General features: G+C 72.7%; 34 protein-coding genes, 3 pseudogenes and 1 riboswitch. Of the genes and pseudogenes, 21 read left to right on the top strand and 16 right to left on the bottom strand.

Annotated features, from left to right (window positions below; translation table 11 throughout):
* Window positions 1-170: 170 nt before the first annotated feature.
* The 3 genes from ACFV1J_RS32880 to ACFV1J_RS32870 form a co-directional block, all read right to left on the bottom strand.
* Complete coding sequence (locus ACFV1J_RS32880; RefSeq protein ID WP_265361477.1) at window positions 171-833, bottom strand: response regulator transcription factor; 663 nt, start codon at window positions 831-833, stop codon at window positions 171-173.
* Window positions 834-1,219: 386 nt separating this feature from the next.
* Window positions 1,220-2,248, bottom strand: a complete 1,029-nt coding sequence (locus ACFV1J_RS32875) for a hypothetical protein (RefSeq protein WP_385864279.1) — start codon at window positions 2,246-2,248, stop codon at window positions 1,220-1,222.
* Window positions 2,249-2,381: 133 nt separating this feature from the next.
* Window positions 2,382-2,852: a hypothetical protein gene (locus ACFV1J_RS32870; RefSeq protein WP_385864277.1), complete on the bottom strand. Its 471-nt coding sequence runs from the start codon at window positions 2,850-2,852 to the stop codon at window positions 2,382-2,384.
* 155 nt (window positions 2,853-3,007) lie between these two features.
* Here ACFV1J_RS32870 and ACFV1J_RS32865 point away from each other — a divergent pair, with 155 nt between their 5' ends.
* The 3 genes from ACFV1J_RS32865 (at window position 3,008) to ACFV1J_RS32855 (ending at window position 8,699) form a co-directional block, all read left to right on the top strand.
* Complete coding sequence (locus tag ACFV1J_RS32865; RefSeq protein ID WP_385864276.1) at window positions 3,008-4,903, top strand: protein kinase; 1,896 nt, start codon at window positions 3,008-3,010, stop codon at window positions 4,901-4,903.
* Between the two features lie 161 nt (window positions 4,904-5,064).
* The gene (locus tag ACFV1J_RS32860) at window positions 5,065-6,786 is read left to right on the top strand and encodes a succinic semialdehyde dehydrogenase (RefSeq protein WP_385864273.1); all 1,722 of its coding nucleotides are present in this window, start codon (window positions 5,065-5,067) and stop codon (window positions 6,784-6,786) included.
* Between the two features lie 50 nt (window positions 6,787-6,836).
* Window positions 6,837-8,699: a GMC oxidoreductase gene (locus tag ACFV1J_RS32855; RefSeq protein WP_385864271.1), complete on the top strand. Its 1,863-nt coding sequence runs from the start codon at window positions 6,837-6,839 to the stop codon at window positions 8,697-8,699.
* Between the two features lie 70 nt (window positions 8,700-8,769).
* Here ACFV1J_RS32855 and ACFV1J_RS32850 read toward each other — a convergent pair whose 3' ends face one another.
* Entirely contained in the window at window positions 8,770-9,909 is a 1,140-nt protein-coding gene (locus tag ACFV1J_RS32850; RefSeq protein ID WP_385864268.1) for an LAETG motif-containing sortase-dependent surface protein, read from the bottom strand.
* A 1,116-nt stretch (window positions 9,910-11,025) separates the two neighbouring features.
* The gene (locus ACFV1J_RS32845; protein WP_385864266.1) at window positions 11,026-11,352 is read right to left on the bottom strand and encodes a chorismate mutase; all 327 of its coding nucleotides are present in this window, start codon (window positions 11,350-11,352) and stop codon (window positions 11,026-11,028) included.
* Window positions 11,353-11,603: 251 nt separating this feature from the next.
* Between ACFV1J_RS32845 and guaA the strand changes: the two genes are divergently transcribed.
* From guaA to ACFV1J_RS32830, 3 genes are all read left to right on the top strand, one after another.
* Window positions 11,604-13,190, top strand: a complete 1,587-nt coding sequence (gene guaA / locus ACFV1J_RS32840) for a glutamine-hydrolyzing GMP synthase (protein WP_385864264.1) — start codon at window positions 11,604-11,606, stop codon at window positions 13,188-13,190.
* A 117-nt stretch (window positions 13,191-13,307) separates the two neighbouring features.
* Window positions 13,308-13,919, top strand: coding sequence for a Uma2 family endonuclease (locus tag ACFV1J_RS32835; protein ID WP_385864261.1), 612 nt, complete (start codon window positions 13,308-13,310; stop codon window positions 13,917-13,919).
* Window positions 13,920-14,015: 96 nt separating this feature from the next.
* Window positions 14,016-14,909, top strand: a complete 894-nt coding sequence (locus ACFV1J_RS32830) for a 2-hydroxy-3-oxopropionate reductase (protein ID WP_385864259.1) — start codon at window positions 14,016-14,018, stop codon at window positions 14,907-14,909.
* Window positions 14,910-14,942: 33 nt separating this feature from the next.
* Here ACFV1J_RS32830 and ACFV1J_RS32825 read toward each other — a convergent pair whose 3' ends face one another.
* Window positions 14,943-15,443: an SRPBCC family protein gene (locus ACFV1J_RS32825; RefSeq protein WP_385864257.1), complete on the bottom strand. Its 501-nt coding sequence runs from the start codon at window positions 15,441-15,443 to the stop codon at window positions 14,943-14,945.
* Window positions 15,444-15,709: 266 nt separating this feature from the next.
* Between ACFV1J_RS32825 and ACFV1J_RS32820 the strand changes: the two are divergent.
* Window positions 15,710-16,531 (top strand): annotated as a pseudogene (locus ACFV1J_RS32820) (class II aldolase/adducin family protein); the annotation flags it as partial.
* Between the two features lie 170 nt (window positions 16,532-16,701).
* Here ACFV1J_RS32820 and ACFV1J_RS32815 read toward each other — a convergent pair.
* Window positions 16,702-17,460 (bottom strand): hypothetical protein, encoded by a 759-nt coding sequence (locus tag ACFV1J_RS32815; protein ID WP_385864253.1) that lies wholly within the window; start codon window positions 17,458-17,460, stop codon window positions 16,702-16,704.
* An 8-nt stretch (window positions 17,461-17,468) separates the two neighbouring features.
* Window positions 17,469-17,630 carry a hypothetical protein gene (locus ACFV1J_RS32810; RefSeq protein ID WP_201807153.1) on the bottom strand — a complete coding sequence of 54 codons (162 nt, stop codon included), beginning with the start codon at window positions 17,628-17,630 and terminating at the stop codon, window positions 17,469-17,471.
* Window positions 17,631-18,609: 979 nt separating this feature from the next.
* On the opposite strand from ACFV1J_RS32810, the gene ACFV1J_RS32805 reads away from it, so the two are divergent.
* Window positions 18,610-19,887 carry a hypothetical protein gene (locus tag ACFV1J_RS32805; protein ID WP_385864250.1) on the top strand — a complete coding sequence of 426 codons (1,278 nt, stop codon included), beginning with the start codon at window positions 18,610-18,612 and terminating at the stop codon, window positions 19,885-19,887.
* Window positions 19,888-20,602: 715 nt separating this feature from the next.
* On the top strand, window positions 20,603-21,148 hold the full coding sequence (locus ACFV1J_RS32800; protein WP_385864248.1) for a TQO small subunit DoxD: 546 nt from the start codon (window positions 20,603-20,605) through the stop codon (window positions 21,146-21,148).
* A 123-nt stretch (window positions 21,149-21,271) separates the two neighbouring features.
* Here the strand turns inward: ACFV1J_RS32800 and ACFV1J_RS32795 are convergent, their stop codons facing one another.
* Both ACFV1J_RS32795 and ACFV1J_RS32790 read right to left on the bottom strand, forming a co-directional pair.
* Window positions 21,272-21,505: a hypothetical protein gene (locus tag ACFV1J_RS32795; protein ID WP_385864246.1), complete on the bottom strand. Its 234-nt coding sequence runs from the start codon at window positions 21,503-21,505 to the stop codon at window positions 21,272-21,274.
* On the bottom strand, window positions 21,502-23,046 hold the full coding sequence (locus ACFV1J_RS32790; protein ID WP_385864244.1) for a PspC domain-containing protein: 1,545 nt from the start codon (window positions 23,044-23,046) through the stop codon (window positions 21,502-21,504). Before ACFV1J_RS32790 ends, ACFV1J_RS32795 begins: the two co-directional genes overlap by 4 nt.
* A gap of 330 nt (window positions 23,047-23,376) precedes the next feature.
* Here ACFV1J_RS32790 and ACFV1J_RS32785 point away from each other — a divergent pair, with 330 nt between their 5' ends.
* The 5 genes and pseudogenes from ACFV1J_RS32785 to ACFV1J_RS32765 all read left to right on the top strand — a co-directional run bounded on the left by ACFV1J_RS32785 (window position 23,377) and on the right by ACFV1J_RS32765 (window position 30,186).
* The gene (locus tag ACFV1J_RS32785) at window positions 23,377-24,978 is read left to right on the top strand and encodes a serine/threonine-protein kinase (RefSeq protein ID WP_385864284.1); all 1,602 of its coding nucleotides are present in this window, start codon (window positions 23,377-23,379) and stop codon (window positions 24,976-24,978) included.
* Between the two features lie 132 nt (window positions 24,979-25,110).
* Window positions 25,111-25,383: pseudogene (locus ACFV1J_RS32780) on the top strand (IS5/IS1182 family transposase); the annotation flags it as partial.
* 1,380 nt (window positions 25,384-26,763) lie between these two features.
* Window positions 26,764-28,062, top strand: a complete 1,299-nt coding sequence (locus ACFV1J_RS32775) for a PspC domain-containing protein (RefSeq protein ID WP_385864243.1) — start codon at window positions 26,764-26,766, stop codon at window positions 28,060-28,062.
* A gap of 58 nt (window positions 28,063-28,120) precedes the next feature.
* Entirely contained in the window at window positions 28,121-28,834 is a 714-nt protein-coding gene (locus ACFV1J_RS32770) for a LuxR C-terminal-related transcriptional regulator (RefSeq protein ID WP_385864241.1), read from the top strand.
* 227 nt (window positions 28,835-29,061) lie between these two features.
* Window positions 29,062-30,186 carry an alpha/beta hydrolase gene (locus ACFV1J_RS32765; RefSeq protein WP_385864240.1) on the top strand — a complete coding sequence of 375 codons (1,125 nt, stop codon included), beginning with the start codon at window positions 29,062-29,064 and terminating at the stop codon, window positions 30,184-30,186.
* A gap of 260 nt (window positions 30,187-30,446) precedes the next feature.
* Here ACFV1J_RS32765 and ACFV1J_RS32760 read toward each other — a convergent pair whose 3' ends face one another.
* Window positions 30,447-31,595, bottom strand: a complete 1,149-nt coding sequence (locus ACFV1J_RS32760) for an NlpC/P60 family protein (RefSeq protein WP_385864238.1) — start codon at window positions 31,593-31,595, stop codon at window positions 30,447-30,449.
* 321 nt (window positions 31,596-31,916) lie between these two features.
* Here ACFV1J_RS32760 and ACFV1J_RS32755 point away from each other — a divergent pair, with 321 nt between their 5' ends.
* Entirely contained in the window at window positions 31,917-32,270 is a 354-nt protein-coding gene (locus ACFV1J_RS32755; protein ID WP_385864236.1) for a hypothetical protein, read from the top strand.
* A 168-nt stretch (window positions 32,271-32,438) separates the two neighbouring features.
* Here the strand turns inward: ACFV1J_RS32755 and ACFV1J_RS32750 are convergent, their stop codons facing one another.
* On the bottom strand, window positions 32,439-33,581 hold the full coding sequence (locus tag ACFV1J_RS32750; RefSeq protein ID WP_385864234.1) for an NlpC/P60 family protein: 1,143 nt from the start codon (window positions 33,579-33,581) through the stop codon (window positions 32,439-32,441).
* Window positions 33,582-33,588: 7 nt separating this feature from the next.
* Window positions 33,589-33,758, bottom strand: a riboswitch (cyclic di-AMP (ydaO/yuaA leader).
* 335 nt (window positions 33,759-34,093) lie between these two features.
* On the opposite strand from ACFV1J_RS32750, the gene pcrA reads away from it, so the two are divergent.
* Window positions 34,094-36,601, top strand: a complete 2,508-nt coding sequence (gene pcrA, locus ACFV1J_RS32745; RefSeq protein WP_385864232.1) for a DNA helicase PcrA — start codon at window positions 34,094-34,096, stop codon at window positions 36,599-36,601.
* A gap of 54 nt (window positions 36,602-36,655) precedes the next feature.
* Here pcrA and ACFV1J_RS32740 read toward each other — a convergent pair whose 3' ends face one another.
* Window positions 36,656-38,410, bottom strand: a complete 1,755-nt coding sequence (locus tag ACFV1J_RS32740; protein ID WP_385864230.1) for a peptidoglycan DD-metalloendopeptidase family protein — start codon at window positions 38,408-38,410, stop codon at window positions 36,656-36,658.
* A 191-nt stretch (window positions 38,411-38,601) separates the two neighbouring features.
* The gene (locus ACFV1J_RS32735) at window positions 38,602-39,402 is read right to left on the bottom strand and encodes an esterase/lipase family protein (RefSeq protein WP_385864228.1); all 801 of its coding nucleotides are present in this window, start codon (window positions 39,400-39,402) and stop codon (window positions 38,602-38,604) included.
* 369 nt (window positions 39,403-39,771) lie between these two features.
* Between ACFV1J_RS32735 and ACFV1J_RS32730 the strand changes: the two genes are divergently transcribed.
* Entirely contained in the window at window positions 39,772-40,230 is a 459-nt protein-coding gene (locus ACFV1J_RS32730) for a cobalamin B12-binding domain-containing protein (RefSeq protein ID WP_385864226.1), read from the top strand.
* A 23-nt stretch (window positions 40,231-40,253) separates the two neighbouring features.
* Here ACFV1J_RS32730 and ACFV1J_RS32725 read toward each other — a convergent pair whose 3' ends face one another.
* Both ACFV1J_RS32725 and ACFV1J_RS32720 read right to left on the bottom strand, forming a co-directional pair.
* On the bottom strand, window positions 40,254-42,047 hold the full coding sequence (locus ACFV1J_RS32725; RefSeq protein ID WP_385864224.1) for a DUF5691 domain-containing protein: 1,794 nt from the start codon (window positions 42,045-42,047) through the stop codon (window positions 40,254-40,256).
* Window positions 42,048-42,119: 72 nt separating this feature from the next.
* Entirely contained in the window at window positions 42,120-43,505 is a 1,386-nt protein-coding gene (locus tag ACFV1J_RS32720) for an SWIM zinc finger family protein (RefSeq protein WP_385864222.1), read from the bottom strand.
* Window positions 43,506-43,676: 171 nt separating this feature from the next.
* On the opposite strand from ACFV1J_RS32720, the gene ACFV1J_RS32715 reads away from it, so the two are divergent.
* From ACFV1J_RS32715 to ACFV1J_RS32700, 4 genes and pseudogenes are all read left to right on the top strand, one after another.
* Window positions 43,677-44,831 (top strand): AAA family ATPase, encoded by a 1,155-nt coding sequence (locus ACFV1J_RS32715; RefSeq protein ID WP_385864219.1) that lies wholly within the window; start codon window positions 43,677-43,679, stop codon window positions 44,829-44,831.
* Window positions 44,828-47,872, top strand: a complete 3,045-nt coding sequence (locus ACFV1J_RS32710) for a DUF5682 family protein (protein WP_385864216.1) — start codon at window positions 44,828-44,830, stop codon at window positions 47,870-47,872. The genes ACFV1J_RS32715 and ACFV1J_RS32710 overlap by 4 nt, the downstream gene beginning before the upstream one ends.
* Window positions 47,873-48,072: 200 nt before the next feature.
* Window positions 48,073-49,206 (top strand): VWA domain-containing protein, encoded by a 1,134-nt coding sequence (locus ACFV1J_RS32705; RefSeq protein WP_385864282.1) that lies wholly within the window; start codon window positions 48,073-48,075, stop codon window positions 49,204-49,206.
* Between the two features lie 219 nt (window positions 49,207-49,425).
* A pseudogene (locus ACFV1J_RS32700) lies at window positions 49,426-49,722 on the top strand (hypothetical protein); the annotation flags it as partial.

The raw sequence follows: 49,722 nt of genomic DNA, 5'->3' as shown, positions 1-49,722 counted from the left end.
GCCCAGTTCCAGGGCGAGTTCCAGGCCGTTGACCAGTACCGCGTCGGCGATCGCCAGCAGCACCGGCACGACCACGGGCGCGGTCCGGCGCAGTCGCCGCCCCCAGGTCCCGGCCGCGAACACCCGCCACCGGGCCGCCCCGCGGGCGCGCAGTCGCCCGCCGACGGGCCTCACCACGCCCCCCGGGGAGCCCCGGACACCAGGCCCGCGCGATCGGCGACGATGGCCGCCTGGATGCGGTTGATGCCCCCCAATTTGCCCAACACGGCGCGGACATGGTCCTTGACCGTACTGGGCGCCAGTCCCATCCGCCCGGCTATCTGGGCATTGCCCAGCCCCTCGCCGAGCAGGGCGAGCACCTGTGACTCCCGGGGTGTCAGTCCGCTGACCGCGCGGGCGGCCGCCGCCTGGTCCTCGGCCGTCAGATAGCCGCCGATCACCGCCCGGGTCACGCCCGGGTCCAGCACGCTGCCGCCCGCCGCCAGCGTCCGTACCGCCCGCACCAGTTGCTCGGGATCGGAGTCCTTCAGCAGGAAGCCGGCCGCGCCCTCGCGCAGCGCCGCGGTCAGGTACTCCTGGGCGTCGAACGTGGTCAGCATCGCCACCGCCGGCGGCTCCGGCGCGGCGCGCAACTGCCGCAGCACGGTGAGCCCGTCCACGTCCGGCATCCGGATGTCGAGCAGCACCACCTCGGCCGCACAGCGCAGTACGGTCTCCACGGCCTCGGCGCCCCCGCAGTCCGCGACCATCTCGATGTCCGGGGCGGTCCCCAGGATCATCCGGAGCCCGGATCTGACCAGCCGTTCGTCGTCCACCACAGCGACCCGTATCACCGGCCGCCCCTTTCTGCCTTCTGCTGGTTCACACCCGTACGGGCCCGCGGAACCGCCCGGCGCTGCGCGACTCCGTACCCCTGGCCCGGTCCCCGCCTTGCGACGGACCCGCACCCCCGCCGAGCGGCGGGGGTGAGCCCGCGACCTCGGGAGGATGCCATGCGGGCCCCCTCACGGGCAGAGTGGTCCACATGCTGCACCACTGAAGAGGCCACAAGCCCGGGACGCGTTGCAGTTCACATCGGCGGCCGCCGCGACCCCCACACGCGGCGGCCGCTGTATGGCGTTGCGGGGGCGGTTCGGAGGGGGATCTCCCCCGCACCGTCAATAGCCCGCCCGTGACGCCCCTACGGAAGCTCCTCGCCTACGCGGGCCCCACCTGCTGCCTACGAGCGGCCCGCCCCCGCCGTGCGGAGGCCCTCCGCGCGCAGTGCGCCGTACGGCCCGAAGCCGCGGCCGGTCGCCAGCACCACCACCGACGTCATCGCGGCTAAGCCGTACGCCGTGGTGGCCATCGACAGCGCGCCCTCGGTGGTCTCGAAGGACCGGTTGAAGAAGTCCGTCACGGTCAGCCACACCACCGTCCGCACGGTCAGATACAGCTCGACCGCCGCGAACACCAGCAGCGCGCCCCGTACGTCGTGCCGCCCCCGGAAGGCCAGCACGCCGAGGACCAGCAGCACGGCCACCGAACCGACGGTGGTGAACTCGATGGACGACTCAAGGTCGAGCGTGCCGCGTACCGACCCGTCCACCACCCCGCGCAGATAGCCCACCACGTCCGTCCCGCCGGCCGTCAGATCGCGCCCGGTCCAGCCCAGCCGGGCCAGGCCCATCAGCAGGAACAGCACCCCGCAGACCCGCGAGGGGCGGCGCCACGCGGGGTCCCCCTCCGCGGCTCGCGGGCGCGCCCCGGCTCTCCGCCGTTCCGTGGCGGGCACCATCACGACCAGCACGACCAGCGCCACCACCAGCCCCAGCCCGCGGGTGGCCAACGTCCAGCCGCCCAGCGGGTCGTTGCGGTACTGGTCGCGGTAGGCGGTGTCGAAGAGGCCCACGGCCTCCCGCAGTGACAGGGCGAGCAGCAGGCCGCCCGAGAGCAGGGCCGCGGAGCGGGCCACCCGCCGCTGGGCCAGCGCCAGCCCCGCGACCGCGAGGAACGCCACCGTGAGGGACCACTCGTAGGGGCCGAGGACCTGCAGGACGGGGGAGGCGCCCGGGTTGAACAGCCCCTCCAGGAAGTCCCCCAGGGTGCCGTCGGACTGCACGATGCCGTAGACGGTCCAGGCGGCCAGCGTGCCGCCGTAGAGCGCCAGGCACAGTGCGGTGGTGAGGTAGGCGCCGCTGTGCTCGGGAGCGGCGCGGCCGGGGTCGGTGCCCGGCCGGACGTCCACCGTTCCGCCGTCCTGCATCATGCTGACCGACCCCCGCTCCGCGTGTCGCAGCCGCCGTACCGGCCGATCCCGTACGGCAGCCTCACTGTGTCAAGGACGGTGGGAGAGCCGGTGGAGGTTCCACCCCGTGTGTCGTGCGGGCCGGTTGGTGTGTTCAGCGCACTTGTCGTGCGGTCGCCGCGATGAAGTCCCGGATGCCCTGGCGGGTGGTCGACCGCACGGCGTCGAAGGATTCCCGGTCGCGGACCCAGTGGAGTTCGGTCACCGCGTCCATCACCTGCTCGGTGCGGTCCAGCACTCCCGGGTCCTCGGTCACCATCTGCGCCCGGAACATGGCCTCTTGGGCGGTGTAGCGGGTCTTGTACACCTCCTCGCGCAGCTCCGGGCTGTCCTCGTCGCAGCGCTCCTCCTCGTGCAGGACGAACCAGCGGTGGACGAGCACCCGGCGGTAGTCCAGCAGCGCCCCCGCGTAGGCGCAGTACGCGTCGATCCGCTCCTGGCGCAGCCGCTCCGCGCGGGCGATGTGCGCGCTGCGGGCGGCCGCCCGGCTCTGGAAGACGTGGGTGACGCCGGACCCCAGCAGGGTGCCGAAAACGGCCACGATGCTCGCAACGACTGCCTCCATGGCGGAAGTTGATCACACGGGTGGGGTCCGGCGGGAGACCGCGGACCGGCCCGGCGGGCGGTCGTCGCAGGTCAGCGGTGGGGCGGGCGGATGTCGTCGCCGTGGTGGGGAGCCGCTCCCGCCGGGCGGACGGCGGTGCGGCAAGATAGGGGGTCATGGGCATCTTCGGGGGCGAGGGCCGGCTGATCGGCGGCCGGTACCGCCTGGGCATACGGCTGGGCCGCGGCGGCATGGGCACGGTCTGGCGGGCCACCGACGAACTGCTGGGCCGCCAAGTGGCCGTCAAGGAGCTGCACCTCGACGAGGCGACCGCCGAACCCGAGGCGCGGGTGCAGCGGGAACGGGCGATGCGCGAGGCGCGTACGGTCGCCGGCATCAAGCACCCGAACGTGATCGTCGTGCACGACGTCGTCGAGCAGGACGGCCGGCCGTGGATCGTGATGGAGCTGGTGGAGGGCCCCTCGCTGGCCGACCGGCTGCAGAGCGGCGGTCCGGTGGCACCGCGCGAGGCGGCCCGGATCGGCGTGGCGCTGCTGGGCGCGTTGGGCGCGGCGCACGCCCGCGGAGTGCTGCACCGCGACCTCAAACCGGCCAACGTCCTGATGGAGTCCGGTACCGGCCGGGTCGTGCTCACGGACTTCGGTATCGCCCAGGTGCCCGGCGTCACCACGCTGACCGACGCCGGCGGCTTCGTCGGCTCACCGGAGTACACCGCCCCGGAGCGGATGGCCGGCCGGCCGACCGGCCCCGAGGCCGACCTCTGGTCGCTGGGCGTGCTGCTGTGCGCCGCGCTCAACGGGGAGTCGCCGTTCCGCCGCGACTCGCTGGGCGGGGTGCTGCACGCCGTCGTGTACGACGAGATCGAACTCCCCGAGCCCGCCCGCCCGTTGCGGGCCGTGCTCGGCGGCCTGCTGGAGCGTGACCCGGACCGCCGGATGGGGTTGACGGAGACGGAGCAGCTGCTGCGCGGCTACCTCCGGTCGGGCCGCGCCCCGGAGCGCGGGGCGGCCGGCCCGGCCGTACCCGGCACCCCGGCAGCCCCCGGGACGCCGTTGCCGCATCCGCAGGTCCCGGGCACGCCTCGGCAGGTCCCGGGCACGCCGTTCCCCGCCGCCCCGGCCCTCGGTGCGCCGGGCGGCCCCGGCGCCCCCACCCCGCCGCACGACCGTCCCGTCAGCGGCCCGCCCGGTGTGCCGCTGCCCGGCGAGCCGGTGCCCGGTGGCCATCCGCCCACCGAGGAGCCCCTGGCCGCCGCCCCCGCGCCCCTGGGCCACCCCTCCGCCGGCCCCGCCGCCGGACGGACCCCGGGCCTGCCGATCCGTGACGCGCTCGACGAGCGGGCGCTGGCCGCGGCCGCCCGCCCGCACACCGGCCGCACCCGTACGGCGTTGCTGATCGCGCTCGCCGTCGTGGTGGTCGGGGGCGCCGGCGCCGGTGTCACGGCCCTGCTGATGCAACAGGGCGGCACCGACGACACCGCCGGTGGGGGCGGCCGCCCCGGCCACTCCCAGCAGGCCTCGCACGCCGGCCCGACGAAGAGCCCCCGGCCCGGCACGCCCCGTCCCACGGGCAGCTCCGCGCCCTCCCCGGACGCCACCGGCGGGATCCCGGACGGCTACCGCCTGGTGAAGGATCCGGTCGGCTTCGCGCTGGCCGTACCGGTCGGCTTCACCCGTTCCTACGAGCACGACCGGGTCTACTACTACTCGCAGGGCAAGCGCTTCCGGATCGGCGTCCAGGTGCAGAAGCCGGTGCCGGAGGGCCCGATCGGCGCGATGCGCGCCGCGGACGCGAAGGGCCCGGCGGACTACCGCGGCTACCGGTCGGGCCAGGTCACCGAGACCACCCACAACGGACTCCAGGCCGGGCTCTGGGAGTTCGTCTGGGACGGCAGCGCGGCGGACGGCGGCTCGCGCTACACCTACGACCTCAGCTGGGACGAGAACGGCCGGATGATCGACGTGTGGATCTCCTCGCCGCTCGGTTCGCGCACCGAGGCCAAACGTCACTTCGACACCGCCCTCGACGCCTTCCGGCTGACCGGGACGTAACGGTCCAAGATCCGCCAACGGGCCGCCGGGCGCCGGTCGTCCCAGACCAGAGCCCTTACGGCCAGCGGACACTGGCGTAATGGTGGGTGAGGGTGGATGGCCGGTGAAAACCCGTTACTGCCGGGTACACAAAGCGTCCGGGGAGGAATACCCTCGCCGACATGACGGACTCGCAGGACACCGGAACAGCCGCCTCCGCCGCCGCCGAGGCCCCCGAGGCCCCCGAGGCCCCCGAGGCCCCCGAGGCGCCCGAGGCCCCCGAGGCCACCGCGCCCGCCGACGCCCCCGCAGCGCCGACCGAGGGCAACCCGGTCGCGCCCGCCCCCGCGGGCAGCCGCACCGCCGCCGACGTGGTCACCCCCGAGATCGCCGCCCGGCTCACCCGCGGCGTGCTGGGCACGGGCCGTACCGCCAACCACACGCCGTTCACCGGCGAGAAGCTGGCCGACCTGCCGGAGTCCACCCCCGAGGACGTCGCCACCGCCTTCGAACGGGCCCGGGCCGCCCAGGAGCGCTGGGCCAGGGTCCCGGTCCGGCAGCGCGCCGCCGTCCTGCTGCGCTTCCACGACCTCGTCCTGCGCCGCCAGGCCGAGGTGCTCGACCTGATCCAGCTGGAGACCGGCAAGGCCCGGCTGCACGCCCACGAGGAGGTGCAGGCGGTCGCCGTCGCGGCCCGCCACTACGGCCGCAAGGCCCCCGCCTACCTCCGCCCCAAGCGCCACACCGGCGTCGTCCCGACCCTCACCAAGGTCACCGAACTCCGCCACCCCCGCGGCGTCGTCGGGCAGATCGCCCCCTGGAACTACCCCTTCGAACTCTCCATAGGCGATGCCCTGCCGGCCTTCGTCGCGGGCAACGCCGTGGTGATGAAGCCCGACACCGAGACCGCGCTGACCGCACTGTGGGCCCGCGAGCAGCTCATCGAGGCCGGGCTGCCGGAGGACGTCTGGCAGGTCGTGATCGGCGACGGCCCGGTCATCGGCCCCGAGGTCGTCAAGCACGCCGACTACGTCTCCTTCACCGGCTCGACCCGCACCGGCCGCGAGGTCGCCCAGGGCGCCGCCGCCCGCCTGGTCGGCGTCTCCCTCGAACTCGGCGGCAAGAACGCCATGCTGGTGCTCCGCGACGCCGACCTGGACAAGGCCGCGGCGGGCGCGGTCCGCGGCTGCTTCTCCTCCGCCGGCCAGCTGTGCATCTCCATCGAGCGGCTCTACGTCCACGAATCCGTCGCCGACGACTTCCTGGCGCGCTTCGCCGCCCGCACGAAGGCCATGCGGCTCGGCAACGCCCTCGCCTACGGCGCCGAGATGGGCTCGCTGGCCGGTGAGCGGCAGCTCCAGGCCGTCGTCCGGCACGTCGAGGACGCCGTCGCCAAGGGCGCCGAGCTGGTCGCCGGCGGCCGCGCGCGCCCCGACATCGGCCCGTTCTTCCACGAACCGACCATCCTCGACGGCGTCCAGGCCCCGATGGCCGTCTGCGACGAGGAGACCTTCGGCCCGGTCGTCTCCGTCTACCGCTTCCGCGACGAGGACGAGGCGGTGGCGCTCGCCAACGCCACGCCGTACGGCCTGAATTCCAGCGTCTGGACCAAGGACGGCCGGCGCGGCCGGGCCCTCGCCGCCCGGCTGCGGACGGGCACGGTCAACGTCAACGAGTCGTACGCGGCCGGCTACGGCAGCGTGCAGTCACCGATGGGCGGGATGGGGGACTCCGGACTGGGCCGCCGGCACGGCTCCGAGGGCATCCTCAAGTACACCGAGGCGCAGACCGTCGCCCACCAGCGGGTGATGCCGCTCGCCCCGGCCTTCGGGATGACCGATGAGAAGTACGCCCAATTCATGACCCGCAGCCTGCGCGCGATGAAGGCGTTCCGGCTGAGGTGACCCGCCCCCAGTAGCCCGCCCCTCCAGCCCCCGAACAGCAGGGAGAGCCAGTGCCGCAGGAGAACTCTGCCCAGAGCCAGGACCCGGACGGCACCGGGGCCGACGGCTACGACTACGACGTCCTCGTCATCGGCTCTGGCTTCGGGGGCTCGGTCTCCGCCCTGCGCCTGACCGAGAAGGGCTACCGGGTCGGCGTCCTGGAGGCCGGCCGCCGCTTCACCCGCGAGACGCTGCCGAAGAACTCCTGGGACCTCAAGAACTACCTGTGGGCACCGGCCCTCGGCCTCTACGGCATCCAGCGCATCCACCTCCTCGGGAACGTCATGGTGCTGGCCGGCGCCGGTGTGGGCGGCGGTTCGCTGAACTACGCCAACACCCTCTACGTCCCGCCGAAACCGTTCTTCGACGACCCCCAGTGGAAGGACATCACCGACTGGCAGGACGAGTTGACGCCGTACTACGACCAGGCCCGGCGGATGCTGGGCGTGCGGCTCAACCCGACGATGACACCGTCCGACGTCCATCTGAAGGCGACCGCGGAGGCCATGGGCGTCGGGGAGTCCTTCCACATGGCGCCGGTGGGCGTGTTCTTCGGCGACGGCGACGACGCCGACGGCACGGTGCGGGCGGAGCCGGGCGAGGAGGTGCCGGACCCGTACTTCGGCGGCGCCGGACCGGCCCGCCGGGCGTGCACCGAATGCGGCGAGTGCATGACCGGCTGCCGGCACGGCGCGAAGAACACCCTCACCGAGAACTACCTCTACCTGGCCGAGAAGGCCGGTGCGGTGATCCACCCGATGACGTCCGTCGTCGCGCTCACCGAGAACTCCCGGGGCGGCTTCGCCGTCCGGACGCTGCCGACGGACGACAAGAGGAAGGGCCGACGAGGCGGTGCGGCGCGAAGCGCCTCGATGACGGGCGGGCGGACGTTCACCGCCCGCCGGGTCGTCCTCGCGGCCGGCACGTACGGCACGCAGACGCTGCTGCACCGCATGAAGGACAGCGGGCTGCTCCCGTACGTCTCCGGCCGCCTCGGCACGCTCACCCGCACCAACTCCGAGGCCCTGGTGGGCGCCCAGACCGACAACCGCCGCTACCGCAAGCGGCACGGCGCGGAGAAGGCCGACTTCACCAAGGGTGTGGCGATCACCTCGTCGATCCACCCCAACGAGAACACCCACATCGAGCCGGTCCGCTACGGCAAGGGCTCCAACTCGATGGGCGGGCTGACGATCCTCCAGGTGCCCTACCGCCCGGCGGCGCGGGTACGGGGCTGGCTGGCCAACATGGCCCGCCACCCCTGGCTCGCCCTCCGCGCGCTCTCCAACCGGCGGTGGTCGGAACGCACCATCATCGGCCTGGTCATGCAGTCCCTGGACAACTCCCTGACCACGTACCGGAAGCCGAGCGGCCTCGGCAAGGGCCTGCTCACCGCCCGCCAGGGCCACGGCGCCCCCAACCCGAACCAGATCCCCGAGGCCACACAGGCCGCGACCCTGCTCGCCGAGGAGATCAACGGCTTCCCCGGTTCCAACATCGGCGAGCTGATGGGCACCCCGCTCACCGCCCACTTCCTCGGCGGCTGCCCGATCGGCGACTCGGGCGAGACCGGCGTCATCGACCCCTACCACCGGCTGTACGGGCACCCCGGCATCTCCGTCGTCGACGGGGCCGCGGTCTCCGCGAACCTGGGCGTCAATCCGTCGCTGACCATCACCGCCCAGGCCGAGCGCGCGATGTCCCTGTGGCCCAACAAGGGCGAGGCGGACCCGCGGCCCGCCCAGGGACGGCCGTACGAGCGGCTGGCCCCGGTGAAGCCGGTCCGCCCCGCCGTCCCGGAGAAGGCCCACGGCGCGCTGAACCTGCCGTTCCTGGCCGTACCGCAGGTCCCGCCGAAGAAGTCCCTGGCCTAGGACCACACAGGGCCGTTGGGCAACTCCCCAACGGCCCTGCGGCTTACGGCTTACTACCCACGGCTTGCGGTTACGCGGCCGCGGTGCCGTCCGTCTTACGACGGCGGACGACGAAGAGCGCACCCGCGCCCACGACCATCGCGACCCCGCCCACGAGGGCGATGGTCGGCAGCGCGGACGAGGAACCGGTCTCGGCGAGCTTGCCGGTGACCGGCAGCTGCTTCAGATCGCCCTGCGGAGCGGGCTTGTTGGGCTGGTTCTTGCCCGGCTTGCTCTTGGCCGGCGGGACGCTGCCCGGCTTGCTGCCGGCGACCAGGACGTCGAAGTCGTACTCCGCGACGTCGGAGAAGCCGCAGACGTCGTCCTCGTTGTGGTACGCGCCGATGGTGAACGCGAAGCCGTAGCTGCCCGGGGTCTTGGCGTCGACCTTCAGGCGGAGCTTGGCGTCGGCGTACTCACCGGGCTTGAGGCCGTCCACGGACGCGAAGTAGCCGTCCTCGTCGGTGATGGCCTCCCAGGTGCGGGAGTCCTCGTCGTACCACTGCACGGTCAGCAGCTTGGAGACGTCGTCGAAGCTGTCGGCGCTGATGGCGTCCAGCGCGACGTACGCGTCGACCGACTTCATCGACTTGTCGGACGTGTTGGTGGCGCGGAAGGTGAAGTTCTTCCAGCCGGAACCGGCCACGACCTTGCTCGGCAGACCGCGCAGCTCGGTGCTGATCGCGGTCTCGTCCGACTGCTCGGCGCAGGTGTCGTCGGTCGGCTCACCGGTCGGCTTCGCGGTGGGCTTGGCCGAGGTGGAGGGCTTGGGCTCGCCGGTGGGCTTGGTGTCGTCGCCCGAGCCGCCCGACCCGTCCTCACCGCCGGTGGCGGTCTCACCACCGGTACCGGTCTCGCCGCCGGTAGCCGTCTCACCACCGGTACCCGTCTCACCGGTCTCGCCACCGGTGGCGGACTCGCCGCCGGCACCGGTCTCCTCACCGGGCTTGGTCTCGTCGCCCGGGGTGGTCTCGTCACCGCCCGCCGGGGTCTCCGGCTGCGTCGCGGTGTCGTCGGTCTGGTCCTGGCCGGGGGTGCCCGGCGTCGGCTCTGCGCTCGCGGTGGTCTCGGCGTCGGCGCCGGTCGCGAACGCGGCAGGGGCCGCCATCAGGGCGGCAGGAGCTATGACGGCCGTCGCAGCGGCAGCCGTCAAGGCACGGCGAAGCTTCATCGAGAAGACCTCTCGGGGTCCAATGTGCCGTGGATCGGCACCAGTTGATAGCTGGCCGTCGCGTTGGGGGGCGCGGTATGGCCGTGCGATTTCACGTACATGACTGGCCATGGCCGAAAAAGGTTGTCTGCTCGAACGGAATTTTCCCCGTGACCCCGGTCACATGACTGGCAGTCGCCGCACAGCCGAACCCGAGCCGATCCACGGCCGACCCACAGGCGCCTTGCGGTCGGCGCACCGGCGGGGCCGGCGGGCGGCGGTGGCACGGACCCGGCCGACGGCGGTCGTGCGCCCGGCGTGCGCCCCCCTGGCGAGGCCCCCCGGCCCCATAGCGAAGGGCCCCGGATACCGTCCGCGAGGGGGGTGCGGACGGCCACGGGGCCCTTGGCTTTCGGTGCCGGCGTCAGGGCAGCGCCGGCACCGAGGGGCGGCGCTGGGGGGGGGTAGCGCCGCTGGCTTATGGGGGTGGTGCGTGGTGCTCGATGGTGCGGTGTACCGCAGTGGTCTGGACCAGTCGCAGTGCCGGATCGTCGCGGTCTGTGCGGACACGCGGCACGGCAAAAGTCCATACCAGGCGCGGTATGTCGTTCGTCAAACATCGTCCTGGATACGCCTCACCTGGCGCAACCGTTTCGACCGGATGCGGTCGGTCCCGGGCGTCCCCAGGACCGACCACCCCATCGGTTGTGACCGGGCTGCTGTCCCCTGCTGACCGGTCACCGCACCGGAACGAGGTCCCACGACGCGGGCCGCGGAAGGCGGCCGGCGTCTCATCGCTCCGGTTTTCCGCCCGTGGGGCGGCGTCTACGCGTAGTCCTGCAGGCCGCGCCTGGCTGGCGTGGCACCGGGAACAACGAAGCCTCGCGGCGCCCGGTCACGCGCCGTACGGGTGAGTCGGCAACCGAACTCAGATCCGGCAGCTGCGCCGGGCGCACGCTCCATTGTCATGCGCCCCGCCCGCGCCCCGCCTGCCCGGAACCGGCGGAACGCCGGCGCAACGGCGATCACGTCACGCCCCGAACTGATCGCCCAGCGATCGCCCGCCGACCGGAACCGACCCTTCAGCGCACGGAACCGACCCTTCACCGCACGGAACCAGCCACGGCGGGACCCGCCTCAGATCTGCCCCCGGGAGAGCTCCAGCAGGGTCATCGCCAGTGCGGTGCCCGGCTTGCCGAGCTGGTCGCGGTAGTGGGCGAGGATCTCCATCTCGCGGGAGAGGTTCACCCGGCGCCCGCCGGAGGTGATCCGCTCGCGCTGGATGACGGCCGAGACGGCCATCCGTTCCTGCACGAGGCCGATGATCCGGCCGTCGAGATCGTCGATCCGGCGGCGGGCGTCGGCGATGATCCCGGCGGCCTCCGGCGTATGGGCGCCGGTGTCGGGCGTGGGGGCGGGCGCGGTGGCGGGGCGGGTGTCCGTGCCGGCGGTCGAGGTGCTCATGTCCGTATCTCCTGGGGGTGTGGCCCCGGAGCCGATGATCGAGATCCGGACAGACGCAGGCGCCCCGGACCTTGTCGGCCCGGGGCGCCTGGGAAGTTGCTCGTCAGTGGATCAAGCAGCACGACCATGGCAGCCGGACGGGCCGGTGCCATAGGTAAAGACGAAGGTCAGCTGCTGGAACATGGGCTTCAGTATGAGCCCGTTAGAATCGAAAGTCCAACCCTGCTCCACACCGCCGGAAGGCCGCCGAAGTGCCATCAGCGCCCCCTGCCGCTGCCCCGGACGTCGTCCTCGTAGTCGACTTCGGCGCACAGTACGCCCAGCTCATCGCCCGCCGGGTCCGTGAGGCCCGGGTCTACAGCGAGATCGTGCCGTCCACCATGCCGGTGGCCGAAATGCTCGCCAAGAACCCCAAGGCGATCATCCTCTCCGGCGGGCCGTCGTCGGTCTACGCCGAAGACGCCCCCAGCCTCGACCGTGCCCTGTTCGAGGCCGGTGTCCCGGTCTTCGGCATGTGCTACGGCTTCCAGCTCATGGCCACCACCCTCGGTGGCACCGTCGACAACACCGGCGCGCGTGAGTACGGCCGTACCGCCCTGGCCGTCTCCCGCCCCGACTCCACCCTCTTCGAGGGCACCCCCGCCGAGCAGTCGGTCTGGATGTCGCACGGCGACGCCTGCTCCGCCGCCCCCGAGGGCTTCACGGTCACCGCGTCCACGGACATGGTCCCGGTCGCCGCCTTCGAGAACGACGAGCGCAAGCTCTATGGCGTCCAGTACCACCCCGAGGTCATGCACTCCACGCACGGCCAGCAGGTCCTGGAGCACTTCCTCTACCGCGGCGCGGGCCTCCAGCCCAACTGGACCACCCACAGCGTGGTCGAGGAGCAGGTCGCCGCGATCCGCGCGCAGGTCGGCAGCAAGCGGGCGATCTGCGGTCTGTCCGGCGGCGTGGACTCCGCGGTCGCCGCGGCCCTCGTCCAGAAGGCCATCGGCGACCAGCTGACCTGCGTCTACGTCGACCACGGCCTGATGCGCAAGGGCGAGTCCGAGCAGGTCGAGAAGGACTTCGTGGCCGCCACCGGCGTCCAGCTGAAGGTCGTCGAGGCCGAGGAGCGCTTCCTCAACGCGCTGGCCGGGGTCAGCGACCCCGAGCAGAAGCGGAAGATCATCGGCCGCGAGTTCATCCGCGTCTTCGAGCAGGCCCAGGCCGAACTGGTCGCCGAGGCCGGCGCGGACGGCGAGGAGGTCGCCTTCCTGGTGCAGGGCACGCTCTACCCGGACATCGTCGAGTCCGGCGGCGGCACCGGCACCGCCAACATCAAGTCGCACCACAACGTGGGCGGCCTGCCCGACGACATCGAGTTCGAGCTCGTCGAGCCGCTGCGCAAGCTGTTCAAGGACGAGGTCCGGATGGTCGGCGCCGAGCTCGGCCTGCCCGACGAGATCGTCCACCGTCAGCCGTTCCCGGGCCCCGGCCTGGGCATCCGCATCGTCGGCGAGGTCACCAAGGAGCGCCTCGACCTGCTGCGCGAGGCCGACGCGATCGCCCGCGAGGAGCTGACCGCGGCCGGTCTGGACCGCGAGATCTGGCAGTGCCCGGTGGTCCTGCTGGCCGACGTCCGCTCCGTCGGCGTCCAGGGCGACGGCCGCACCTACGGCCACCCGATCGTGCTGCGCCCGGTCTCCTCCGAGGACGCCATGACCGCCGACTGGACCCGGATGCCGTACGAGGTGCTGGCCCGCATCTCGACCCGGATCACCAACGAGGTCGCGGACGTGAACCGGGTCGTCCTCGACGTGACCAGCAAGCCGCCGGGGACGATCGAGTGGGAGTGATCGTCTGATCTCCCGATGTCAACACAACGCCGTCGCTCATTCGTTTGAGCGGCGGCGTTGTCGTTCCCCCTCGGTACGCTGGCCCCACAGGCGAGACTCCGTCGTATGGGAGCAATCATGAGCGCCGCACCCGAGGACGAGCTGGACGAGCAGGACGAGCAGTACCACTACCCCGTCCCGCCCCCGGGCGGCTGGACCGCGGACGACCTCGACCGGCTTCCGGACCTTCCTCCGCATACGGAGCTGATCGACGGGAGTCTCGTCTTCGTGAGTCCGCAGACCCGGTTCCATTCGCGCACCATGCGCCTGTTGGACAACGCTCTCCTGGCTCAAGCGCCGGAACATCTGGATGTCGACCGGGAGATGGCCGTGAGGTTGGACGGCAAGAACCAGCCGGAGCCCGACATCGTGGTGTTCCGCCAGGAGGGCATCACGGACGACGCAGACCAGACGTGGTACCGCCCGGAAGATGTCGTCCTTGCCGTGGAAGTCGTCTCGCCCGACTCCGAGGCCCGCGACCGGGACGTCAAACCCCGCAAGTACGCGGCCGCCGGCGTCCCCCACTTCTGGCGGGTCGAGAAGAGCAACGGCCTCCCGGTCGTCTACGTCTACGAGCTGGACCCGGCGACCGGTGCGTACACGCCCACCGGCATCTACCACGACCGCATCAAGGTTCCGGTGCCCTTCCCGATCGACATCGATCTCACAGCCATCAACAAGCGCCGCTGACCGGCCGCTCTTGACGCCGTGCGCCCCGCGACGGAGGATGGATTTCGTATTACGGGAGAACTGCTCCGCGATGCGGAAGTAAGTGGGACACAGGCAATGACCACCATCGGCTTCATCGGCCTCGGCATCATGGGCAGCCCCATGGCCGTGAACCTCGCCAAGGCCGGGCATACCGTCACCGGCTGGAACCGTAGCCCCGGCCGGGCGGACGCGCTGGTCGCGGCGGGTGGCAAGGAGGCCGGGTCGATCGCCGAGGCGGTCCGGGACGCGGATGTCGTCCTCACCATGGTCCCGGCGTCCCCGCAGGTCGAAGCCGTCGCGTACGGGCCTGACGGCATCCTGGAGAACGCCCGTCCGGGCACCCTCTTCATCGATCACTCCTCGATCACCCCGCAGACCTCCGTCGACCTGGCGAAGGTCGCCGCCGGCAAGGGCATCCGGGTGCTGGACGCCCCCGTCTCGGGCGGTGAGGCGGGCGCCGTCGAGGGCGTGCTGTCGATCATGGTCGGCGGTGAACGGGCCGACTTCGACGCCGCCCGGCCGGTCTTCGACGCGGTCGGCGCGACCGTCGTCCACTGTGGACCGCACGGCGCCGGCCAGACGGTCAAGGCCGCCAACCAGCTGATCGTCGCGGTCAACCTGCAGGCCCTGGCCGAGGCCGTGGTCTTCCTGGAGAAGTCCGGTGTCGACCCGGCGGCCGCGCTGGAGGTCCTGGGCGGCGGGCTGGCCGGCTCCACCGTCCTGGCCCGCAAGAAGGACGGCCTGCTCGCCCGCGACTTCACCCCCGGCTTCAAGCTGGAACTCCACCACAAGGACATGGGCATCGTCACCGACGCGGCCCGCACCGTCGGCGCCACGCTGCCGGTCGGTGCCGTCGCCGCCCAGCTCATCGCCTCCGCGGTGGCCCGCGGCGACGGCGCCCTGGACCACTCCGCACTGCTGCGCGGCGTCGAGCTGCTGAGCGGGTGCGGGCGGGAGCAGGGGGCGTAACGGAGGCAGGGGAGGGGCGTAGTGGCCCGTCCGTCAGCCGTTGCCCCGTTCCTCCCGTACGGCTGCCGCCAGCCGTTCCAGTGTCGTGGCCATCGCCGGGCCCATCCGCCGCGGATAGCCGGGGAGTTCGACGACGAGGCGGGGGAGGCGGGCGCGCGACCAGTCGTAGGTGTGCGTGACCCGGGTGGCGGCGGGGCCGTCCGCCGCACCGTCCAGGGGCGTCAAGGCGTAGCGCCAGCGCTGGCCGCCGACGAGCCGACGGCCGCGCAGCTCGCCCCAGGTCTCCCAGGCGATCAGCCGGTCCGGCTCGTACTCCACCACGACGTTCATCGACCGGTACGGGATCCGGCCCTGCGCCATCCCCATGCTGAAGCGGTCGCCCGGGCCGAGCGGCGACGGCCCCTCGGGGCGGCCGCGCAGCATCCCGGAGCCGTCCAGCGCGGCGTGCCGGGCCGGGTCCCGGAGCACGGCGAAGAGCCGTTCCGGTGCCGCGTCGATGTCCTTGCTGACCGATAGGGTCCTGCGGGCCGTCATCGTCCACCCCCTGCACCGCCGCCCTCCGGCGGCCGTCGCCGACATCCGTCCGGTGCCTCAGGTCCGTACGCGTCGTGCGTTCGGCGCTTCATGCCCGTGCGTACGGTGCTTCATGTCCGTGCGCGTCGTGCGTCCGGTTGCTCGAGTTCCGTGGGCCCATCATGACGGTCGGCGCCATTCGGGCACGTCGCGGGGCTGGTTACCTGGGGTAGCGGAGGGTAGCTTCCGCAGCGAGCCGCACGAGCCAGGTACATGCCAGAAGGAGAACGGCGATGCCCGAACCGACGCCGATACCCACCGACCAGCTGCAGTTCGCCATGCCGCCGACGCACGAAACCGTCGAGGACGAGCGGCGCCACCGCAAGGAGCGGCTGGCCGCGGCGCTGCGCCTCTTCGGGCGCTTCGGCTTCGAGGAGGGCGTCGCCGGGCACATCACCGTCCGCGACCCGGAGTTCCCCGACTGCTTCTGGGTCAACCCCTTCGGGATGTCCTTCAAGCACATCACCGTCGGCGATCTGATCCTGGTGAACGCCGAGGGCAAGGTCGTCCAGGGCCGCTACCACGTCAACCAGGCGGCGTTCGCGATCCATTCACAGGTCCACCAGGCCCGCCCGGACGTCATCGCGGCCGCCCACAGCCACTCCACCTACGGGCGGGCGCTGTCCGCGCTCGGCGAGCTGCTGGAGCCGATCACCCAGGACGTCTGCGCGTTCTACGAGGACCATGCGCTCTTCGACGACTACACCGGCGTCGTCGTGGACGAGGAGGAGGGCCGCCGGATCGCGGCCGCCCTCGGCCCGCACAAGGCGGTGATCCTGCGCAACCACGGGCTGCTGACGGTCGGCGACTCGGTGGACGCGGCGGCGTGGTGGTTCCTCACGATGGAACGCTCCTGCCAGGTCCAGCTCGCCGCGAAGGCCGCCGGCAAGCCGGTCCTGATCGACCACCACAACGCCGTCCACACCCGTGAGCAGCTGGGCAACGACCTGGTCGCGTGGATCAACTACCAGCCGCTGTACCAGCAGATCACCCGGAGCGAGCCGGATCTCTTCGACCAGGGGAGAACCCAGAACCCTCTGGAAGCCTGACGACGCAGGTCTGACGACGCAGATCTGACAGGGGCCGGACGTGGGCCTGTCGTGGGTCGGATGTGGGCCAGTCGTGGGCCGGTCGTGGGCCTGACGCGGGCCGGTGTCCCCCGGGGGCGATTTCCCCGGGGGACACCGGGCCGCTCAGGCCATACGACACGGGGGCGCGGTCAAAGGTGCGGGAAGAGGTCCCTGAACGGGTCCGCGCTCGCGGAGATCCCGCGGCTGAACGGCGAGTCGAAGTCCCAGACCAGGAACAGCAGGAAGGCGATCAGCGCGCTGAAGAGGCCGGCCATCAGCATCTCCCGGCCGGACCGCCGGATCTGCAGGGTGAACATGATGCCCACGGAGATCGCCCCGCCGATGATCAGCCCGAACCACACCACCCCCGGAAGCGTCGAATCCGCCGCGTCCGCCCGGGCGTTGCGGGCCCCGTCGGCCACCGCGACCTGGTCGACCAGCGGCTGGTAGGACTGCCCTTCGAAGTCGTTGCGCGGGTGGTAGTCGGTCACGTCGGCACGGACCTTCGACAGCAGTTCCGTGCCCCGCTGGGTCAGTTGGCCCTGGTCGGACATGGTCGACCACTCCTTGTGGACGACGTAGGAGACGTAGGCGTCCACGTCCGAGCGGATCCGGTCCTGTACGGGTGCGGGATAGGCCCGGGCCCGCGCGCTGACCTCGTGCAGCGCCTGCGCCTCGGTCCGTACGGTGTCCTCGGCCGCGCTCCGGGCCTCCCAGACGCCGGCGATGGCCAGGCCCAGCACGATCGCGTAGACCACCCCCACCATCATCGTCAGATACTCGATCACATCGGGTGTTTCGGTCGGGTCGTGGTCGTCGGTGAGCCGGCGTTCCTTGAGGACCGTGATGATCAGGACGACGCCGCAGACCGCGGCCATGGCGATGCCCAGTACCAGCCATTGCGACATGGGACCTCCTACGAGGAACGGCGCCCGGCGGAACCGGACGAGGAGCTCGAACGGGGACGGAGGGCGGCGCCGGCCAGCACGGCCGGGGCGGTGATCAGCAGGGTCGTGGTCACCATCGAGCGCCCGGCGTGCGCCTTGTGGTACGTGCGGGCGTAGTTGCGGGGCAGCACGGGCGCGGGCGAGGCGGGGCGGCGGGGTTCCGGCCGTGGGGTGGGCGGCGGGTCCGGGGGGTGGGTGCGGGGAGCCGGTGACGAGGGAGGGGGCGGTGGCGGTGGTGGTGGATGTGGTGTCGGGGGTGTTGGGGGTGTGGGGGATGGCGTCGGTCGGGGGGCGGGCGGCGGTGGCGCGGGCCTGGGGGTGCGCGGGCGGGGCGCGGGTGGACGGGACGGAGCGGGCGAGCGCGTGGCCTTCGTGCAGGGGAAGTGCCAGCCGTGCGGCATGGGGAACCCGGTCGGTACGTCCACGGGCGGCGCGGTCCCGGCGTAGGCGCAGTTGTCCCCGGCGGCCGGGCGGCCGAACCCGCCCTCGTACCGGCCCTCGTACCGGCTCTGGTGCCGGCTCTGGTGCCGGCTCTGGACGGTCACCCGCCCACCGGCCGCGGCCGGTTCGCCGGCGCTCACCGGTGCCGCGGCGGCGAACAGCGCCACGACCCCCGTCAGCAGGACGGTGGCCGCGGCGGCCAGGCAGCCCGCCCGCCTGACCGTGGGGTGGTCCGGTCCGTGTCGTGGTCCGTGGTGTCGGTACGTGGGTGACGATTGGTGTATCTGGCACACGGCGAGAGCTTGCGCAGCGGGCGCACGGCTCAGCCGTCACCGTGCCCCGGTTCGCCCGAATAGGGGAAGCGCCAGGATTGCGCGTTTCGGCCGCCGAGGGGGTGTAGGGACCGCGGGCGGGGGAGGTGGTGCGGGGTGGGGAGGCGCGTGGAGGGCTACCTCATCGTGGCGCGCCGACATCACCGTGGCACGTCAACATCACCCTGGGGCCACCTCGTCCTCGCGCGTCAACGTGCCGATGCCGGTACCACCCGCCACCAGCTGGACGTTTGCTGTCCACCGCGACGGTGTGAGCACAATTCCCGTTTACAGAGGAAGAGTTGACGGCAGCGGTGGCGGGGCGGTAACGGACGTGTCGGTTGATACGGCAGGCAGGATGGCCGGAACGGGCGAGCCGGAGGGCGGCGCGGAGCGCGCCGACGGTGACGAGTGCCGGTGTGGACGGTGTCCGCACGGCGCCCGGGCGGGACACCGGGAGGCGGTCGCCGCGTTCGTCGCGCTGCGCGAGGACTTCGCCGCCGGGCGCGGCGTACCGTCCGGGCTCGCGCACTCGGCCGGCGCCGCCCGCCAGTGGGTCTCCGACGAACTGACGTTGTCCGCCCGGGAGTTGGCCAGGCGCGGTACTGCCGAGGGTGTCGCCTGGCTGACCGCCGTGCGGTGGCGCACCCTGCTGGTGGTCTGGGGAGCGGTGGTGGCCCTACTGGTCGGTGAGGCGCTGACCGCGATCGGCGCCGGCTGGACGGCGTTCCGTACGGCGGCGTTGCTGGCGGCCGTCCTGTTGGCGCTGGCCCTGACCGCGGCGGCCTGGCTGCACCGGTCGCACGGCGGGGCGCTGGCGCCGCTGATCGGGGAGGACGGCCGGCTGTCCACCTCGCGGACGGTCGCCGCGGCCTGGGCGGCGGCCGTGCTGTACGCCGTACTGATCACGGCGGTCCGGCTGGCGACCGCGACCGGCCCCGATGCGCGGCACCGCCTGCTCCGCGGCCTGGCGCTCGCCCACTCCGGCACGGCGCTGGCGCTGCTCGGCCTCGCCTGCGGGGTGGCGGTGCTGGCCTACGGGCTGGTGGCCGTGCGGGTGCGGACCGGATGGCTGCAGAAGGTGCCCGCGGAACGGCCGCGGGGCGCCGATCTGCTGACCGACGATGCCGGGCGCGGCAGCTTCCTGGACGTGCAGTACGTCCTGGTCAACGCCGCGGTGCTGGCGTTCGCCCTGGTCCGGTTGGCCGGCCAGCCCGGCCAACTGCCGCGTCTGTCGTGGGGGTTGGTGGCCCTGGCGGGCGTCTCCGGAACGGCGTACCTCGCCGGGAAGCTGGTGACCGGCGGCCGTCCGGTGATCCTCTCGGTGGTTCGCGCGCGTGAACTGGGTGACCTCGCGGCGCCGGTCCGCACCGGCGACGACATCGAGATCCGCGGCGCCGGTTTCGTCCCCCCGGGGGCCACCACGCCCGACCGGCTGGCCCGCACCGTCGTACGGATCGGCGCGGTCCACGTCCCGGTACCACTGGTCCCGGTGGCCGGCGGCTTCGCCAATCCCACGGACGGCGTGCTCACGGTCCCGGTCCCGGTCGACGTCGAACCGGGCCGGGTGGAGGTCCGGGTGATCACGGCGGCGGGCGTCGAGACGGCCGGCTTCCCGATCGACGTGGTGGACTGATCGATCGAGGTGCTGGACCGAGCAATCGGCGTGGGGCTTGGCGATTGGCGTGGGGGCTTCCCGATCGGCGTGGGGGCTGAGCGATCGGTGTGGGGCTTAGCGGTCGGCGTAGGGACTGAGCGAACGGTGTGGTGGCTTGGCGATCGGCGTGGTGGCCTGAGCGGTCGACGTCGAGGACGAGCGGTAGACGTGGAGGACCGAGCGCGGGCCTCCAGGGTGGCGTGCGGGCGGCGGGCCGGGTGGTGCGCCTCGATGGGCCGGGTGGCGGGCGGGGCGGCGCGCCCTGGCGTGCGGGGTGGCAGGCCCGGTGGGCCGGGTGGCGGACGGGGCGGCGCGCCCTGGTGTGCGAGGTGGCAGGCCCGGTGGGCCGGGTGGGGTGTGGGGCGGCCCGCCCTGGCGTGCTGGGTAGCGGACCGGGCGGCGTGCGGGGCGGCGCGCCCTGCACGCGGGGTGGCGGGCCCGGCGGGCCGGGTGGGGCGGACGGGGCGGCCCGCCCTGGCGGGCCGGACGGGGCTGCGGTCCTCCGTCAGTTCCGGTCCTCCGCCCGTTCCGGTCTCCCGCCCGTTCCGGTCTTCCGGGTGTCGATTCTGTGTGCGGCAGTGGCCGGAAGTGCAGCGGTCCGTTGAACCTCTGGCGCAGGTGCGTACGTATCTCCCCCTGAGGCGCGGGCGCGGGCACAATCGTCGCTCCCGGTGGCAACGGAGAGGCGGACGTCATGGTTCACGCGAATCGCACGATCGGTGCCGACTTGGCGGGCTCGGGCATCGACGGCCCTGGTACCGGGCTGCGCGGGCAGCTGGCCCGCCACGCGCTGCTCCCGCTGCGCCTCTTCCTGGGCGCCACCTTCCTCTACGCGGGGATCGACAAGCTGACCGACCGGGCCTTCCTGGCGGCCGGCGGGTCCGGTTCGCTCGGGGAGATGCTGCGTCAGGTCCACGACGTGGCGGCGCTGCCGCAACTCGTCGACCTGGCGCAGCAGAGCCCGGTGGGCTTCGGCTACGCCATCGCCGCGGGTGAGCTGGCCGTCGGCCTGGGGACGCTGGTCGGACTGCTGGGCCGGCTCGCGGCGTTGGGCGGCGCGCTGATCTCGCTGTCGCTATGGCTCACCGTGAGCTGGGCGACCACGCCGTACTACTACGGCAACGACCTCGCCTATCTGATCGCCTGGCTGCCGCTCGTGCTGGCCGGTACGCCTCGCTTCTCCCTCGACGCGGCCCTCGCCAACCGCCGCAAACGCCAGGGGGCGCAGCTGTTCGGCTAGGCCGTGTCCTTTGTTCGGCCAGGCCGCGTCTTCCGGATCGGCCCAGGTCGGCTCGTGGCGTTCCGCGGGCCGTGGTCTCCTCCGCGCCCTCATGGTGCGAGGCCCGCGACCGCTCACCCGGGGCTAAGCGCGCTGTGTCGTCGGGGCCTCCTCGGTGCGGTCGGCGTGGTGGCGGCGGATCGTGGCCCATACGGCGGCGGTGATGCCGGAGAGGAGGAGGCCGGCGGGGAGGGCCAGGAGCAGCCAGGGGCCGGGTGCCTCCCAGACGCCGAGGGCGTCGAGGCCGTAGGCCGTGCCGAGGGTGAGGGCGGTGACGCCGGAGATCAGCCGGGCCGGTTCGAAGGGGTGGCGCTTCACTGGAGGGCTCCCTGGCGGGTCGGGACGGTCGGTGCCGTGGCCGGTCGTGGGGTGGCGGGCACCGGGGGCGCGGCGGTGGCCGACGGGGGCGTGGTGGCCGTCGGGACGGGTGCCGGTGCGGCGGGCGGCGGCGGGGTCAGGGGCGGGGTGGCGCGTTGGATGTCGACCTGGCCGGCGCCGACGCTGAGGTCCAGGTCGAGCACCCCGTGCGGCTTCTCGCCCTTCTTGAGGCCGTCGGCGGGCAGCGTGATCGTCTTGTCCTGACCGCCCGCCAGCAGCTCCAGGTGCTCGGAGGCTTCGCCGGGCAGCCGGATGTCCCCCAGACCGACCGATATGTGCAGGTGGGTGGTGACACCCGGCGGCAGGGTCACCTGGAGGCGGCCCGCGCCCACGTCGGCGCTGGTGTGCACCGTGCGGCCGCCCTTGAGGGAGAGGCCGCCGAGGTCCAACTCGCCGGAGCCGGAGCCGAGTGCGTAATGCGGCCGCACGGCGGCGACGGTGGTCGGGGCCCAGCTGCGGTTCTGCCAGTCGGCCGTGAAGGTGCGCGGCAATACGGTCACGCCGGCCAGCATCATGGCCGTCAGCACCATGAGGAAGACCGTGCCGCCGCCGGTCCGTCCGAACCAGGCGCTGAGGACCAGTCCCAGGCCGAAGACGACCAGCGCGGCGGCCAGTCCCGCCTGGACGGACGGTACGAAGGTGGCGTGCCGGGCGACGGCGAGGGCGGTGCCGGCGCCGCCGAACAGGGCGAGCAGGAAGGTCAAACCGCCTATCGGACGGCCGGGACGCCGGTTCCTGCGCGGGCTGTGGGCCGGGTGGGCGCCGCCCGCCGGCACCGGCGCTCCCGGCGGCCGGGCGGCGCCGGCCCAGGCGTCCTGACCGGGAGCGGTGGCCGCGTCCGCGCCATGGGCGAAGCGGTAGGTGATGTCCAGGGGGAGCGGGGTGGTCTCGGGGCCCCACAGATAGCCCCCGGCGGCCGCGTCCCGCGAGCGCGGATCGCGCCACCAGGAGGGACTGGCGGGCACCGGCGGCGCCTTGGTCTCCGGCGGGGCGTCGGCGACCGCCTGGGCCGTGGCGGCGTCCATCGAATCCGGGCCCTGGGCCTCTGCTTGGCGGCGCCGCTGCGACCAGTACGCCGAACCGCCCACCGCCAGCAGCAGCATGATGGCGAAGGACATCATGCTGCCCTTGGCGAGCGTGGTCAGGAACAGTCCGCAGCCGACCAGCGCGAAGAGCAGCGCGGTCAGCGCCGAACCCTCGACACGGCCCGAAAGCAGCCTGCGGCCCTCGTTCTGCTCCTCGCCGTCGAGCGGGATCGCCAGCCAGGCGAAGCCGTAGAGAATCAGGCCGACACCGCCGACGGAGAGCACGGCCAGCACGATCCGGAAGATGACCGGGTCGAGGTCCCACTGCCGGCCCAGCCCGCCGCACACCCCGGCGATGACCTTGTGCCGCCGGCTGCGGCGCAGCGGCGGATGCGGTGGGGTGGGGCCGGCGGGGTCGGACGGCGCCGGCTCCGCGACGGGGGCTGCTTCGTTCATGGACTCATGGTGACAAGATCAACGCGGCCGCGGAATCCGTGAAAACCCTGGCAGAACCCTGAGATCCGCCGCCGGCATCCCCGACACCTCTCGGGGCCGTGCGGAAATCCCCCGCCGGCGGTCATATGCCACGAGCTTCCGCCCGTACCGGCGCACACGAGGCGACCTGCGGTGGGCCGGGGACCGTCCGCCGCCGCCGGAGACTATCGTTGCGCCTCGGATACGTACGGGTTTCCGGAGGGGCGTGCGGTGACGGAGGCGGCGTCGGTGGACGAAGGGCGACTGGTCGCCGGGCGGTATCGCCTGCTTGAGCGGATAGGCCAGGGCGGCATGGGGACCGTCTGGCGGGCCCGGGACGAACTCCTCGGGCGTCAGGTCGCCGTCAAGCGCCTGCACGTGTCACCGCAGCTCGAGGCGGACGAACTGGCGACCCGCCATGAACGCACCACGCGTGAGGCGCAGGCCGCGGCGCGCATCAACCACCCCAACGTCGTGGGCGTCCACGACGTCGTGGACGACGCCGGGCTGCCCTGCATCGTCATGGAGTACGTCCCCTCCACGACGCTCGGCGACGCCATCAAGGAGGCCGCACGGACCGGTGGTTCGGTCACCCCGCGCGAGGCCGCCCGGATCGGCCGCGGCATGATCGCGGCGCTGCGGGCCGCGCACGCCGCCGGTGTGCTGCACCGTGACGTCAAGCCCGGCAACGTGCTCCTCGGCGAGGACGGCCGGGTCGTGCTCACCGACTTCGGCATCGCGGTCGCCTCCGGGGCCTCCACCCTCACCAAGACCGGCGAGCTGGTCGGCTCCATCGACTACTTGGCGCCGGAACGCGTCAAGGGCGGCACCCCGGGCCCCGCCTCCGACCTGTGGGCGCTGGGCGCGACGCTCTATCAGGCGGTCGAGGGACGGCCCCCGTTCCGTAAGAACACCGCGGTCGAGACGGCCTACGCGATCGCCATGGACCCGCTCGACCCGCCGCGCAACGCCGGGCCGCTCACCCCGCTCATCGAGGCGCTGCTCGCCAAGGAACCGCAGGACCGGCCGACCACCGAGGTCGTCGAGCAGGCGCTGCGGGCGGCAGAAGCGGATGCGCAGACGGCGGTGCTGCGGCGCGGTGCGCCGCTGTACCCCGGTGGCGGGGCGGGCGGTGGGGAGCCGACCGCAGGCGACGGGACGGGTCTCTCCACCCGACAGGCGCCGCGGCCCACCGAGTCCACAATGGGCCAAGGGGCGGAACCCCTACCCGAATCCCGCACCGAGGCCGTTCCCCGGCCCGTTTCCGGGGGCCGCCGCCTAGCCGTCGTATGGGGTGTCGTGGGCGTCCTTGCCGCCACGGCCATCGCGGGCGGCGTGCTGTACACGGCCGGATATTTGGGTCCGTCGACGAATCAGGGAGCGGGAGGCGCGCAGGCCGCGCCGCCTGCCACAAAGCCGAAGCCGAAGTCGAAGCCAAGCCCGACCAAACTGCCACCCACTCCGGACGGATATCGCCGGGTCACAGAAAAGGATTTGGGCGTTTCCTTTCCAATTCCCGACGGGTGGACACGTCTCTACAAGCCGCAGCTCGACGAGGTCGACTACATCGACCCCACCCGGAAGGTCAACCTGAAGATCAGCGTGCTGAGCTTTGCAAGTGCGGACCCGGTCCGGCACTTTGCGCAGGTCGAGCAGCAGGTGAAAGCGCAGCAGGCCAGGGAAGGCCACAGCTACTCGCGGCTGCGGTTGCAGGACACCACATACCGGGGTCAGCCGGCGGCCATCTGGGAATACCTGTTTCAGGGGTCGGTCCGCATGTACCGTGCCACGGACCTGGGATTCGGGCGCGAGGGCGAACGCGAGTACGCTATTTATTTGTCCGCGCCCGATGCCCTGTGGACGCAGTACAAGCCGGTATTCAATGTGGTGTGCGATGGCTTCAGTCACAAGTAGTGTCAGCCACCGGTAGGGAAGGCCCGGTTGTTTATGGCGATCCGTGTGTGGCAGTTGGTTTGTGGCGGTCGCTGCGGCATCCGGTGCCCTGGCTGAAGCTGTCTCTTTGATGGGCTGGCCAGTTGATCGGGTATGTCCGTCCGGTTAGTGATCACTGGTGCGACGTGGGACCGGAACGAGCCGCTTATGTCAGCCGATCCCGGTCTGCGGTCGGCGGTGTGCCAATCACTGCCACATCCTTGAAGTCACCGTGTGGAAGTACCGCACCTACTCGCCTTTGCAGGAATTTCCGGACGAGCTTGATGGTTCCAGACCGCTCACAAACGGCTGATCAGGTGTGCCTGCGACGGCACGTCGGAACGTATCCTGACCGCGATCCTGGCAGCGGCCGACGATGGCGACGATCGCCGCCTAAAAAGGAGCCCGCGCAGAGGCGGTATGCGCAGCAGGCTCCCGGGACTTGCTCCCGGGAGCCTGCTGTTCGAGGACGACCGTTGATGAGTCTTCTCAGCATTGTCGTCATGCTCGGGCCGGAGCATCGTGCTCCGGCGAGTTCAACGGCCGTCTGCTCTTCGGTGCACTCCTGGCCGAGGCCGGCGTGCTGTGGCGCCACGTCAGTTATGACGCCGATCAGCACTTCTTACGCCAGGTCGCAGGCCGTGTCTGCGTGGTCTGGCTTGACTCCGAGGTCCCACAGCTCCGCCCGACATGCGCTGTCGCCCTCCGGGCCCCCGGGGCTCGACCCGACGGCACATGCGCGCCTCGCTACCGGGCCGACCTTGTAGCCTTTGTCGCGCAGGTAACTCGTGCAATCTCCCGCAGACGCCGAGGCAGGCGTCGCGAGGGCCACCGGCAGAGCCGTCACGATCAGGGTCAGAGATGCGGCGGCAGCTGTACGACGCAGCGCTCCGCCTCGGTGTTTCGTGCGAATCTTTTCATGCATGGAACTTCCCCTCTCGTCATGCATGGAGCTTCCCAGTTGATTTCCGCTGGCGCGGTTTCCTCGTCGAGTTCGCGCCGGTCATGCGCGCACTCGGCAGCGTTGGCTGTATTGGCACTAGAATCCGAGAGAACTCGTCAGAACATGCCGCATCGGCGATATGGGTTCCGTGCATTCCAGCCAGAACTCTCGCGCCTCGCCGACATGCCAACGCGTGGACAATCAACGGTGATTGATCATACCAGCGTGCTCCCGGAGGGCGTTCTGTGAGCCTTGTGCGGTTCTCGTAGTGCTTGATGCCAGGTTGTTTCGGTTCTGAGGCTTGCGGTTCGCCGTCGCTGCGGTGTGCTGGTGGTCGTGGGTGAACACCCTCCGTACCCGGGTGACTTGTCGGACCAAGCCTGGGAGCTGATCCGGCCGGTCATCACCGCTTGGAAAGCCCGGCGCCGCTCCGGTGTGGCCGGTTGCGTCCGCGTGCTTCAGGCACCAGTCCTGGGCTGCATCGGGGGCGGCGGTATCAACACCGAATTCGGCGCAATTTATGCACTCGCCCATGTGCCCCAGATCCAGGGCCGGTTAGGCTTGCACGGTCCGTTCCAGGTACCGGTACCACCCCTCACGATGCACCCCCGGGGCGCTGCGGGACGTTGGCGCCCTCCATCTCCATTGTCGTGATCGACTTGGGTCCAGCGATTTCGAAGCGGTCGGGCAACCAGTCCGCGACACCGTCCGCCACAACCCCGCCCCGGTGAACGTTCCCGGTCACGGCACTAGGGGCGGTATCCGGGTCCTGTCAGGGTCGACCCTGATGTCCCGGCCGCCCGGCGCGTGTGACGATCGGGGACATGACCACCGCACCACCCCGCGCCGAGACGACCTACGCCACGGCGCCGGACCCCGACGAGCCGCCCGTGCGCAAGCTCTACCGCAGCGCCGACGGGCGGCTGCTCGGCGGCGTCGCGCGCGGACTCGCCGGGCACCTCGGCCTGCCGGTCTCCTGGGTGCGGATCGTCTTCGTGGCCCTCTTCATGGCCGACGGGATGGGCGCCCTGCTGTACGCCGCGTTCTGGTTCTTCGTCCCGCTGGGCGTCGGCGGCGTGGAGCGCCGGCAGCCCGCCCCCGGCGACGGCAGACGGCGGCTGCTGGCCCGCCGGCCCGACCGGGGGCAGGTCTTCGCGCTGATCGCCCTGTTGGCCGGCGCCGGCGTCGTCGCCTCCCGCTTCCAGCTCGGCCAGGCCGACGGCTATCTCTGGCCGGTGCTGCTGATCGGTGCCGGTGTCGCCCTGGTGTGGCGTCAGGCGGACAACTCCCGGCGTGCCCAGTGGCTGGAGCTCGGCCGCCGCAAGGGGCTGCTGCCGGTGCTGCGCGGTGCGGCCGGGGTGTTGCTGGTCTGCGTCGGCGTGACCGGCATCGTGGTGCTGCAGGGCTCGGTGCAGCACCTCGGCTCGGTGCTGCAGGCCGCGCTCGCCGTCCTCGTCGGCATAGCCCTGCTGGCCGGCCCGTATCTGGTGCGGATGGCCCAGGACCTCTCCGAGGAGCGGCTGATGCGGATCCGCGCCCAGGAGCGCGCCGAGGTCGCCGCCCACGTCCACGACTCCGTGCTGCACACCCTCACCCTGATCCAGCGCAACGCCGACGACCCCCGCGAGGTGGCGCGGCTGGCCCGGGCCCAGGAACGCGAACTGCGCGCCTGGCTCTACAAGCCCGAGGGCCGCGGCAAGGAGGAGGACGAGGAGCCGGCCACGCTCGCGGAGGCGGTGCGCAAGGCCGCCGCCGAGGTGGAGGACCACCACGGCGTCCCCATCGAGGTCGTGGTCGTCGGTGACTGCCCGCTCGACGAGGCACTGGGCGCCCAGATGCAGGCCGCGCGCGAGGCGATGGTCAACGCCGCCAAGTACGGCGGCGAGGGCGGCGCGGTCCAGGTGTTCGCCGAGGTGGAGGGCTCATCGGTCTTCGTCTCGGTGCGCGACCGGGGCCCGGGATTCGACCTGGACGCCGTCCCCGCCGACCGGATGGGCGTCCGCGAGTCGATCATCGGCCGGATGGAGCGCCACGGCGGCACCGCCCGGCTGCGCTCCGCCCCCGAAGGCGGCACGGTCGTCGAGCTGGAGATGGAGCGCACGGCGCAGGAGAGCGACATATGAACGGGCCGGCGGGACACGGGATGATGGCCGGGCAGACACCGAAGGACGGACGGAAGACATGAGCAGCGAGGGCGCACAGCAGGACGACAACGGCGGCGCGGAGGACGGCGACCGCACCGTACGGGTGGTGCTGGTCGACGACCACCGGATGTTCCGTACGGGCGTCCAGGCCGAGATCGGCCAGACCGAGCGGACCCGCGTCGAGGTGGTCGGCGAGGCCGCCGACGTCGACCAGGCGATCACGGTCATCACCGCCACCCGCCCCGAGGTCGTCCTCCTGGACGTCCACCTCCCCGGGGGCGGCGGCGCCGAGGTGCTGCGCCGCAGCGCCACGATGATGGCCGACCCCGAGCGCCCGGTGCGCTTCCTCGCCCTCTCCGTCTCCGACGCGGCCGAGGACGTCATCGGCGTCATCCGCGGCGGCGCCCGCGGCTACGTCACCAAGACGATCACCGGCACGGACCTGGTCAAGGCGATCTTCCGGGTGGCCGACGGCGATGCGGTCTTCTCCCCGCGGCTGGCCGGCTTCGTCCTGGACGCGTTCGCCTCGACGGACGCCCCGCCGATCGACGAGGACATGGACCGCCTCACCCAGCGCGAGCGCGAGGTGCTGCGGATGATCGCCCGCGGCTATGCGTACAAGGAGGTCGCCAAGCAGCTGTTCATCTCGGTGAAGACGGTCGAGTCGCATGTCTCGGCGGTGCTGCGCAAGCTCCAGCTGTCCAACCGCCACGAGCTGACCCGCTGGGCCGCGGCCCGCCGCCTGGTCTGACGGGCGGGACGGGGCGCGGGCGGCGCAGTAGCAGCGATACCGACGTCACACGGGCAACAGAGGGCACAAAGGAGGGCGCAAAGGAGGGCGTAAAGAAGGATCAAAGACGGGCAACCAGGACCACACGGATCGCCATCTAAGGGCGCGGAGAGGCTCACTGCCGAAGGCGGGGCCCGAACCATCCCACCCCACGTCCTTCGCGTATGCGTCCTGGAAGCGAGTTCCCGATGAGCCTGACGGGCACGCCCTTCTTCCTCACCTCGATCGCGCTGCTGATCATCGCCGTCGTGCTGCCGCTGGCCATCTGGAGCCGGATAGCCGGACCACCGCTGCTGCGCGGTCTCGCCCGGCTGCTGATGCTGCTGTTCGCCCAGATCACCGCCATCACCGTGGTGTTCGTGCTGGTCAACAACGCGAACAACCTCTACGACACCTGGGGCGACCTGCTCGGCACCGACAGTCATGTCGCGGCCGCGAAGGACCTCGGACCGGACGGCATGGGCGGCCGGCAGATCAAGAACCAGCCCAAGCAGATCCAGCAGTTCCGGCCGGCCGACGACCCGAAGGTGGGCCCCGGCGTCCAGATGACCAACCTCAAGGGCCGCATCTCGGGCGTGGTCGGCGAGGTGTACGTCTGGCTGCCGCCGCAGTACAACGACCCGGCTTTCCGGAACAAGAAGTTCCCCGTCGTCGAGCTACTGCCCGGCTACCCCGGGTCGGCGAAGGCATGGTTCGGCGCGCTGCACGTCGCCGAGCAGCTCGGCCCGATGATGCAGCGCGGCGAGATCAAGCCCACCATCCTGGTGGCGCCGCGCACCACCCTCCTGACCGGGGCCGACACCGGCTGCGTCAACGTCACCGGCAAGGTCAACGCGGACAGCTGGCTGACCGTCGACGTGCGCCAGATGATCGTCGACAACTTCCGGGCCGGCGACCGGCCGCACTCCTGGGCCCTGGCCGGCTACTCGGCCGGCGCCCACTGCGCGGCCAAGCTGGCCCTGGCCCACCCGGACCGCTACCGCGCCGCGGTCGCCATGTCGGGCTACAACGACCCGGCGCTGGAGCCCGATTCGCTCGCCGGCAAGGACCCCCAGCTGCGGGTCCGGTCGAACCCGCTGCACATCCTGAAGGCCGCCAACGCGGCCGGCCGTCCGCCGCGGACCGCCCTGTACGTGTCGGGCGCGGCCGGCGACGGCTTCCAGGCGGGCATCGGCCTCCAGCAGCTCGCCAAGCGTCCGACGACGGTCACCGTGCACCGGATAGCGGCCAACGCCGGCGGCCACACCACCTTGGTGTGGCGCAACCAGGTGCCGGAGATCTTCCGCTGGCTGGGCACCCAGCTGCGCGCCTGAGCCGGTGGGCTGCGGGGCCCGAATCGGCGGACTGCGGGGCCCGCGCCGGCGGACCGCGTGACCTGAGCCGGCGGACTGCGGGCCTGAGCCGACACCGGCTGCAGCCGACCATCCGGCTGCAGCAGACCGGCCGCCCGGACCCACACGCGGGCCCACACCGCGGACGCGCACGCGGACCCACACGTGGACCCACAACGCGGACCCACACGCGGCACGCCGGCCCCCGGCGGACGCCCACGCCGGCCCCGGCCCCGTCGCCCCTACGCCGGCCGCGCGGCCCCCGCGAAAGGCATCTGGTCGATCGGCGCGATCCGCACCGGCGCGCCCGGGTGCGGCGCGTGGATCATCTTGCCGTCCCCGATGTAGAGCCCCACATGGCTGACGGCCGTGTAGAAGAACACCAGGTCCCCGGGCGCCAGTTGGGCACGGTCGATGCGCGGGCCGGCGTTGATCTGGGTGTAGGTCGTGCGCGGCAGGGAGACCCCGCCCGCCCGCCACGCGGCCTGGGTCAGTCCCGAGCAGTCGTACGCGGAGGGTCCGGTCGCGCCCCAGACGTACGGCTTGCCGAGCGCGGCGTAGGCGAACGAAACCGCCCGGGCGGCCCGCGCGTTGGGCGCCGCTTGCGCCGAGGCGCCGGCCGCGGCCGCCGACCCGGTGGGGATCCCGCCGAGCAGACCGCCGTCGCGCCCGCCGCCCGCACGGTCCGCCCGGCCGCCGGCCGTCCCGGCCCGGGAACCGTCCGGTCCGGCCATCCGGCCCCGCTGTTCCGCCGTCAGCCGGTCCAGCAGCTGCTCGGCGGCGTCCAGTTTCCGCACGACGGTGACCCGGTGCTTCTTCAGCGCGGCCTCGTTCCGGGTGAGCCGTTCCGCGGTCTCCTCGGCCCGCTGCCGGACCTGCCGCACACTGCCGAGCCGGCGCGCGTAGCCGGCCACCGCGGTCGCCTGGTGGCTGCCCGTCCGCTGCAGGACCGCGGCGCCGTCCAGATAGCGCTGCGGATCGGCGGACAGCAGCAGCCGTACGGTCGGGTCCACGCCGCCGGAGCGGTACTGGGAGGCGGCCAGGGCGCCCAGCCCGGCCCGTGCGGCGTTCAGTTCCCCGGCCCTGCGGGCGGCCTCGTCCTGCAGCCTGCTCAGCTCCTCGCGTGCGGTCGCGGCGGTTTCCTTCGCGCCGTCGTACTTCTGTGTGGCCACCTCTGCCTCCTGGTACAGCTCGTCGACCCGGGCCTGGACCTGGGCGGGGGTGGGCCGGTCCGCCGCCTGGCCGGTGCCGTCGAAGGTGGTGGCGGTGGCGGCGCCGGCGAGGGCCAGGGTGGCGGCCGTACGGGCGGTGCGCGCGCTGCGCGAGCCGCCGGTGAGCGCGGCGAGCGGATGTCGCCTGGGCTTGCGGTGCGAGGCCACGGTGGCCGTCACTTCCTTCCCTTCGGGCCGGGGGCCCGGCGGCGGCCCGTGGGACGGAGCGGGCCGCCGCCGTATCTCCCGGCGGGGCGGCCGACGGGACGCCGGTGCGGAGTCCGGCGCGGCGGGAGTCGGCCGCCTGGAGGAGGACGCTAAGCCCGGGCGTCATGGAGGTGGGCTGGCTTGCGCGGCATTGTTCGGTTTCGACCGCTGCCGGAACGCGGGTGACCGGAGCGTCATCGCCCGTTCGCCGCGGCCGCTCCGCGCTGACCGAAGCGACGAATGGGGACACCCTGCCGGAAAGGGCGTGCTATGCGGCGGATACGATCCCGCCCCATGGACGTAGTCATCAATATCTTCGTCGGCCTGCACATCATCGGCATCGCCTCACTGCTGGGCGGGTTCCTGACGCAGATGAAGGCGATGGGTGCGGGCACCGCCCGGTTCGTTCCGGCCATGCTGCACGGCGCGCTGACGATGCTGGTCACCGGCATCGTGCTGGTCGGCCTGAACCAGGCGCAGGGCCACCCGGTCAACAACATCAAGATCGGCATCAAGATGGCCGTCCTGGTGGTGATCCTGGCGCTGGTCTACGTCAAGCGGGACGAGGAGCAGGTCGACAAGGCGCTGTTCGGCGCGGTCGGCGGCCTCACGGTGGCCAACATCTTCATCGCGGTCCTCTGGACCTGACCACGCCGGCCGCCGGACCCCGGGCTCGTACGGCCCGGGACCCGCAACGGCGCCCCACAAACCGCACACCGCGCGGTCGTCGCACTCCGGGATCCGGAGGCGAGGGCCGCGCGGTGGCGTGTGGGGGGTGACCGTGGGGGGTGGACCTGGGAGGAGCGGGGCCGGGCGTCAGCCCGGGCGGACGCTCCCGTAGATCGGCATGTAGTAGATCGACTCCTCCCGGACGTTGGCGCCCGGGTGCGGGGCGTGGATCATCTTGCCGCCGCCTATGTACATGCCGACGTGGCTGATGTCGTCGAAGAAGAAGACCAGGTCACCGGGTTGCAGGTCCTTGGTCGCCACCCGCTGGCCGACCTTGACCTGGTCCCAGGTGGTGCGCGGCAGGTCGACCCCGGCCGCCTTCCACGCCGCCTGGGTCAGCCCCGAGCAGTCGTAGGACGAGGGCCCGGTGGCGCCCCAGACGTACGGCTTGCCGATCTGGGCGCGGGCGAAGGCCAGGGCCTGCTGGGCCTTGGTGGACTGCGAGCCCCCGGTGGAGCCGCCGGTGTCCCCGCCGGTCTGGCCGCCGGTCGAGCCGCCGTCCTGCTGGCGCTGCCGCTCGCGCTCCTGCTGCTTGCGCGCCTCCTCCTCGGCCCGGCGCTTGGCCGCCGCCTCCTTCCGGCGCTCCAGTTCGGCCAGCCGCGCCTTCTCCTGGGCGGTCAGCCGGGACAGCAGCTGCCGGGCCTCGGCCAGCTTCTGCTGGACGGAGCGCTTGGACTCCTTCAGGGCGGCCTGCGAGCTCTGCAGGTGGTCCAGGCTGCGGCTGGCCTCGGCCCGCTGGCGGGCGGCCGCCGCGGCCTGCTGCTGGTAGTCGGCGACGGCCTGCTGCTGCCGCCCGGTCAGCCGCTCCATCAGGTGGCTGCGGTCGAAGAACTGCTGCGGGTTCTTGGCGAGCATCAGCTGCGCGGTCGGGTTCATGCCGCCGGTGCGGTACTGGGCCGAGGCGAACGTACCGAGCTCCCGCCGGGTCTCGTTCATCTTCTCGGCCCGCTTGGCCGCGGCGTTGAGCAGCCCGTCCACGGTCTCGCGCTGGTGATCGGCGCGCTCCTTGGCCGCGTTGTACTTCTGGGTGGCCACCTCGGCCTGCCGGTAGAGGCCGTCGACCTTCTGCTTGACCTCTTCGATGCTGGGCTTGGGGGCTCTGGGGGCGGCGTCCGCGGTCTGCGAGAGCAGGGTGACCGAGGCGAGCGCGGCGGTGGTGAGCCCGGCCGCCGTACGGCGGCTCCCGGGCGAGGTGAGAACGCTGGTGCGCGGCTTGCGATGGGACGCCAAGGCCGGCAACTCCTTCCGTGGACCGCCTACCGGGTTAGCTGTCGGGTTCGGGCGGTGTCGCTGACGGAAGGCCGTGCCCTACGGTCCGTACGTCCGCTTGCGGCGGTCGGACGGATCGATTCACCCCGGTGGTGCTGGTGGGTCCCCGGCTCCGGGTGACCCGTGCGTGACCGGAGGGACACATCGCGGGCAGGGCCGGACTCGGCGCGGGCGGCCCGTGCGAACGCTGTCGTCCGCGGGGAGGCGGGCTGCCTGAGCGAGGACGTTAGCCAACTCGTGTGGCTCCTGTGAAGGCTGATGTTCGATATGCCCGAAACCTTTTTGTGACCTGAGTGATGCCGTTCCGCTTCGGGAGGCGGCCGTTCCGTTTCCGGCGGTGCGCATAAGCCGCATTCGGCCGGGCGTCCGATGGCCACGACCGCCGGTGGATACCGCGCGTTCTCCGGCCGTCCCGGTCACTTGTCCACAGTCCGCGGCGCGCTGTCGGTGCGGCGGCCTAGACTCGGTGGGCGATGAGCAGCCTCTTTGACGACAGCTTCCTGGCGGACCTCGCCCACAAGGACGAGGGGCCCCCGCCGCCTCCCGAGGACGAGCACGAGCCGGTCCCCGAGGAGATCCCCGCCGACCTGTTCGGCGGGCGGTTCGACGCGCCCGCGCCCAGGGACGCGTACTACCGCGACGGCGCCGCCCGCCCGGCCATCGACCCCGCCGCGCTGCTCGAGGGGCTCAACGACCAGCAGAAGGCCGCCGTGGTGCACACCGGCGGCCCGCTGCTGATCGTCGCCGGCGCCGGCTCCGGCAAGACCCGGGTGCTCACCCACCGCATCGCGCATCTGCTCGCCGAGCGGCATGTCCACCCCGGCCAGATCCTCGCGATCACCTTCACCAACAAGGCCGCCGGCGAGATGAAGGAGCGCGTCGAGCAGCTGGTCGGCCCGCGCGCCAACGCCATGTGGGTGTCCACCTTCCACAGCGCCTGCGTGCGGATCCTGCGCCGCGAGTCCAAGAAGCTGGGCTTCACGTCCTCCTTCTCGATCTACGACGCCGCCGACTCCAAGCGCCTGATGTCCCTGGTCTGCCGCGATCTGGACCTCGACCCCAAGCGCTTCCCGCCCAAGTCCTTCAGCGCGAAGATCTCCAACCTCAAGAACGAGCTCATCGACGAGGAGACCTTCGCCGGGACGGCGGCCGACGGGTTCGAGAAGACGCTGGCCGAGGCGTACGCGATGTACCAGGCACGGCTGCGCGAGGCCAACGCCCTGGACTTCGACGACATCATCATGACCACGGTCAACCTCCTCCAGGCCTTCCCGGACGTCGCCGAGCACTACCGCCGCCGCTTCCGGCACGTGCTCGTGGACGAGTACCAGGACACCAACCACGCCCAGTACACCCTCGTCCGCGAGCTGGTCGGCACCGGCACCGCCGAGATCCCCGCCGCCGAGCTGTGCGTCGTCGGTGACGCCGACCAGTCGATCTACGCCTTCCGCGGCGCCACGATCCGCAACATCCTCCAGTTCGAGGAGGACTACCCGGACGCCACCACGATCCTGCTGGAGCAGAACTACCGCTCCTCGCAGACGATCCTGTCCGCCGCCAACGCCGTCATCGAGCGCAACGAGAACCGCCGCCCCAAGAACCTCTGGACCGACGCCGGCGCCGGCGCCAAGATCAACGGCTATGTCGCGGACACCGAGCACGACGAGGCGCAGTTCGTCGCCGACGAGATCGACCGGCTCACCGACGCCGGCGACGCCAAGGCCGGCGACGTCGCCATCTTCTACCGCACCAACGCCCAGTCCCGTGTCTTCGAGGAGATCCTCATCCGGGTCGGGCTGCCCTACAAGGTCGTCGGCGGAGTGCGCTTCTACGAGCGCAAGGAGGTCCGCGACGTCCTCGCGTACCTGCGCGTGCTCGCCAACCCCGAGGACAGCGTCCCGCTGCGCCGCATCCTGAACGTCCCCAAGCGCGGCATCGGCGAGCGCGCCGAGGCGATGATCGACGCCCTGTCGCTCCGCGAGAAGATCACCTTCCCGCAGGCCCTGCGCCGGGTCGACGAGGCCTACGGCATGGCGGCCCGCTCCGCCAACGCCGTCAAGCGCTTCAACGTCCTGATGGAGGAGCTGCGGACGATCGTGGAGTCCGGCGCCGGGCCCGCCACGATCCTGGAGGCCGTCCTGGAGCGCACCGGCTACCTCGCCGAACTCCAGGCGTCCACCGACCCGCAGGACGAGACCCGGATCGAGAACCTCCAGGAACTCGCCGCGGTCGCCCTGGAATTCGAGCAGGACCGTGGCGTCGGGGCGGAGACATCAGGGACCGCCGTCCCCGGCGGCACGCTCTCCGACTTCCTCGAACAGGTCGCGCTGGTCGCCGACTCCGACCAGATCCCCGACGAGGACGAGGAGGGCAGCGGCGTGGTCACCCTCATGACGCTGCACACCGCCAAGGGCCTGGAATTCCCCGTCGTCTTCCTGACCGGCATGGAGGACGGCGTCTTCCCGCACATGCGCGCGCTGGGCCAGGCCAAGGAGCTGGAGGAGGAGCGCCGGCTGGCGTACGTCGGCATCACCCGCGCCCGCGAGCGGCTGTACGTCACCCGCTCGACGATGCGCAGCGCCTGGGGCCAGCCCTCGTACAACCCGCCGTCGCGGTTCCTGGAGGAGATCCCGGACGACTACGTCGAGTGGAAGCGCACCGGGCCGGCGACGCCGTCCGCGTCGATGGGCGGACTGTCGTCCCGTGGCGGCAGCGGTGGCGGTGGCGGCTTCGGCGGGGGCATCGGCTCCTCGCTGTCCTCGTCCCGCGGCAACGGACCGAGCGGGTTCGCCACCCGCCGGACCAAGGACCGCCAGGTGGTCTCGCTGGCCGTCGGCGACCGCGTCACCCACGACAGCTTCGGGCTGGGCACGGTCGTCGCCGTCAAGGGCAGCGGGGACAACGCCGAGGCGACCATCGACTTCGGCGGCGAGAAGCCCAAGCGGCTGCTGCTGCGGTACGCGCCGGTGGAGAAGCTCTGACGGAGTTCCGGGCGCCGGCCGGTGGCCGGCGCTGCAGGAACGGTACGCCGGTGGTCAGTTGGGGTTGAGGCCGTGGCTGCGCAGCCACGGGATCGGGTCGACGGCCGCGCCGCCCCCGGGACGCACCTCGAAGTGCAGATGCGGACCGGTGGAGTTGCCGGAGTTGCCCGAATAGGCAATTTGGTCACCGGCCTTGACCGAGCCCGAGCGGATCTTGGTGCTGCTCAGATGGCAGTACCAGGTCTCCGTGCCGTCCGGCGCGGTCACGATCGCCATGTTGCCGTAGGCGGAGTTCCACTGGGTCCGGATGGTGCCGTCGGTGGCGGACATGACCGGGGTGCCGTAGCTGACCGGGAAGTCGATGCCGGTGTGGACGGACATCCAGTTCACGCCGGCCTGGCCGAAGAGCGCGCTGAGCCCGTGCTGGGTGACCGGCAGCACGAACTTCGGCCGCATCGCCTCCTTGCGGGCGGCCTCGTCGGCCTTGCGCTTGCGCTCCAGCGCCTGGCGTTCCTTGAGGTCGATCCGTTCCTGGGTGCGGCTGGCCCGGTCGCGGAAGTCGTCGGCGCCGGCGCTGAGTCCGGCGAGCTGGGTGTCGAGCTTCTTGTTGGCCGCGGTCCGCTGGACGCCGCCCGGGTCGGGCGCGGCGGCCTGGGTGCTGGTGTCGTCCTTGCCGTTGCCGCCGAGACCGGCGACGGACGCGGCGGCCACCCCGCACACGCCCATGGCGGCGACCGACGGTACGGCGACGGTCAGCAACGCCGAACGCTTCGCCGGGCGGCGCCGGCCGCGGCCGCGGACCGGCTTCCCGGCGGCGGGCCCGGCGACCCGCCGGGAAGCCGGGGCCGGAGGCACCGGCATTGCCTGGGTGGGCGCGTCGGCCACGGCGGCGGCGTCTTCGCCCGGGACCTCGTCGGTGGCGCCGGTGCCGGTGCCGTCCCGGTCGTCCCAGGTGGCGGAGTCGGCCGGGGGCGGGCCGGGCTGGGCGGGGATGCCGGCCATCAGCGGCTGGTCGGTGGTGGACCAGATCGCGGTGGCCTCGTAGCTCGCGGTGTCGAACTGGTCGGTGCCCCTCGCGTCGAGGCCGACGGCGTCGAAGGTGGCGGTCTCGAAGGCCGCCGTCTCGAAGGCCGCGGCCTCCTCGACCGCGGTGGCCTGCTGGCCGAGGGCGTCATAGCCGCCCGTCGTGCCGTACGTCCCCGTGGCCTCCGGCCCACCCACCGTCTCGTAGGCACCGGTCGTCTCGTAGGCACCGGTCGTCCCGTACGCCTCGTACGCGCCGACGGCGTAACTGCCGGTCTCGTAGCCGGTGGTGGGGTAGCTCCCGGTGTCGTACCCGCCGACGCCGTAGACCGTGGCGCCGTGGGCGTCGTAGCCGCTCGGGTCCTGCGCCGGGGTCTCGTACGCGGTGTGCGCGTAGGGGTCGTAGGTGCCGGTGTCCCACTGTCCGGTGGGGTAGCTGCCGGTGTCGTACGTGCCGGTGGCGTAGCCGTCGCCGGCCGTCGGGTAGGTGCCCGTGCCGTAGTCGCCGGCGCCGTAGCTGCCCGTGCCGTACGTGTTCATGTCGTAGGCGCCGGTGTCGTACGTCCCGCCCGTATAGCCGCCGGTGTCGTAACCGGCCGTGGCGTGGGCACCGGTGTCGTACGTGCCGGGGAGCGAGCCGAAGAGGGGGTCGCCGTCGCCGTATTCGGCACCACCGGCCGGGGAATACTGCTGCCCGTAGGACTCGTAGGCCGGATAGTGCGCATACGAGGCGTCGGAAGCGGAGCCGGTCGGAAGCGGGGCCTCCGATGGGTGACGGTCGTTCACCAACTTCTCTTTCGCCTCGGCAGCAGGAGAATTAGCGGCGACTGTACCCGGCGGTACACGACGGCGACAATCTTCCACCGGTTTTAGGCTCGCCGAGACCGGGCATTTGGCCGCCTTTCGGCAGAGCCCATGCGAGTTCTTGGCGCCCCGTTCGATCCCTGTTCGATCGCATGTCACGGTACGCAGCGGGCTCAGGCCACGGATATGGCTCCGCCGGCCCCCTCCTCGGCCGCCGGGTCCGCGGCGGCCAGTGCCTCGCGTATGCCGGCTGCGACGATGCCGTTCACCGGAAGGGCGAGATGTCCGACACCGGCGACATGGACGTTGTGGGCGAGCAAATCCGGGTGATCGATTCTGGCCGTGGTGGCCGGAATCATCACCTGATCCGCCTCGCTCCAGAAAGCGACATAGTGCGTCCGGCAATTCGGCGCCGGCAGTGACAACTCCGCTATCACCTCGGAATCGGGGCGCATCTGGCGGACGATCGGGTGCGCCGACATCAAAGGGGCGATGCGGGTGCCGGAGTGCGGGGTGCCGAGCGTGACGACCCTGCGGACCCGGGCGTCGCCGCCGAGCCGCTGGACGTAGTAACGCGCGATCAGGCCACCCAGGCTGTGCCCCACGATGTCCACCCGGCGGTGGCCGGTCCGTGCGCACACATCCGCCACATGCCGGCCCAGCAGCTCGGCCGCCTTCCGGACGTCGCAGGTCAGCGGGGAGTAGTTGAGCGCCTCGACATGGCACCAGCCGTGGCGGTGCAGCGAACGGCGCAGCAGCACGAAGACGGAACGGTTGTCGATGAAGCCGTGCAGCAGGAGGACCGGCGGGTGCGACCGGCCCTCGGTCGGGAGGAGTGGAGGGCGGTCCTCCGCCGGGCGGGACGGGCGTGGCACGGGGCGTTCCTGGGGGATGCCGGTGGGATAGAGGAGCAGATGCCCGGCGAGGACCGCCAGGTCGACGAGGGTGCTGCGAAGACAGGGCAGGGTCTGCATGACCGACCTCCCGAACGGCATACGGCAGGCGGCGCTGACCCCCGATGCCCTCGTGGGAAGCCATGAGCGGCGGCGCACGGGCGCACTCGCCCCGATGCGCGTGACGATCGATGATGCGGCGGCCCGGCCGCGGCTCCCCGGGCGCCCGGTCCGTGCGCACTCCGCCCGGCCCTGGCGGTACGGCGCACGGAACGCGGCGCGTAGCGAACGTGTCCCAGGTGTGATTTCCCCCTCGCCGGATGTCACGAAACGGCTGGATACTGGATGCTGGCGATAACGTTCGTTCACGTCGTGGCCGCCGGATCGCGGCCGCGCGCCCGATTGTCGGCTTTGCGGCACCACCGTGCCGTGCAGGGCTTGGAGGCAGTGATGAGTGTGGCTCGGCAGGACGGAGCGCAGGCGGAGACCCCTGGCGCGGCGGGCCGGTCGGGGCCGATCCGTGTCGTGGTGGCCAAGCCGGGGCTGGACGGGCACGACCGGGGCGCCAAGGTCATCGCCCGGGCGCTGCGCGACGCCGGTATGGAGGTCATCTACACCGGGCTGCACCAGACCCCGGAGCAGATCGTCGACACCGCGATCCAGGAGGACGCCGACGCGATCGGGCTGTCCATCCTCTCCGGCGCGCACAACACCCTCTTCGCGAAGGTCATCGCCCTGCTGGAGGAGCGCGACGCGGCGGACATCAAGGTCTTCGGCGGCGGCATCATCCCCGAGGCCGACATCCCCCCGCTGAAGGCCCAGGGCGTCGCCGAGATCTTCACTCCCGGCGCGACCACCGCCTCGATCGTGGAATGGGTCAACGCGAACGTGCGCTCGCTGGCGGTCTGAGGCCCCGGCGCCGACGGCGGTGATCATGGCGCGGACCCGTGGTCCGGGGCAGCGCTCGCGGCGGCCGTATCGGCATGGGCGGCCGTATCTGCATCGGTGGCAGCAGCGGTAGCGGGAGCCGCAGCGGCATCGGCCGTGGTCGGGCCGGTGCCGCCGGGCGTCTCCGCGTCCGGCGGCGGGGTGAGTTCGGCGCGCATCGTGGCGCGCAGCCGGAGCGTGCCGACCAGTCGCTGGAACGCCTCGGACCAGTAGCCGCCGGAGCCGGGCGAGGCGCCCTCGGGCTCGTCCGTGACCGCCGTGAGCATGGCGAGCCGGTCCGCCGCCGCCGGGTCCAGACAGCGCTCGGCCAGGCCCATCACCCCGCTGAAGCTCCACGGATAGCTGCCGGCGTCCCGGGCGATGTCCAGCGCGTCGACCACGGACCGGCCCAGCGGCTCGGCCCAGGGGACCGCGCACACCCCGAGCATCCGGAAGGCGTCCGACAGCCCGTGCGCGGCGATGAACTCCGCCACCCAGCCGGCCCGTTCCCCGTCCGGCAGGACGGTCAGCAGCTTCGTCAGGTCGCGTGAGGAGCCGGCCGGTGCGACCTCGCCGGTCCGGGACGGCGCACCGGGCACGCCCAGCAGGGCCCGCGCCCAGGCGGCGTCCCGCTGGTGTACGGCGGCCCGGCACCAGGCGTCGTGCAGCTCGGTCCGCCAGTGGTCCGCCACCGGGAGCGCGACGATCTCCTCAGGGCCGCGGCCGCCGAACCGCGCCTGCCATCCGCCGAGCGGGGTGGCCTCCACCAACTGGCCCAGCCACCAGGCCCGTTCGCCCCGCCCGGACGGTGGCTTGGGCACCACCCCGTCCCGCTGCATCCCGGCATCGCACTCCTGGGGCGGCTCGACCCGGACCACCGCCTCCGGGCCCGCCGCGGGATCCAGGGTGACGCAGGCGTGCGCCCGCTGCGCCATCCGGGCCGCGAGGGCCGAGCCGGGCAGCGCGGAGAGCAGCTCGGCGGCGGTGGCCCGGACCGTCCGGCTGCGGTCGGACAGCGACTGCTCCAGGAAGGGCTCGTCGCCCGCCGTGAGCCCCTCGCGCAGCGAGTCCAGGAACATCAGCCGGTCCTCGGCGCGCTCCGAGGACCAGGTCGTCAGCAGCAGTTCCCGGCCCGCCTCCGCATCGCGGCGGCGCACCGCCGTCAGCAGGGCCACCCGCTCCGCGAACAGCCCCTCCTCCCACCGCCGGGCGATCTCCTCGGGTGCCTCCCCCTCGGGCAGGACGGCCGCACCGCCGGTCCCGCGGAGCGCGAACTTCCAGGCGTCGTTGAGCCGCGCCAGCCACAGCGCCCGCGGCCCGGCCAGCGCCAGCGCGGACGGCCGCAGATCCGTACGGGCCCGGGCGGCGTCGAGCAGCGCCGGCAGCAGGGCCTCCGGGGCGCGGTAGCCGTACTCGCCGGCGGCGGCCAGCCATTGGGGCAGCAGCTCGGTCAGGTCGGGTGCCGCGCCGCGGCGGCTGCCGCCTCCCGTCCCGCCGCGGTCGGCGAGCAGCAGGGCGAGCCTGCGGCGCGCCGCGGGCGGCAGCGGCGGCCGCGGGTCGTCCGGGGCCGGGGCCGGCCGTTCACCGGCCGGGGCGGGGCGCAGCGCGGCGCGCCGCCGCACCGTGCTGATCGCGGCCGCGTCCAGCAGGGCCGCCGCGGCGCTCTGCCCGGGCCGTACGGTCACCGGCGGCAGCCGCCGCTCGGTGCCCAGCAGCGCCGCGCTCACCAGATCGGGCCAGGGAGCCGGGGCGGTCGTCGGGGGCGTCGGGTGTGTCTCAGGGCTGGTGGTGGTCGTCATGCCCGTCCTCCAGGCATCGGTGGTGGGTGGGATCCTCGGGAGCGCGCGCTCCGGCGCGGCCGGGAATCGGGGTCACAGGGACACCGGGGACGGGTCCCAGACGGTCAGCGGAAGGAAGCCGCGGTGGCCGCACTCCCCGAAGACCGTGATCGGCGCGCCGCCCGATATGGCGGCCAGTTGCCAGATGCCCGTACCGACCGGGCAGCGTGGGTCCAGCGGCAGCGCCGACTCCCCGTCCGCGTCGGCCAGTTGCCAGCCCCGGCCGTCGCGGCCCGGTATCGGGGTGACGTCGGCCAGCACCACCGGCCAGGAGTCCAGCCAGGGATCGTCGCGCAGCGCATCGCCGTACGCGGCCAGGGCGGCGTCGATACCGCAGCCCGGCGGCACCGGGCCCGGGACGGCCGGGGCGTACCGCTCGCCCAGGGTGGCGCGCAGCGGACGGGCGCCCGGGTAGTAGGCGAGGTCCGCATCGATGACCAGACCGGGCGGCAGCGCCAGCTCCAGGGGACGGTTGGCGCCGGCGAACGACAGATGCAGCGCCATCCGGCCGGTCCGCTCGCCGCGCAGGAAGATCCGGCGGGTGGTCAACCTGCCGTCGTCGCTGTCCTGCTGGGCCAGCACCAGCCAGCGGTCCCGGACCGGCGCCGCATCCGGGCCGGTCAGCAACTCCGCCGCGTCCGTGGTCAGCCCCACCCGGGCGCGGACCGTGGCCGCCAGCGGGGCCGGCAGCCGGTCGATGCCGAGGAAGCCCTGGTCGAGGAGGTGCAGCAGCGCGCACTCCTCCAGCAGCCGGGCCGGCCAGTCAGCACCGGACGCCACCACCGGGCCCAACTCCCGTACCCGGGAGGCGAGACCGGGTGCCTGGGCGTCGACCATCCGCGCGGCCGTCTCGTCCCACGAGCGTCCCCCCGCCACGTCACCCGGCGCGCCGCCACCGTCCCGGCCGGCCGTGGCGAGGCCGGACTGCAGCAGATCCGCCAGCCGCTGTTCCAGCTCCGTGGCGCCCGCGCCGATCCGCTGCATCCGGCGCTCCGCCCGGCGCCGGGCGGCCTCCGGGTCGGCGGGCGCGCGCGAGCCGGCGGCGCCGGACGGTCCGGCCGCCGGCTGCTCCGCGCGCTCCCGGCGCGCGGTCAGCCACTCGCCGGCCCACTGCGGCGGCTCGCCGGCCGCCACCGCGCCCTCGCCCCCGGCCCAGAGCAGCAGCAGTCCCAGCGCGTGCTTGCACGGGAACTTGCGGCTCGGGCAACTGCACTTGAACGCCAGCCCCTTGACGTCCACGACCGCCTGATACGGCTTCTTCCCGTTGCCCTTGCACAGCCCCCACACCGCGCTGCCGTCCGCGCCGGTCTCCGACCACGGGCCGGGCGCCGCGAGCTTGCCGCCCGCCTTGCGTGATGCCTCGTCAGGCGCCAGTGCCAGCACCTGATCCGTCGTCCAGCGTTCCCCCTGCGGATTCATGTCTCCGACGCTACGACGGCCCACTGACAATGCCCCTCCCGCACGGCGAACTCGCAGGTCAGGAAGGGATTTCGGGGCATTGTCAGTGGCGTGGTGCAGGCTGGATCCAGCAAGCGGCCGTGAGGGAATTTCCCGGGCGCCGGCCGCGGATTCTTGCGACGAGGGGGACCCATGTCCGAGCTCATCAACGACACGACGGACGACACGACCGGCGACACGCAGACGACGGCGGAGGGGGCCGGGGGCGGCCAGGCGCTGCGCCCGCACGCCGAGGACAGCTTCGCCGACGAACTCAAGGCCCTCGCCGCGGCCGACGACCGGCCTCGGCCGGCGCGCTGGCGGCTCTCACCATGGGCGGTCGCCACGTATCTGCTCGGCGGCACGCTCGCCGACGGCACGGTCATCACACCGAAATACGTCGGCCCGCGCCGGATCGTCGAGGTCGCCGTGACGACCCTCGCGACCGACCGCGCACTGCTCCTCCTCGGCGTGCCCGGCACCGCCAAGACCTGGGTGTCGGAGCATCTCGCGGCGGCGGTCAGCGGCGATTCCACCCTCCTCGTGCAGGGCACCGCCGGCACCCCGGAAGAGGCGATCCGCTACGGCTGGAACTACGCCCAGCTGCTGGCCCACGGCCCCAGCCGGGAGGCGCTGGTGCCCAGCCCGGTGATGCGCGCGATGGCCCAGGGCATGACGGCGCGGGTGGAGGAGCTCACCCGCATCCCCGCCGACGTCCAGGACACGCTCATCACGGTCCTGTCCGAGAAGACCCTGCCCATCCCCGAGCTGGGCCAGGAGGTGCAGGCCGTCCGCGGCTTCAACCTCATCGCCACGGCCAACGACCGCGACCGCGGGGTCAACGAACTCTCCAGCGCGCTGCGCCGCCGCTTCAACACCGTGGTCCTGCCGCTGCCCGCGACGCCGGACGACGAGGTGGACATCGTCTCCCGGCGGGTCGCCCAGATAGGGCGTTCGCTGGACCTGCCACCCGCACCGGAGGGCCTGGAGGAGATCCGCCGGGTCGTCACGGTCTTCCGTGAGCTGCGCAACGGCCTCACCGCCGACGGCCGGACGAAGCTCAAGTCCCCGTCCGGCACGCTCTCCACGGCCGAGGCCATCTCGGTGGTGACCAACGGCCTGGCGCTCGCCACCCACTTCGGCGACGGTGTGCTGCGAGCCGGCGACGTGGCCGCGGGCATCCTGGGCGCGGTGGTCCGCGATCCGGCCGCCGACCGGGTCGTCTGGCAGGAGTACCTCGAAACGGTCGTGCGCGAGCGCGACGGCTGGAAGGACTTCTACCGCGCCTGCCGTGAGGTGAGCGCATGAGCACGCACGACACGGCGGCCCCACCGGGCGACGGCCGCGGGAGGGCGCCGGGCGACGCAGGGCCGTTCCTCCTGGGGGTGCGGCACCACGGCCCCGGATCCGCGCGGGCGGTGCGGGCCGCCCTGGAGCGGTGCACACCCGCCGCGGTGCTGATCGAGGGCCCGCCGGAGGCCGACGACCTGGTACCGCTGGCCGCACGGGACGGCATGCGGCCCCCGGTCGCCCTGCTCGCCCATATGCAGGACGATCCCGGCCGGGCGGCGTTCTGGCCGCTGGCCGAGTTCTCCCCGGAGTGGGTGGCGATGCGCTGGGCGCTGCAACACGGCGTCCCCGTCCGGTTCATCGACCTGCCCGCGGCACACACCCTCGCGATGACGGACCAGCCGGACGACGAGGACGCACGGGGCGGAGGGCGCGACCTCTCGGGAGAGGACGGAGAGCGTCACCTCTTGGGAGAGAACGGAGAGCACCGCCTCTCGGGAGAGGACGGAGAGCGCCCCCTCTCGGGAGAGATCGGAGAGCACCCCCTCTCGGGAGAGGAGGACGCCGGGCGGGGCCGCGGGCAGGGGCCGGCCCACGGGGGAGAGGAGGACCGCGACCAGGACGGGGTGCGGGTCGATCCGATCCGGGTGCTCGCCGAGACCGCCGGATACGACGACCCCGAGCGCTGGTGGGAGGACGTGGTCGAGCACCGCGCCGGCACCGGTGCCGACCGCCCGGGAGGCCCCGGCGCGGACGCGCTGGCGCCGTTCGCGGCACTGGCCGAGGCGATGGGTGCGCTGCGCGAGACGTACGGTGACGGCGGGCATGACCGGGACCCGGTCCGCGAGGCCCATATGCGGCTCCAACTGCACTCCGCGCGACGGGAGTTCGGGGACGCGGTCGCCGTGGTGTGCGGGGCGTGGCACGTGCCGGCGCTGCGCCACCGCGCCACCGTGACCGCCGACCGCCGGCTGCTCAAGGGTCTGCCCAAGGTGAAGACCGCGGTGACCTGGGTGCCCTGGACGCACCGGCGGCTGGCGCGGCGCAGCGGCTACGGCGCCGGCATCGCCTCGCCCGGCTGGTACGGCCACCTCTTCAGCGCCCCCGACCGCCCCGTCGAACGCTGGCTGACCAAGGTCGCCCGACTGCTCCGCGAGGAGGACTACGCGGTCTCGTCCGCACACGTCATCGAGGCGGTGCGGCTCGCGGAGGGACTCGCCACGGTGCGCGGCCGGCCGCTCGCCGGGCTGACCGAACTGGACGACGCGGTCCGCGCCGTGATGGGCGACGGCTCCGACGCACCCTCCGCGCTGATCCACGACCGGCTGGTGGTCGGCGAGGTCCTGGGAGAGGTCCCGGAGGACGCTCCCGCGGTACCCCTCCAGCGGGACCTGGCCCGCAGCCAGCGGGCCCTGCGGCTCAAACCGGAGGCGCTGGAACGGGAGTTGGAGCTGGACCTGCGCAAGGAGACCGACGGCGGTCGCAGCCGGCTGCTGCACCGGCTGCGGCTGCTCGACATCCCCTGGGGCGAGCCGGTCCGCTCCCGGGGCAGCACCGGCACCTTCCGGGAGACCTGGCGGCTGCGCTGGGAACCGGAGCTGGCCGTACGGGTCGCCGAGGCCGGCATCTGGGGCACGACCGTGCTCGCCGCCGCCACCGCCAAGGCCGCCTCCGAGGCGTCCGGAGCGGCCGCGCTCGCCGAGGTGACCGCGCTCGCCGAACGCTGTCTGCTCGCCGGACTTCCGGACGCCCTGCCGGTGGTGATGCGGGCGCTGTCGGACCGTGCGGCGCTCGACGCGGACGTGGGCCATCTCGCCCAGGCGCTGCCCGCCCTGGTCCGGTCGGTGCGCTACGGCGATGTGCGCGGCACGGACGCCGGGGCGCTCCGCGAGGTCGCCCTCGGTCTGGCCGAGCGGGTCTTCGTCGGCCTGCCACCGGCCTGCCTCGGCCTGGACGCCGACGGCGCCGCGGAGATGCGCGGCCACCTCGACGCCACACACCGAGCCGTCACCCTGCTCGCCCAGCCGTCCGACACGCCGGAGTCGAGCTCCGCGCCTTCGCAGCACTCCACGTTTGAGCTGAGTTCCGCGCCTGGGCAGCACTCCACGTCTGAGGCGGATCCCGCGCCCGAATCGCACCGCACGTCTGGGCCGGGCTCCGCGTCTGGGCCGGATTCCGCGCCCGAATCGCACTCCACGTCTGAGCCGGGCTCCACGTCTGGGCCGAGCTCCACGTCTGGGGCGGGCTCCGCTTCTGGGCCGGGCTCCGCGCCTGAGCCGCACGCCATGTCTGAGCCGCACGCCACGTCTGAGCCGAGATCCGCGCCCGAGTCGTACTCCGTGCCGGAGTCGCGAGCGCGAACGGAACCCCCGCGCCGGGAGGGCCCTGGTCTGCGGGCCCGCTGGGCCGGGGTGTTGCGGGCGGTCAGCGGCCGGGAGACGGTTCCCGGGCTGATCCGCGGGCGGGCGGCCCGACTCCTGCTGGACGACGGCGAGTTGGACCCCAACGGCGCCGAGCGGCTGATGGGGCTCGCCCTCTCGCCCGGCACTCCGCCCACCGATGCCGCCGCCTGGATCGAAGGGTTCCTGGGAAGCGGGGCGGGCGGCGACGGCGGCATGCTGCTGGTCCACGACGAACGGCTGCTCGCCCTGGTCGACCGCTGGCTGACCGGCGTCCCGGACGCCGCGTTCACGGACGTACTGCCGCTGCTGCGCCGGACGTTCGCGGAGTACGAGTCCGGGGTGCGGCGCACGCTCGGCGAACTGATCCGCCGCGGCCCCGCGGCACCCACGTCCGGCTCCGCCGACCCCACCGGCGACGCCGTGGCCGCGGCCGTGCCCGGTTTCGGCCCCGGCCTGGACCGCGACCGTGCCGCCGCCGTCCTGCCCACCCTCCGCCTGCTCCTCGGCATCGAACAGTACGGCTTCGAGGAGGAGCGCTCCGGCACGCAGGCCGCCGTCAACGACCCGAACAAGCTGAAGGGACTGAGCGCCCCGGAGGAGTCGAGCGACCTGAACGACCCGAATGGCCTCAACGACCTTATGGGAGCCATGAGTTGAACACCCCGCTTACCGGCCCGCAGGCCGGCACGACGGCAGCCCCCACCCCGGCAACAACCGCTGCCTCACGTCCCGCTCCCGCCTCCGTCCCAGCCCCGGTCGCCGTGCCCGGCCCCGCCCCCGATGCCCCGGTAGCCGCCTCCGCCTCCGCCCCCGTCCCCGCTCCCGAAGTCGACGCCGAACGCCTCCGTCGTTGGCGGCTGGTGCTCGGTGGCGGTGGGGCGGACGGTACGGGACATGAGCTGCACGGGCGGGATGCCGCGATGGACGGGGCGCTGGCCTCGCTCTACGGGCGTCAGAAGGAGCCCGGCGGCCGGGCCGCGGACGGCGGCCGGCGCACGGCCGGGCTCGGGGCCTCGGCGCCCGGAGTGGCGCGCTGGCTCGGCGACATCCGGACGTACTTCCCGTCCTCCGTGGTGCAGGTGATGCAGCGGGACGCCATCGACCGGCTGGGGCTGTCCGCACTCCTCCTGGAGCCGGAGATGCTGGAGGCGGTCGAGGCGGACGTCCATCTGGTGGGCACCCTGCTCTCGCTCAACAAGGTCATGCCGGAGACGACCAGGGAGACCGCACGGGCCGTCGTCCGCAAGGTCGTCGAGCAGCTGGAGAAGAAGCTCGCGACCCGCACCCGCGCCACGCTCACCGGCGCGTTGGACCGCTCCGCCCGGATCGCCCGCCCGCGCCACCGCGACATCGACTGGGACCGCACGATCCGCGCCAACCTCAAGAACTACATCCCCGAGTACCGCACGGTCGTCCCCGAGCGGCTGATCGGCTACGGCCGGGCCGCGCAGTCCGTGAAGAAGGACGTGGTGCTCTGCATCGACCAGTCCGGTTCGATGGCCGCCTCGGTCGTCTACGCCTCGGTGTTCGGGGCGGTGCTGGCCTCGATGCGGGCCCTGGACACCCGGCTGGTCGTCTTCGACACCGCGGTGGTGGACCTGACGGACCAGCTGGACGACCCGGTCGACGTCCTCTTCGGCACCCAGCTCGGCGGCGGCACGGACATCAACCGCGCGCTCGCCTACTGCCAGTCCCGCATCACCCGCCCCGCCGAGACCGTCGTCGTGCTCATCAGTGACCTCTACGAGGGCGGCATCCGGGACGAGATGCTGAAGCGGGTCGCCGCGATGAAGGCGTCCGGGGTGCAGTTCGTGACGCTGCTCGCGCTGTCCGACGAGGGCGCGCCGGCCTACGACCGGGAGCACGCCGCGGCCCTCGCGGCCCTGGGCGCCCCGGCGTTCGCCTGTACGCCTGATCGGTTTCCGGACGTGATGGCGGCTGCTTTGGAGAAACGGCCGCTGCCCATACCGGACATGACGGAGCAACGGTGACAGGCACGCCGGAAGGAGTTGCCGGGCACCTGCCCATTCATGCAAGGATCAGGACATCGCTTGATCGCTCGCGATGTGTGTGACACCGAGGCGTTATGCCCGAGTGTCCCCTCCCTCCAGCTACCGCTGGGCGGTACCTCCGGCCCGGCATCCGTAGGGGAAGGCCCTTCCTTGTCTGCTGTGTTCGCTCTGCCCGGAACCGTGCGCAGGTCGCGCACGGTGGCCGTGCGGCACGCGCTGCTGGCGGGGCTGTTCCTGGTGGGCTTCGCCGTTCTCGGCTTCGCCTTCGGTCCCGGCGCCCAAGCCGACGGCCGGGCGGACTCGCCGGCCGATCGCGCGGGCTCGCCGGCGCCGTCCGGGGCCACGTCCCCGGCGCAGGCACCGGCCGCCGGTGAGCGGACCCCAGCGGACCGGACGGCCACGGACCGGACGGCCACGGACCGGACGGCCACGGACCGGACGGCCACGGACCGGACGGCCACGGACCGGACGGCCACGGACCGGACGGCCACGGAC

The sequence above is a fragment of the Streptomyces sp. NPDC059649 genome, assembly GCF_042734445.1.
In the GTDB taxonomy this organism is placed as follows: Bacteria; Actinomycetota; Actinomycetes; order Streptomycetales; family Streptomycetaceae; genus Streptomyces.
The sequence above is the reverse complement of the archived record's forward strand: the minus strand, read 5'-3'. Positions and strand labels throughout refer to the sequence as shown.

Coding starts and splice junctions, on each gene's coding strand:
- ACFV1J_RS32850 (WP_385864268.1), bottom strand. CDS start 9,909: ATGAAGCTTCGCCGTGCCTTGACGGCTGCCGCTGCGACGGCCGTCATA.
- ACFV1J_RS32860 (WP_385864273.1), top strand. CDS start 5,065: ATGACGGACTCGCAGGACACCGGAACAGCCGCCTCCGCCGCCGCCGAG.
- ACFV1J_RS32775 (WP_385864243.1), top strand. CDS start 26,764: ATGACCACCGCACCACCCCGCGCCGAGACGACCTACGCCACGGCGCCG.
- ACFV1J_RS32765 (WP_385864240.1), top strand. CDS start 29,062: ATGAGCCTGACGGGCACGCCCTTCTTCCTCACCTCGATCGCGCTGCTG.
- ACFV1J_RS32770 (WP_385864241.1), top strand. CDS start 28,121: ATGAGCAGCGAGGGCGCACAGCAGGACGACAACGGCGGCGCGGAGGAC.
- ACFV1J_RS32830 (WP_385864259.1), top strand. CDS start 14,016: ATGACCACCATCGGCTTCATCGGCCTCGGCATCATGGGCAGCCCCATG.
- ACFV1J_RS32815 (WP_385864253.1), bottom strand. CDS start 17,460: ATGTCGCAATGGCTGGTACTGGGCATCGCCATGGCCGCGGTCTGCGGC.
- ACFV1J_RS32735 (WP_385864228.1), bottom strand. CDS start 39,402: ATGCAGACCCTGCCCTGTCTTCGCAGCACCCTCGTCGACCTGGCGGTC.
- ACFV1J_RS32725 (WP_385864224.1), bottom strand. CDS start 42,047: ATGACGACCACCACCAGCCCTGAGACACACCCGACGCCCCCGACGACC.
- ACFV1J_RS32825 (WP_385864257.1), bottom strand. CDS start 15,443: ATGACGGCCCGCAGGACCCTATCGGTCAGCAAGGACATCGACGCGGCA.
- ACFV1J_RS32710 (WP_385864216.1), top strand. CDS start 44,828: ATGAGCACGCACGACACGGCGGCCCCACCGGGCGACGGCCGCGGGAGG.
- ACFV1J_RS32785 (WP_385864284.1), top strand. CDS start 23,377: ATGGGGACCGTCTGGCGGGCCCGGGACGAACTCCTCGGGCGTCAGGTC.
- ACFV1J_RS32875 (WP_385864279.1), bottom strand. CDS start 2,248: ATGATGCAGGACGGCGGAACGGTGGACGTCCGGCCGGGCACCGACCCC.
- ACFV1J_RS32865 (WP_385864276.1), top strand. CDS start 3,008: ATGGGCATCTTCGGGGGCGAGGGCCGGCTGATCGGCGGCCGGTACCGC.
- ACFV1J_RS32715 (WP_385864219.1), top strand. CDS start 43,677: ATGTCCGAGCTCATCAACGACACGACGGACGACACGACCGGCGACACG.
- ACFV1J_RS32835 (WP_385864261.1), top strand. CDS start 13,308: ATGAGCGCCGCACCCGAGGACGAGCTGGACGAGCAGGACGAGCAGTAC.
- ACFV1J_RS32845 (WP_385864266.1), bottom strand. CDS start 11,352: ATGAGCACCTCGACCGCCGGCACGGACACCCGCCCCGCCACCGCGCCC.
- pcrA (WP_385864232.1), top strand. CDS start 34,094: ATGAGCAGCCTCTTTGACGACAGCTTCCTGGCGGACCTCGCCCACAAG.
- ACFV1J_RS32805 (WP_385864250.1), top strand. CDS start 18,610: ATGGCCGGAACGGGCGAGCCGGAGGGCGGCGCGGAGCGCGCCGACGGT.
- ACFV1J_RS32720 (WP_385864222.1), bottom strand. CDS start 43,505: ATGAATCCGCAGGGGGAACGCTGGACGACGGATCAGGTGCTGGCACTG.
- ACFV1J_RS32800 (WP_385864248.1), top strand. CDS start 20,603: ATGGTTCACGCGAATCGCACGATCGGTGCCGACTTGGCGGGCTCGGGC.
- ACFV1J_RS32755 (WP_385864236.1), top strand. CDS start 31,917: ATGGACGTAGTCATCAATATCTTCGTCGGCCTGCACATCATCGGCATC.
- ACFV1J_RS32870 (WP_385864277.1), bottom strand. CDS start 2,852: ATGGAGGCAGTCGTTGCGAGCATCGTGGCCGTTTTCGGCACCCTGCTG.
- ACFV1J_RS32730 (WP_385864226.1), top strand. CDS start 39,772: ATGAGTGTGGCTCGGCAGGACGGAGCGCAGGCGGAGACCCCTGGCGCG.
- ACFV1J_RS32790 (WP_385864244.1), bottom strand. CDS start 23,046: ATGAACGAAGCAGCCCCCGTCGCGGAGCCGGCGCCGTCCGACCCCGCC.